Raw genomic sequence first — 57,331 nt, 5'->3', positions numbered from 1 at the left:
GGTGTCCCTCCGGGTTCCGCACGCACTGGGGCGTACGGTCGAGAGGGCTGTCGGGTCGGAGCCGATCGGGCCACCGACCGGGCATCCTCATACATACGGCCTGTCGAGTACGTCAGAGTGCTCAGCAGGCGCATTACCACCATACCCCGGATCCGCGCACACGCCATGGCCGATTTGGTCACGTAGTCGTCGTCACACTGAATCACCGGGGACTTCCGGTGCCGGACAAGCGGGCTATTGTGCGCTTCATGACGAGCTCTGACAAGCCTGACAACGCCGCGGACACCCCCGAGAACAGTGCCGGGCACACCGGCGTCGCCGCCATGGACTGGGCGGCCGCCTCCGCCGACCCCCAGTACCGTGCCGCCGTCGTGGACCTGCTCGGCGCGCTCGCGTACGGGGAGCTGGCGGCGTTCGAGCGGCTCGCGGAGGACGCCAAGCTGGCGCCCACGCTGGCGGACAAGGCCGAGCTGGCGAAGATGGCCTCGGCCGAGTTCCACCACTTCGAGCGGCTGCGTGACCGGCTCGCCGAGATCGGCGAGGAACCGACGCTCGCGATGGAGCCCTTCGTCGCCGCCTACGACGGTTTCCACAAGCAGACGGCGCCCTCCGACTGGCTGGAGGGCCTGGTCAAGGCCTACGTCGGCGACTCCATCGCCAGCGACTTCTACCGGGAGGTCGCGGCCCGTCTGGACTCCGACAGCCGGGCGCTGGTGCTGGCCGTACTCGACGACACCGGGCACGGCGGCTTCGCCGTGGAGAAGGTGCGTGCCGCGATCGACGCGGACCCGCGCGTGGGCGGACGGCTCGCGCTGTGGGCGCGGCGGCTCATGGGGGAGGCCCTGTCGCAGTCCCAGCGGGTGGTCGCCGACCGTGACGCGCTGTCGACGATGCTCGTGGGAGGCGTCGCGGACGGGTTCGACCTCGCCGAGGTCGGCAGGATGTTCTCCCGGATCACCGAAGCCCACACCAAGCGGATGGCGGCCCTGGGGCTCGCGGCCTGACGGGCGGCCCGGGCCGCCCGGTCCGGTTCACCCGCGGCGCCACCACCGGCGGCCGGTCATGCGGTCGCCGATCGGCGGCGCAGTCTTCCCGCGGGGCGCAGCAGCAGCGACAGCGAGGCCACGGACACGATCACCGCGCCCAGCAGGAGCGTCAGCAGGTTGCCCGCGTCCAGCGCGGTGTTCATGACGAAGGCGCCGAACAGCGCCCCGGCCACACCGGTCGCCAGCACCAGGGCGCGGGCGGGGAGACGATGCGGCAGGCGGTGGTACGCCGCCCACGCCAGAGCCAGGCCGAGGATGGCGGAGCTGAGCGTTTCCAAGAGCATGTCGGGGTCCCTCCCACATGGCCGGCCTGCTCACATCGGTCGTAGCCCGTCTTACCCCTGACCTGCGGAATCCAATCCTCCTGAGGGGCGGAGCCGTGCTCCGTCCGTGCCGGGCGCAGGCGGACGGGGACAAGGGCGCGGGAACGCGGGAGGGCCCGGCGGTGTGGAAACCGCCGGGCCCTCCTGTGACGTCCGGTCGCCGTCTACAGCGCGCCGAAGCCCACCTTGCGCGGGGCCGGCTCGCCGATCTCGACGTACGCGAGACGGTCGGCCGGGACCAGGATCTTGCGGCCGTGCTCGTCCACGAGGCTCAGCAGCTGCGACTTCCCGGCCAGCGCTTCGGCCACCACGCGCTCGACCTCCTCGGCGCTCTGACCGCTCTCCAGAACGATCTCGCGGGGCGCGTGCTGCACGCCGATCTTGACCTCCACGGCTATGTCCCTCCGACGGTCAGTGAAGTGCGCGACGTTCCGCGCCGTACCAGCACACATTAGCCCGGTGAGGGGACGTACACGTCGCGCCCTGCAACGCCAGGAGCGAACAGCCGGCGGGAACGAACGGCCGCCGGTGTCCGCCCCGCGGGCTCAGGGGTGCTGCTCGTTGCCGTGCAGCGGGAATCCGGCGATGCCCCGCCAGGCCAGCGAGGTCAGCAACTGCACCGCCTGGTCACGCGGCACGCTGCGGTCGCTGTGCAGCCAGGACCGCGCCACCACCTGCGCGAGGCCGCCGAGCCCCGAGGCGAGCAGCATCGACTCCGCGCGCGACAGCCCGGTGTCCTCGGCGATGACGTCGCAGATCGCCTCCGCGCAGTCGTTGGTCACCTTGTCGACGCGCTCGCGCACGGCGGGCTCGTTCGTCAGGTCCGACTCGAAGACCAGGCGGAACGCGCCGCCGTCGTCCTCGACGTACGCGAAGTAGGCGTCCATGGTCGCCCGGACACGCTGCTTGTTGTCCGTCGTCGACGCCAGTGCGTGGCGCACCGACTGGATCAGGGCCTCGCAGTGCTGGTCCAGCAGTGCGAGATAGAGATCCAGCTTGCCCGGGAAGTGCTGGTACAGCACCGGCTTGCTGACGCCGGCGCGTTCGGCGATGTCGTCCATCGCGGCCGCGTGGTAACCCTGCGCGACGAAGACTTCCTGCGCGGCGCCCAGCAACTGGTTCCGTCGGGCACGGCGCGGCAGGCGTGTACCCCTCGGGCGTACCGCGTCTGTCTGCTCGATGGCTGTCACGCCGCCTCCCATTGTCGTCCATGTGCGGTGTGAGCCGCGCCGCCATCGTACTTTTCGGTAACCGTGGTGTGCGCGGTGAGAGCGCAGAATTTCACGGACCGGACGGCGGCGAAAGCGGTACGGAAGGTTTCAAAAGCTGTCAGAGCGGGCAAGAAAGCGCCCCCTCCCCTGGTGACGGTGCCCTGGCCGGCGCACTCCTCACCGGTAGTCGTCCTCGTCGAGGGAGACGACCCGGGCCTGTTCCGCCAGGTCGGCCTCGTTGGCACGGTCGGGATCGACGCCGGTCATCGGGTCGTCGCCCTCCGGCCGCACCTCCGCCTGCTGCTCCGCCGCGTCGACCACGGGCGCCTCGACGTCGTACTCCTGGCCCTCTCGAACGTCCTCGTCCTCCGTGAACGTCTCCGGGTCGGTCGGGTCTACGGCCATGGCTGGGCTCCCTTCTACGAACGTCCCTGACGGATGCAGGGGCCACATGCGGGTGCCCTCTGAACGAGCCTAGGAGACACCCGATCCGGACGCTATGCGATCCACGGCCGGGATGTGACGGGGTGGGCGTCGCGCGGGGGAGCCCTCTGTGATGCCGGACACATGAACCGCCACGTGATCGTCTCGTAACATTGCCGCATGTCGTCGACCGAGCTGCCGTCCGTGCCGCCCGCGAACGTGCTTCCCGAAGTGGCGGCCGTCCGGGTCGCCGAGGGCGAGCGCCTCAGGTCGGTGCACCTGCCCGGCGTCACGCTCTCCGTACGGTCGAGGCCGCCCGCGCGGGAGGGACTGCCGCCCGCTCTCCACATCCACGGACTCGGCGGTTCCTCACTGAACTGGTCGGCGCTCATGCCGCTGCTGCACGACGTCGTCGACAGCGAGGCCGTGGACCTGCCGGGCTTCGGGGACTCCCCGCCGCCGGACGACGGCGACTACTCCCTCTCCGCGCACGCCCGCGCGGTGATCCGCTACCTCGACGCCTCCGGCCGGGGCCCCGTGCACCTCTTCGGGAACTCGCTCGGCGGCGCCGTCGCCACCCGTGTCGCCGCCGTACGCCCCGACCTCGTGCGCACCCTCACCCTCGTGTCACCGGCCCTGCCGGAACTGCGGGTGCAGCGCACCGCCGTCCCCACGGGGTTGCTCGCGGTGCCCGGGATCGCTCTGCTGTTCACCCGCATCACCCGGGGGTGGACGGCGGAACAGCGGGTCCGCGGCGTGCTGAACCTCTGTTACGGGGACCCCGCGCGGGTGTCGCACGAGGGGTTCCGCAACGCCGTGCAGGAGATGGAGCGGCGGTTGCGGCTGCCCTACTTCTGGGACGCGATGGCCCGCTCCGCGCGAGGGCTCGTCAACGCCTACACCCTGGGTGGCCGGCACGGACTGTGGCGCCAGGCCGAGCGGGTGCTCGCGCCGACCCTGCTCGTCTACGGCGGCCGGGACCAGCTCGTCGGCTTCCGCATGGTGCAGCGGTCGGCGCGCGCCTTCCGGGACTCCCGGCTGGTGACCATTCCGGAGGCAGGTCACGTGGCGATGATGGAGTATCCCGAGACCGTGGCCCTCGCCTTCCGTGAACTCCTCATGGATACAACGGATTCGGCCGATGAGGGGGATACTGGGGATCCGGGCGCGCAGGGCGCTCCGGGTTCCCCCGCCGGCACCGGTGGCGGAGCCACCGCCGAGAACTCGAGGGGCTGAGGCGCGACGTGGGACGCCACAGCCGCCGTGGACCCGCCCCCAGGGGCGGCATCGCGGACACCGCCGCGGCAGCGAACGTTCCGGACGGCCGCGAGGCCGGCGGGGGCGACCGGGGGGACACCCACCCGGGCCCGCACCGCGGGCCCGCGGCTCAGCCGGCCCATGCCCCGGCCCCTCAGCCGCAGGAGCGTCCACCCGCGGGCGGGGGCCGGGGGTACGGAAGCCCGTACGCGGCCCCGCCCGGGACTCCGGCGCACGGTGTCCCACGACTGCCGGACGGATGGCTCCCGGAGGGCACCCCGGCGCACGGTGTTCCCCGCTTCGCCGACGGGACTCCGGCGCACGGTGTTCCCCGGGCCCGTGGCGGGCACCCGGAGCAGCGGGAGCCCGGGGGTGGCTGGGGAACGGTGAACGGCCGGACGACGACCGGAGCCGGGTACGGGGGCATGCCTCCGGCCGGGCCGGGGCCGTCACCCGGGCCCGGCGTGCCCCTCCCGCGACAGCGGCAGGCACCTCCCGCGGGACCGCGGGAGGACTACCTCGACGCCTTCGCCGACGACGTCGACCTCTTCACCCCGCGCACGCCCGCCGCAGGACCGCGCCCGCCGGCGTCCGGGCGCCCCGTCGACCCCGGCACCGCCGTCACCGACTGGAACAGCGCTCCGGTCGCCGGCATCCCCGCGGACGCCGGCGAGGACGGCGAGCCGCCGGCCGGGGAGCCCGCGCAGGGCAGGGGAGGCAGGGGGCGCGCCTTCACCGGCATCGCGGCCGCCGCCGTCACCACGGTGCTGGCCGTCGTGGTGGCCGGGCAGGTCGCCGACGAACGCGACGCCGCCGGAGTACAGGCGCACTCCGCGGGTGAGCAGGCGCGCGACGCACGGGATCCCGCCTCGCGCGGTGACGACCGGGAGACGCCCGCCGTGCCGTCCGCCGAGCCGCTGACGTACCAGCAGAAGATGGACAGGAAGTACCCGTTGAGCGCGACCCGCGCGGGCACGGGGACGTTCGAGGCGATTCCCGGCATCGCCAAGGCGCCCGGCAAGGGGGACAAGGTCACCTATCGCGTCGACGTGGAGCAGGGACTCGGCCTCGACGGGGAGCTCTTCGCCGAGGCCGTGCACCGGACGCTCAACGACGACCGCAGCTGGGCGCACAACGGCGCCCGCACCTTCGAGCGCCTCCACTCCGGCCGGGCCGACTTCGTGATCACCCTCGCCAGCCCCGCGACGACCGCGGACTGGTGCGCCAAGTCCGGCCTGGACACCACCGAGGACAACGTCTCCTGCGACTCCGCGGCCACGGAGCGCGTGATGATCAACGCGTACCGGTGGGCGCAGGGTTCACAGACGTACGGCGAGGAGATCCACGCCTACCGCCAGATGCTGATCAACCACGAGATCGGCCACCGGCTGGGCTACAACCACGTCACCTGTGACAAGGACGGCGACCTGGCACCGGTGATGCAGCAGCAGACCAAGTTCCTCGAGCACGACGGAATCCGCTGCCGCCCGAATCCCTGGGCCTACCCCAACAGCTGATCATCGACTGATCGCACACGGAGCGCCTGGCTGTAGCGCCCCGAAACGCGCCCCGCGCGGGAAAGTTACTCCCGTTCACCCCTTCTGGTGGCGCGACGGACAACCGTCCGTCGCGCCACCACCTGTTCCGCATACGTTCGTCCCGCTGCGAGCCGCCGGGGCAACGGCGGCTCCCCACACGGGAGATCGGGGGTGCACACGTGCGCATCGGACTGCTGACGGAGGGTGGCTATCCGTACGTGAGCGGTGAGGGCGGGCTCTGGTGCGACCGCCTGGTGCGCGGACTCGACCGCCACGAGTTCGACGTCTACGCGTTCAGCAGCGGCGAGGCCCAGGAGGACGCCGGCTGGGTCCCGCTGCCGCCCCAGGTCAGCAGGGTGCGCACCGCGCCGCTGTGGACGGCCGAGGACGACGGGGTGGTGTACGGCCGCCGCGCACGCCGGCACTTCGCGGAGCACTACGCCGAACTGGCCGCCGTCCTCTGCGCGTCGGCGGACTCCGCCGCCGCTGAGGCGGACCGTTTCGCCACCGCGCTCCGGGGCCTCGCCGAACTCGCCCGCGAGGAAGGCGGCCTGGTGGCCGCGCTCCGCTCCGAGACGGCCGTACGCGCCCTGGAGCGCGCCTGTCGTGCGCCCGGCGCCCGGCGCACGGCGCGTGAGGCCCGTGTCCCGGACCTGCTGGAGGTCACCGCGCACGTGGAGCGCGCCCTGCGCCCGCTCTCGCTCGACTGGTACGAGGAGGACGGGCTGGGCGCGGTGGACCTGTGCCACGCCGCCGCCGGGGGAGTGGCGGCCCTTCCGGGCCTGCTCGCCCACCACTTCTTCGGCGTCCCCCTCCTCGTCACCGAGTACGGGGTGCGCCTGCGGACGCACTACCTCACCCGCCCGGACTCCCCGCCCCCGGTCCGCTCCCTGCTCGCCGCCTTCCACCGCGGGCTCACCGCCGAGACCTACCGCCGGGCCGCGTTCCTCACGCCGGGCAACGCACACGCCCGCCACTGGCAGGAACGCTGCGGCGCCGACCCGGCGAAGCTGCGCACGGTGTACCCGGGCATGGACGCCGCGCCCTTCGCCGAGGTGGGGGAGTCCCCGGAGAGCGCGGACCCGCACACCCTCGTCTGGGCCGGCCGGGTGGAGCCCGCCAAGGACCTGGTCTCGCTGCTGCACGCCTTCGCGCAGATCCGCACGCGGGAGCCGAAGGCCCGTCTGCGGATCATCGGGGGCCCCACGGGCCCCGAGGGCGCCGCGTACCTCGGCCACTGCCGGGCGCTGGCCGCCCACCTCTTCCCGGACGAGGCGGACGGCCCGCACGCCGTCGGCGACAACCCCGTGTCCTTCGAGGAACTGGGCGGCCCCGGCCTGGAAACCCCCGCCCACGCCTACGCCGGCGGGGCCGTGACAGTCCTGTCCAGTGTCGTCGAGGGATTCCCCACGGGGCTTATCGAGGCGATGTTCTGCGCACGCGCCACCGTCTCCACGGACGTCGGCGCGGTCGTGGAGGCCATCGGCGGCACCGGTCTCGTCGTACCACCGCGCAACCCGCGGGCGCTCGCCGAGGCGTGCGTCTCCCTGCTGCGCGACCCCGAGCGCCGTACACGCCTCGGTGCCGCCGCCCGCGCCCGCGCGCTCGAGTTGTTCACCGTCGACCAGAACGTCTCGGCCTTCCACCGCATCTACCTGGAGATCGTCGCGCGGACCCCGGTCCGCCGTCCCGTCCTCGACGGCACCGGCGACCCCCTGCCCTTCGCCGCCCCCGCCGAGGCCCACGTCCCCGGCCACTGGACCGACCCCACCCCCCGCGCCGTCCCCACGTGGGCCCTGGAGACGCCGGTACCCGCAACGGAGACAGTCCGATGACCGACCTGGGCGAACTGAAGCGCGGCACTCCCGGTGCGGCCGACCCCGTCAAGGCACTCCTGCACCGCCACCACGACCTGTGCCGGCGGGCCGTGGACCCGTTGGAGATCGCGGCGGGACTGGAGGCCCACGGCATCACCGACCGGACCGCCGCCCGCTTCCGCCACCGCGACGTCTTCTCCCTGGCGGAGGAGCTCTACGCCCGGGCCCCCCGCGACACCGACCCCGTGCCACCCACGACGCCGCGCGCGGAGACCACCCGGGGGTTCGCCCGGTTCCTCCTCCCCCTCCTCCCGGGCGCCCTGTGCGCGGGGACGGTGATCGCCCTGCGCCAGACCCACGGCGAGACGCGCCTCTACGCGGCGGCCACCGGCATCCTCGCCGTCACTCTCGCCGTCCGCGCGGTACTCCGCCGGGGTCCGCTGAGCACTCCCGGCCGCACGCCGGCCACGACGTCCTGGACGTGCTGGCTGATCGGCTACGCCCTCCTGGGCGACGGCCTGCTGGACGCGGCTGTCACCGGCGGCCCCGACGGCCTGCCCGACGGTTCGACGGGGGGCCACTGGCCGCTCGCCACCGCCCCGGCCCTGGCCCTCACCCTCGCCTGCGCACCGGCCGCCTGGACCACCCACCTCTTCACCACCCACGCCCGCCGCCGGCTCGGGTCGAGCCGTGGCCTGGAGGACTTCTCCGCGTCGGTGCGCCCCGTGCTGCTGGGCACGTTCGTCGTGTTCCTGGGCACACTGGCGGCCCTGCTCGCGGCGGCGTCCGGGCTCCTCGCCGAGCCGCTCGCGTTCTCCGGGACGCTCGCCCTGGGCGCCCTGCTCTTCCTGGCCCGCCTCCTGACGGTCCACGGCTTCAGCCACGCGCCGAAAGTGATCCTCACGATCACCGCCCTCGCCCAGGCAGCCGCCCTGACGACGGTCCTCGCCGCCCGCATCCCCGGCTGCGCCGCACTGTCCGCACCGGTGGAGACCCTGACCACCACCTGGAGCCCCGCGGCCGTCCCCACCCTCACCTGCGGTGCGGCGGCCCTGATCCTCCTGATCCACGCCTCCCGCACACTGTCCCGCGCCTCGGCGCACGTGGCCCCGGAGCAACCCCGGTGAGCCGCGGAAACGCTGACGCGGGCCGGGTCACCGTCGGGTGCCCGGCACGGGTGCGGCCCGAGGGAAGTGGCCCGGCCCGGCGCGGCGGCCCGCGGGACCGGCCGCGCCGCAGGCATACGCCCCCGCCAACTCCGACCCGACACCTCCCGAAGGAGAACCCCACATGATCCCCCGCCCAGCAGCTCCGCGCAGCGAAGGAGCCGCCCGATGAGAGTCCTGCTGATCGGCGCCAACGGCTACATCGGCCGCTTCGTGGCCGACCGCCTCCTCGCCGACCCCGCCGTGCAGCTCACCGCCCTCGGCCGAGGCGACGACGCCGACGTCCGCTTCGACCTCGCCACCGGCAGCCCCGGCGCTCTCACCCGCTTCCTCGACGCCGTCCACCCCGGCGTAGTGATCAACTGCGCCGGTGCGACACGGGGCGGCGCCCGCGATCTCACCCGTCACAACACCGTCGCCGTCGCCACCGTCTGCGAGGCCCTCCGCCGCAGCGGCTGCGGCGCACGGCTCGTGCAGATCGGCTGCGCCTCCGAGTACGGCCCCAGCCAGCACGGCTCCTCCACGGCGGAGGACGCCGTCCCCCGCCCCGGCGGCCCGTACGGCGTCAGCAAGCTCGCCGCCACCGAACTCGTCCTCGGCTCCGGCCTGGACGCCGTCGTCCTGCGGGTCTTCTCACCCGTGGGCCCCGGAACCCCCGCCGGCTCCCCCCTGGGCCGCCTCGCCGAGGCCATGCGCCGCGCCATGCAGTCCGGCGACGCCGAGCTGAGGCTCGGCGGCCTCGGCGCGCAGCGGGACTTCATCGACGTCCGCGACGTAGCCCGCGCCGTCCACGCCGCCTCGCTCTCCGCCGCACAGGGTGTCATCAACATCGGCTCGGGCCGGGCCGTCCGCCTGCGCGACGCCGCCGGGGTCCTCGCCCGGGTCGCCGGCTACGGCGGCGCCCTCAACGAGCTCGACACCCCACCCGGCCTGCACCACCCCCCTGCCCACCTCACCCACACCTCGCACACGCTCCCGCACCCCCCGCACCTGCGGCCCTCCATCGGCCACCCCCGCCCCGACCCCGATCACACCCCGGCCACCGCGACCGCAACCGCAACCGCAACCGGAGCCGCCGGTCCCGGCACCGGCCCGTCCGCCTTCCCCTACCCCGACGGCTGCGGCACCTGGCAGCAGGCAGACGTACGCACCGCCCGGGACCGCCTCGGCTGGCGTCCCCGCATCAACCTCGAGGAGTCCCTGGCCGACATCTGGATGGAGGCGGCATGTCGTATCTGACCAGCACCAGACCGGGCCCACCGAGCACGGACGTCCGCACCGGCATCGGCATCCCCGGCTTCGCGCACCCTCTCCTCGCCCCCACCGAGTGGAACCGACTCACCCACCCGGGTGCGCCTCTGCACTGGGTGGCGCTCAATGTGGCCGACGGCCCCGGAGTGCAGCCCGACCCGCACTGCCTGGAAGCGGCCGGCCGCCTGCGCAACGCCGGTGTCCGCGTCCTCGGTCACCTGGACACCGCCTTCGGCCTGCGCACTTTCGGTGAGGTGATCTCGGATGCACACCGCTTCCTCGACTGGTACCAGGTCGACGGATTCCTCCTGGACCGCTGCCCCGCCGACCGCGCCGCGCTCCCCGAGGTGCGGCGCACCGTGGCCACGCTCCGGGTGATCCACGACGACGCCCACATCGTCCTCGGCCACGGCACCCACCCGTGTCCCGAGTACGCCGAGCACGGCGACCAGCTGGTCACCTTCTCCGGCGCGTGGACCGACTACCGCTGGTCGCAGGTGGCGGAATGGACCGCCGACCACGCGCCCGAACGGTTCTGCCACTTCGTGCACGGGGTGCCCCGGCCGCACCTGGACGAGGCCCTCCGCGTCGCGCGCTGGCAGGGTGCGGCGACGATCTACTTCACCGATCACACGCCCGCGCACCACACCGACCCCTGGGAGCCCCTGCCCGGCTACTGGGACGACATCGTCTCGCGGATCGGGACGGGTGTCTCGGAATGAAAAAGCCCATGGCAGTGTTGAGCCGAGAACAACCGTAGTGATTGACCGACCAACGGAGTCCCCGTGTCGCTGCCACCCCTGGTCGAGCCGGCCCCCGAGCTCACCGTAGACGAGGTCCGCAGGTACTCCCGCCACCTGATCATCCCCGATGTGGGGATGGACGGGCAGAAGCGGCTGAAGAACGCCAAGGTGCTCTTTGTGGGCGCCGGCGGCCTGGGTTCCCCGGGGCTGATGTACATGGCCGCGGCGGGCGTGGGCACGCTCGGCATCGTGGAGTTCGACGAGGTCGACGAGTCGAACCTGCAGCGCCAGATCATCCACAGCCAGTCCGACATCGGCCGCCCCAAGGCCGAGTCCGCGCGAGACACGATCAAGGGCATCAACCCGTACGTGAACGTGGTCCTCCACGAGGAGCGGCTCGAGGCCGACAACGTGATGGACCTCTTCAGCCAGTACGACCTGATCGTCGACGGCACGGACAACTTCGCGACCCGCTACCTGGTCAACGACGCCTGCGTGCTGCTGAACAAGCCGTACGTGTGGGGTTCGATCTACCGCTTCGACGGCCAGGCGTCCGTCTTCTGGTCCGAGCACGGCCCCTGCTACCGCTGCCTCTACCCGGAGCCCCCGCCCCCGGGCATGGTTCCCTCCTGCGCCGAGGGCGGCGTCCTCGGCGTGCTGTGCGCGTCCATCGGCTCCATCCAGGCCAACGAGGCCATCAAGCTGCTCGCCGGCATCGGTGAGCCCCTCGTCGGACGCCTGATGATCTACGACGCCCTGGAGATGCAGTACCGCCAGGTCAAGGTCCGCAAGGACCCCGACTGCGCGATCTGCGGCGAGAACCCGACCGTCACCGAGCTCATCGACTACGAGGCCTTCTGCGGCGTCGTGTCCGAGGAGGCCCAGGCGGCGGCCGCCGACTCCACGATCACTCCCAAGCAGCTCAAGGAGTGGATCGACGACGGCGAGAGCATCGAGCTCATCGACGTCCGCGAGCCGAACGAGTTCGAGATCGTCTCCATCCCGGGCGCCCGCCTGATCCCGAAGAACGAGTTCCTCATGGGCAACGCCCTGGAGAGCCTGCCGCAGGACAAGAAGATCGTCCTGAACTGCAAGACGGGTGTCCGCAGCGCGGAGGTCCTCGCGGTCCTCAAGTCCGCGGGCTTCGCCGACGCCGTGCACGTGGGCGGCGGCGTGATCGGCTGGGTCAACCAGATCGAGCCGGAGAAGCCGGTCTACTGACCGGCGCCGGTCCGGGCCGACGCGGGGGCTCCGTGCACCACGAGTGCGCGGAGCCCCCGCCGTCGTCATGAACAGACCTTGCCGTCCTCCGGGACCGTGCCGTCGAGCAGGTAGGCGTTCACCGTGGAGTCGACGCAGTCGCTGCCACTGCCGTACGCGCCGTGTCCCTCGCCCTTCCAGGTGAGCACCACCCCGACGTCCTCGCCCAGCTCGTCCGCCATCCGCCTGGCGCCCTCGTAGGGCGTGGCCGGGTCGCCGGTGTTGCCCACGACCAGGACCGGTGCCGCGCCGGGCGCGCTCACCTCCGGGGTGTCGACCTGACCGGGAACCGGCCAGTCGTGACACCAGCCGGCCGTGTCCCAGCCGAGGAAGGATCCGAACACGGGCGAGATCTCCTCGAACTCGGGGAGTTCCTTCCTCGTCTCCTCGATCGTCGGCCGCTGCTTGTCGTCCAGGCACGATATGACCCGCTGGGAGTGGGTCGTGGTGCCGTACCGCCCCGAGGCGTCCCGCTCGTTGTAGCCGTCGGCCAGGGCCAGCAGCTCCGAGCCGTCCCCCTCCTCGGCGGCCTGCAGCGCGCTGGTCAGCGCCGGCCAGCTGGACTTGCTGTACAGGGGCAGGACGATGCCGATCAGCGCCAGCGACTGCGTCAGCTCACGTCCGGAGGAGGACGTCGGCAGGGGCTCGGCGTCGATCCGCTCCAGCAATCGCGCGATGTCCCGAGTTCCCTCCTCGGGATCCCGGCCGGTGGACCTCAGATAGTTGTTGAGGGCCGTCTGGAAGCCGCGTGCCTGGTTCTTCGCGTGGCCGACGGTGTCGGCCGTGGGGTCGACCACCGCGTCGAGCGTCATCCGGCCGACCTTCTCCGGGAACAGGTGGGCGTAGACGCCGCCGAGTTCGGTGCCGTAGGAGATGCCGAAGTAGTTCAGCTTGTCGTCGCCGAGGACCTGCCGGATGCGGTCCATGTCGCGCGCGGTGTCGGTGGTCGAGACATGGGCCATCAGCTTCCCGGCGGCCTTCCGGCAGCCCTTGCCGAAGTCGGCGGCGTCCCGCAGGAACGCCTGCTCCTCGTCCGCCGTGTCCGGGGTGCCGTCCACCGACGCCTCGGCGGCCTGGATGCTCTCGTCGTCGCGGCAGCGGACGCCCTCGCTGGCGGCCACTCCACGCGGATCCCAGCTGACCAGGTCGTACCGCTCGCGCAGCTCGGACACCGTGGCCGCGTAGGACGGCATCATGGAGACGCCCGAACCGCCGGGGCCGCCGAAGTTGAACAGCAGGGAGCCGAGGCGGTCGTCTCCCGTGGCCCTGGCCCGGATGAGCGCCAGCCCGATCGTCGAGCCCTTCGGCTTCGACCAGTCAAGGGGCACGCGGAGTGTGGCGCACTGCCAGTCGTCGCCCGGTGCGGGGGCGTCCCCGGAGGCCTTGCACTCCCCCCAGTCGAGCGCTGTGCCGCCGCCCTTGCCGTCGTCGCCCTTGTCCCCGGAGCCGCCGTCCGGCGACCCGGCGCCGCTGCAGCCCGCCGTCAGAAGCGCGGCGGCGACCGTCAGGGCCGTCCACCGTGTGAAACGGGTCATGTGCCGATCCCCCCTCGCTGGCCGTCCGCGCTGTGCCACGGACGGCGGTCAGGCCATGGTAGGCAGTTTCTCCGCCCGCCGGGCCTGCCTGTGGACAATGCCGTGACCTGCCGGTTTCCCCGTCCCGCCGACCGCTCAGGAGCAGACGGTGCCGGCCGCCGGCACCGTGCCGTCCAGCAGATAGCTGTGCACCGCGTCCCGTACGCACCTGTTCTTGCTGCCGTAGGCGCCGTGCCCCTGCCCCCGGTACGTCAGCTCCACGCCGACCCCGTCACCGAGGGCCTGCGCCATCCTGCGCGCCCCCGCGTACGGGGTCGCAGGATCGCCGGTGTTGCCGATCACCAGGATCGGGGCCGCGCCGGGGGCGCTCACGTCCGGATGGTCGGCGGCCCCGGGCACCGCCCAGCCGGCGCAGCTGATCATTCCCCACGCCATGTAGTCGCCGAACAGCTCGGACGCGGCCCTGAACGCGGGAAGCCGGCGTTCCACGTCCTCGGGGTTGTAGCGGGGTCTGTCGTCGGCGCAGTTGACGGAGATGTTGGCGGCGACGAGGTTGCTGTACTCGCCGTTCTCGCCGCGCCCGTTCATCGCGTCGGACAGCAGCATCAGAATCGTTCCGTCACCGTCGTACGCCTGCTCGAGGCCGTCGGTGAGGATGGCCCAGAACTGCCGGGAGTACAGGGCCTGCACGATCCCACCGGTCGCCGCGGTCTGCGTCAGCCGCCGCGGGAACACCCCCGGGAGGGGTCTGCCGTCGAGGTCCCTCAGCAGTGCGGCGATGCGGTCCTTCACGTCCTGCGCGCTGTCGCCGACGGGGCACTCCCCGGTCCGGGAGACGCAGTCCCGGGCGTAGTTGTCGAGCGCGAGCTGGAATCCCCGTGCCTGTCCGAGCGAGCGCTCCTGAGGGGTCTGCGTGGGGTCGACGACCGCGTCGAAGACCGCGCGGCCGACCTTCTCCGGGAACAGGTGGGCGTAGACGCCGCCGAGTTCCGTGCCGTAGGAGACACCGAAGTAGTGCAGCGTGTCGTCACCGAGGACCTGACGCATCAGGTCCAGGTCGCGGGCCGCGTCCGTGGTGCGCACGTGCGGCAGCATCCGGCCGGAGTTCTCCTCGCAGTCCGCGTTGAAGTCCTGGGTGCTCTCCAGCAGTTCCGTGCGCTCGGCCGTGTCGTCCGGGGTGGCGTCCTGCTGGAGGTACGCGTCGAGCTCCCGGGCGTCCTGGCAGATCACGGGTGTACTGCGGCCGACCCCGCGGGGATCGAAGCTCACCAGGTCGTATCGGGTCCGCAGCGTCGCGTACTGCTCGCCGAACGCGGGCAGTGCGGTGACGCCGGAGCCGCCGGGGCCACCGAAGTTGAAGATCAGGGAGCCGATGCGCTCGCTCGACGGGCCGCTGGACCCGGCCCGGATCAGCGCGAGGCCGATGGTGTCGCCCCGGGGGTCGTCCCAGTCCAGCGGCGCCTTCATGGTGGCGCAGCTCCACGTGCCCCGGCCGCCCGGCAGCGGGGACGGGGGCGCGCCTCCGCCCTGGGCCTCGGACGGGGCCGGACAGTCCTTCCAGTCGAGCTCCTGCCGGGTCAGGTCCCGGTCCTCCGTGTCCGGGCCGCAGCCCGCCAGCAGCGCGGGCAGCAGCACGGCACAGGCGGTCAGGGCGGCGGCACGCGGGCGCGGGCGGAAGGGGCGGGGCATGCTCCCATCGTGGGCTTGCCCGGGGCGGGACGCGCGGGGCGCGGGCCGTACGAGGTAGGGGCCCCGCGCCCACGGAGCTGCCCGTCTACAGGGCCGCCTTGCGCGTGAGGTGGTTGAAGGCGAGCCACCCGGGCAGCACCGGCAGCCACAGCGTCAGCAGCCGGAAGAGGAGCACCGCCGGCGCGGCGACCTCCTTGGGAAGCCCGACGGCGATCAGGCCGACCGTCAGGGTCGCCTCGACCGCGCCCACACCGCCGGGTGTCGGCGCCGCCGATCCCAGCGCGTTGCCGGCCAGGAAGACGACGGCGACGCTGGCGATGCTGACCGATGTCGTCTCGTCGCCGAACGCCCGGATCGAGGCGTCCAGGCACATCACGAAGCAGGCCGTCAGCAGCAACATGCCGCCGATGCCGGTGACCAGCTTCTGGGGGCGCTGCAAAACGTCGAGCATGCGCGGCACGACGCCCGCGAAGAGCGACCGCACGCGCGTGACGACGAACTTCCGCAGGAAGGGCACCGAGGTCACCACGAGCACCAGCACCGCCACCGTCAGCAGGCCGCCGATGACCGTGCGGGACGGCGAGAGGGAGGGCGTCTTCTCGGTACCGGTCAGATAGCCGAACGCCAGCAGCATCAGGATGTGGCAGCCGAGCCCGAAGAGCTGCGACGCGCCGACGCTCGCCACCGCGAGCCCGGGGCGCACCCCCGCGCGCTGGAGGAAGCGCGTGTTCAGGGCGACACCGCCCACCGCCGCCGGCGCGACGATCTTCACGAACGACCCGGCGACCTGCGCCGCCACGGTGCGCAGGAAGGGCACCCGCTCGGGCACGAACCCGAGCAGGGCCATCGCCGCGGCGACATAACTGGCCGCCGAGAACAGCACCGCCGCGGCCACCCAGCCCCACTCCGCGTTCGCGATGAGCGGGCCGAACTCGATGTGGGTGAGCTGCGTGAGGAGGAAGTACGCGCCGATCGCGCCGGCGATGAGGCTGATCAGCGTCCGCGGGCGCACCCGCTCCAGGCGGGCCGGCTCGACCGGGGCCTGCGGCCTGATCCGCAGCACCTCGTGACGGATCTGGGTGAGCAGGTCCTCCTCGCGCGCCTCCTCCAGGGCCTCGTCGATGGCCCGCTTCTCGGCCCGCTGCTCCGCGCGTACGGCCTTCTTGCCGGTCTTCTCGTGCTTGCCGGTCTTCCCGAGCGGCACGCGGGTGTCGTCGGCGTCGTGCTCCGCGCGGGCGGGCCTCGCGTTCCGGGACGCCTCGAGGACCGCCTCGCGCTCGCGCTCCGCACGCTCCCGGGCCAGCTTGCGCAGCGTGCCGCGCGTGGAGCGGCTCAGCGCGATCGGCTGGAGCATCGGCAGGCAGTCCGCGACGGCGTCGGGTCCGAGGACGCTCAGCGCGGAGGCCACCGCGCGTTCGGCGCCCACCCTGAGGCCCAGCGTCACCAGCAGCTGCGAGACGTCCATGCGCAGCAGCAGATCGCCCGCGGCGATCTCGCCCCCGCGCAGATCGGTGAGGATCACCGTGCCTGAACGGTCCACCAGGACGGCGTCTCCCACCAGCCTGCGGTGCGCGATGCGGCGGGACTGCAGGGCCCGTACCTGGTGCCAGGTGTCACGCAGCAGTTCGTCGGTGATCTCCTCGTCCTGCAGCGAGTCGAGGGTGCGCCCGCCGGTGTGCTCGTAGACGAGCATCACCGCGTCGGGACCGAGCTCGGAGGTCGCGATCAGCTTGGGCGCGTTGGCGCCGGCCCCGATGGCGGCGTACGCCAGCAGCGCCTCCTGTTCCAGCGCCTGGCGCAGGGACTGCAGACTGCTGCGGGTGGCGAAGCCGCGCAGGGCCAGATTGCGCCACGCGCGGTAGAAGAACCCCTGTGCCTGCTGCTCGCGGTCGACCACCGTGACGTCCAGCGGGGGACCGTCCTCCAGGGTGACGAAGTACCGGCGCCCGCGGTCGCCGGTCTCGGGGGTCTCCGGCGCCTCGTCGCGGGAGGCGGTCACGGGGCGGAAGCCGACGGTGCGCAGGCCCGCCATCAGGGTGCGTCCGGTGGGGCGCACGTTGGGCGACCCCACCGCGTAGAGGGTGCCGTAGGCGACGGTCCAGCCGATCAGCACCGTGAGGATGATCGAGAACGGTGTCGTGTACCCGGTGACCAGCATCGAGAAGGCGTCGAGGAGCAGTACGACCCACAGCACCGCGCGCCACCGGGGCCTGCGGGACATGCCGACGGCAGTCATGTACGCGATGACCGGGGCCAGATAGCCGTGCACCGGATCGGTGAGGGCGTGGATGTCACCGGGGGACGGCTGGGTGAGCGCGTCCTGGATCGAGTCCGGAGCGGCACGTGCCACCCACAGGTCGGTGGCGAGTGTCACACCGTGTGCGAGGACGGCGGCGAGCACACCGTCGGCGATCCGCAGTCCGTCCCGTTTGATCAGTCGCTCGATGGCGAAGGCGACCGGAACCAGGAGGATCGCGATGCTGGAGGCGAGGCCCGCGATCTTGATGAGCAGGTCGGGCGCCTGCCCGGTGCCCTTGTTGATGTCCTGTTCCAGCCCCGAGGTGGTCCCGTGGGCGAACGCGGCGATCGCCAGCAGCAGCACGACGGCGAGGACGCCACCCAGGAGCCGCATGAGATCGGACGGGCGGTGCACCCGCGCGGGGAGGAGGGGCTCGTCGCCCTCCACCTCGTCGATGTGCGCCGTCTCGGCCCGCGTGGAGTGGCGGTCCCCGGTGTCCGGGCGCGACGATGCGCCAGGGGTGCCCTCCGTGTCCTCGGGGTGCGCACCCTGCTGCTTCATCGTCTCTTCTCGATCTCGTATCACCGGTCACCGCCCGCACGATGGTGGCATGCCGTTCCGGCACAAGGGGGCATCAGGGTCGAAAAGCGGGCCGGCACAGTCTGCCCGAGGCGCTGCTCCGGGGCGAGCCGTCCGCAGGCGGGCGAGCGCCTCGCGTTGTCGGTGGGGTGGGGCAGGATGGGACGGATGAGCCAGGAGAGCCTTCCGTCCGGCAGCCCCCCGGAGCACCCGGACGCCCTGCCCGAATACGCCGAGCGGGTCCTCGAGGTGGCCGAGCTGATCCCGCCGGGACGTGTCATGACGTACGGGGACGTGGCCGAGTGGCTGGGGGAGGGCGGCCCCCGGCAGGTCGGCCGCGTGATGGCCCTGTACGGCGGAGCCGTCCCGTGGTGGCGCGTCGTCCGCGCGGACGGTGTGCTGCTGCCCGGCCACGAATTGAGAGCCCTCGGCCACTACCGCGCGGAGGGCACGCCGCTGAAGGAGGCGAGCCGGGCCGCGGAGGGCCACCTGCCGCGCCTCGACATCGGAGGTGCGCGGTGGGACGGCGGCGGGCACACCGAGGGTCACACCTGACAGCTTCCGCCATCGCGCGCGTCGCCGTGTGACAGGTGACCCCTCGGGGTGAAAGAGGGCACATCCGTGCCATGACGTACGTTCGTGAGGCAAGGGGCATGTGCGCCACGGGTGCCCGGAGGGAAGAAGCGGAAGACCTGCTTCCGTCCTTTTCCCGGGCGTAGCGTCGGCTGCGCGTGCCCCCTTCACCCCCCGCCCACCGCCCCGCACGCACGGCTAACAGCCCCACAGCACACCCACCAGGACCGGCGAACCACGTGAGCTCCTCTTCCTCCACCAGCGGCCTGTCGCACCCCCCGGTGCGGCGGGGGACCCGTGGCGCTTATCGACTGGTGCGTACCCCGCCGGCCCGCGTGAATCCCCCACGGATGGACGCCGCACAACGCTCCGTGGTTGAGCACACGACCGGCCCGCTGCTCGTTCTCGCAGGTCCGGGCACCGGCAAGACCACCACGCTCGTCGAGTCCGTGGCCGCGCGGATCGCCCGCGGCGGGGACCCGGGGCGCATCCTGGTGCTGACCTTCAGCCGCAGGGCCGCCGTCGAGCTGCGCGACCGCATGGCCCTGCGCATCGGAGCCGCACACGCCCCGCAGGCCACCACCTTCCACTCGTTCTGCTACGCCCTGGTCCGCGCCCACCAGGACAGCGACCTCTTCGTGGAACCGCTCCGACTGCTGTCGGGTCCCGAGCAGGACGTCACCGTCCGCGAACTGCTCGCCGGCCAGGTGGACCTGGAGCGGCTCGGACTGGCGCATGTGCGCTGGCCGGACGAACTGCGTGCCTGCCTGACCACCCGCGGCTTCGCCGACGAGGTCCGCGCGGTGCTCGCCCGCAGCCGCGAGCTGGGCCTCGGCCCCGACGACCTGGACGCCTTCGCCCGCCGCACGGGCCGCCCCGACTGGCGTGCCGCCTCCGCCTTCCTCGCCGAGTACCTCGACGTCCTCGACCTGCAGGGCGTGCTCGACTACGCCGAACTCGTCCACCGCGCGGTGCTCCTGGCCGGCCGCCCGGAGACCGCCGGGCAGCTCGCCGGACGGTACGACGCCGTCTACGTCGACGAGTACCAGGACACCGACCCGGCCCAGGTGCGGCTGCTGCACGCCCTGGCGGGCGGGCGCACCCTCGTCGCCTTCGGCGACCCCGACCAGTCGATCTACGCCTTCCGGGGCGCTGACGTGGGCGGCATCCTGGAGTTCCCGCACGCCTTCGCCCGGGCGGACGGCCGCCCGGCCCCGGTCGAGGTGCTGCGCACCTCGCGGCGCTCCGGTGCCGCCCTGCTGGCGGCCACCCGGCTGCTGACCCGGCGCATGCCGCTGCCCCGGCTCCCCGCCGAGAAGGTCCGCGCCCACCGCGAGCTGACTCCCGTGCGGGACGGCGGCCGGGTCGAGGTGTACACCTACCCGACGCCCGGCACGGAACTGGACAACGTCGCCGACATCCTGCGCAGGGCGCACCTGGAGGACGGGGTTCCCTGGAGCGACATGGCCGTACTGGTGCGGGCCGGCTCCCGCACCCTCCCCGCCGTCCGCCGCGCGCTCACGTCGGCGGGCGTGCCCGTGGACGTCGACGGTGACGACCTGCCCCTGCGCCACGAACCGGCGGTGGCCCCGCTGCTGACGGCCCTGCGCGCGGTGGCCGCGGCGGAGGCGGAAGAGCGGGAAGGCGAGTCGGAGACGGCGACCGGCGCTCACGCGCGGACGTGCTGGCTCGACACCGAGACCGCCCTCACCCTGCTCACCTCCCCCCTCGCCGGCATGGACGCCGCCGACCTGCGGCGCCTCGGACGGGCCCTGCGCGAGGAGGAGCGGGCCGCGGGCAACCCGCTGCCGCCGCCCTCGGACGAACTGCTCGCACGAGCGCTCGCCGAACCGGAGCGGCTCGCCGTGCACGACCCCGTCCACGCGCGGGGCGCCCAGCGGCTCGGCGTCCTGCTGCGCCGGGCCCGCGAGCGTCTGGCGGGCGGCGGCACGGCCGAGGAGGCCCTGTGGGACCTGTGGGACGGCACCCCGTGGCCCCGGCGCCTCGAGCGCTCCGCCCGGCGCGGCGGCGCGGCCGGGCGCAACGCCGACCGGGACCTCGACGCCGTGTGCGCCCTGTTCGCGACCGCCGCCCGCGCGGAGGAGCGCACCGGCGGCCGCGGCGCCCTGAACTTCCTGGAGGAGATCGAGGCCGAGGACATCGCCGCCGACACCCTCACCCGGCGGGCCGCCCGCCCCGACGCCGTGCGCCTGATGACCGCGCACCGCTCCAAGGGTCTGGAGTGGCGCCTGGTCGTCGTGGCCGGCGTCCAGGAAGGCCTGTGGCCGGACCTGCGCCGCCGAGGTTCCCTGCTGGAGGCCGACCGCATCGGCCGCGACGGACTCGCCGAACCCCTCACTCCGGGAGCGCTGCTCGCCGAGGAACGCCGCCTGTTCTACGTCGCCGCCACGCGCGCGCGTGAACGGCTCGTCGTGACGGCAGTGAAGGCGCCCGCCGACGACGGCGACCAGCCCTCCCGCTTCCTGGCCGAACTGGGCGTCGAGCCCAAGGACGTCACCGGGCGCCCGCGCCGCCCGCTGTCCGTCGCCGCGCTCGTCGCCGAACTGCGCGCCACGACGGTCGACCCCCGGGTCTCCGACACCCTCCGGGAGGCCGCCGCCCAGCGGCTGGCCCGCCTCGCGGCGCTCGCCGACGAGGACGGCCGCCCACTGGTGCCGTCCGCGCACCCCTACCGCTGGTGGGGCATGTTCGAACCGACGGAGAGCAAGGTGCCGCTGCGCAGTCGCGACCAGCCCGTCGTGCTCTCCGGCAGCGCCCTCGACCAGCTCGCCAACACCTGCGCCCTGCAGTGGTTCCTCGGCCGCGAGGTGAAGGCCGACGCGCCCGCGACCGCCGCCCAGGGCTTCGGGAACGTGGTGCACGTCCTGGCCGACGAGGTGGCCTCCGGCCGCACCCCGGCCGATCTCGACGTCCTCATGGAGCGCCTTGACTCCGTGTGGAACGCGCTCGCCTTCGACGCTCCGTGGAAGTCGGCGCAGGAGAAGGAGAACGCGCGCGTGGCGCTCGAGCGCTTCCTGAAGTGGCACGTCATGGACCGCACCGGACGTACTCCGGTGGCGAGCGAGCACGACTTCGACGTCACCCTCGAAGCGGGCGACTACGAGGTGCGCGTCCGCGGCCAGATGGACCGCGTCGAGGCCGACGGCGAGGGACGCGCGTACGTCGTCGACTTCAAGACCGGCAAGCAGGCGCCCAGCGCCAAGGAGGTGGAGCGCCACCCCCAGCTCGCCGTCTACCAGCTCGCCGTCCGCGAGGGCGCCGTCGACGGGGCCTTCGACGGGGTGCGCCCCGAACCGGGCGGTGCCGAGCTCGTCCAGCTCCGCCAGGGGGCCGCCCAGCGGGACGGCGGCGAGACCCTGCCCAAGGTCCAGGCCCAGAAACCGCCGGAGGGCGAGTGGGTCGGTGATCTGCTGGCCACGGCCGCCGGCAAGGTCCTCGACGAACGGTTCACCCCGACCGCGGGCCAGCACTGCGCCCACTGCGCGTTCCGCGCCTCGTGCGGCGCCCGTCCCGAGGGCAGGCACGTCGTCGAGTGACCGGCGTGACGCATCGCACCACCCGCGCCGACCTGCGCTTCTTCCCGTCCGGAACGCGCTGAGGGCCTTCGCTGTCAGTGCGCGCCGCTACATTCTGCGTGTGCCCGCCCGCATCACCGATCCCGAGCAGCTCAAGGAGCTCCTCGGCATCCCGTTCACCCCGGAGCAGACGGCCTGCATCACCGCGCCGCCCGCCCCGCAGGTCATCGTGGCCGGAGCCGGGTCGGGCAAGACGACCGTGATGGCGGCACGCGTGGTGTGGCTGGTCGGCACCGGACAGGTCGCCCCCGAGCAGGTGCTCGGCCTCACCTTCACCAACAAGGCCGCCGCGGAACTCGCCGAACGCGTCCGCAAGGCACTGGTCAAGGCGGGTGTCACCGACCCCGACGTCATCGACCCGGACAACCCGCCGGGCGAGCCGGTGATCTCCACCTACCACGCCTTCGCGGGCCGTCTGCTGACCGACCACGGACTGCGCATCGGCCTCGAACCGGCCTCCCGGCTGCTCGCCGACGCCACCCGCTACCAGCTCGCCGCACGCGTCCTGCGCGAGGCCCCCGGGCCCTACCCGGCGCTCACCCGTTCCTTCCCCGACCTGGTCGCCGACCTCCTCACCCTCGACGCCGAGCTCGCCGAGCACCTCGTCGGGCCCGAGGACGTGCGCGCCCACGACACCGGGCTGCTGCGCACCCTGGAGAACACCCGGCTCAGCAACGCCGACCTGCGCAAGGTGCCCGAGGCGGCCGCCGCGCGCCGGGAACTCGCCGGACTCGTCCAGCGCTACCGGGCCGCCAAACGCGAGCGCGACCTGCTCGACTTCGGCGACCAGATCGCCCTGTCCGCCCGGCTCGCCGCCCTCCCCGAGGTGGGCCGCGTCCTGCGCGACGAGTTCCGCGTGGTCCTCCTCGACGAGTACCAGGACACCTCCGTCGCCCAGCGGGTCCTGCTGGCCGGGCTGTTCGGCGACGGCACCGGCCACCCGGTGACCGCCGTCGGCGACCCCTGCCAGGCGATCTACGGCTGGCGCGGCGCCTCCGTCGCCAACCTCGACGACTTCCCCGAGCACTTCCCCCGCGCCGACGGCCGTCCCGCCACCCGCCAGTCGCTCAGCGAGAACCGCCGCAGCGGCGGACGCCTGCTGGACCTCGCCAACGGCCTCGCCGAGCCGCTGCGCGCCATGCACGCGGGAGTGGAGGCACTGCGCCCGGCCCCGGGCGCCGAACGTGACGGCACCGTCCGCTGCGCGCTGCTGTCCACCCACGCCGAGGAGATCGGCTGGATCGCCGACTCCATCGCCCACCTCGTGCGCACCGGCAAGGCACCCGGCGAGATCGCCGTCCTGTGCCGCACGGCCGGCGACTTCGCCGAGATCCAGGGCGCCATGGTCGCCCGGGACGTCCCCGTCGAGGTCGTCGGCCTGTCGGGGCTGCTGCACCTGCCCGAGATCGCCGACCTCGTCGCCGTCTGCGAGGTCCTCCAGGACCCGGGGGCCAACGCCTCCCTGGTACGCCTGCTGACCGGCCCGCGCTGGCGCATCGGCCCCCGCGACCTCGCCCTGCTGGGGCGCCGCGCCCGACGGCTCGTCGCCCACACGCGCGCGGACGACGACGACCCCGACCGGCGGCTCGCCGAAGCCGTCGAGGGCGTCGACCCGGCCGAGGTGGTGTCGCTCGCCGACGCCCTCGACACGTTCCTGGAGACACCGCTGGACGGCCGCGGTGACGACGACGGCCTGCCCTTCTCCCCCGACGCTCGGGTGCGCTTCGCCCGCCTGGCGGCCGAACTGCGCGACCTGCGCCGCTCCCTGGCCGACCCCCTCATGGACGTCCTGCACCGTGTCCTCGCCGTCACCGGCCTGGAGGTCGAGCTCTCCGCGTCCCCGCGGGCCCTGGCCGCCAGGCGCCGGGAAACCCTGTCGAACTTCCTCGACGTCGCCGCATCCTTCGCCGCCGGCGACGGCGAGGCCACCCTGCTCGCCTTCCTCGGCTTCCTGCGTACCGCCGCCCAGTACGAAAAGGGCCTGGACAACGCGCTGCCCGGCGGCGAGAACACCGTCAAGGTGCTCACCGCCCACAGGTCGAAGGGCCTCGAATGGGACGTCGTCGCCGTTCCCGGCCTGGTCACCGGCACCTTCCCCAGCAGCCAGGGCCGCGAGAAGTGGACCGCTCAGGGCAAGGTGCTGCCGCACGCACTGCGCGGCGACGCCGACACCCTGCCGGACGTCATGTCCTGGGACTCCCGGGGTCTGAAGGCCTTCCACGAGGCCATGAAGGAACACCAGCACACCGAGGAACTGCGCCTCGGCTACGTCACCTTCACCCGCCCCCGCTCCCTCCTGCTCGGCTCCGGGCACTGGTGGGGACCCAGCCAGAAGAGACCGCGCGGCCCCTCCGACTTCCTCCGCGCCCTCTACGAGCACTGCGCCGCCGGGTACGGCGAGATCGAGGCGTGGGCGGACGAGCCCGCCGACGACGAGGAGAACCCCGCGCTGCACCGGGCCACCGACGACCAGGTGTGGCCCCTGCCGCTGGACGACGACGCCCTCGCCCGCCGGCGCGCGGCCGCGGGGACCGTCCTCGCCCACCTGGACGGCCTCGCCGCCCGCACCGCCGCCGCCGTACACGACCCGGACACCTTCGACGACCCGGACTGGCCGCCGCCGCCCGACGACGAGGAGCCCCTCCCCGACGAGGAACCCTTTCCCGAGGAGCACCCCTTCGCGGACGCCGACCCGGACGACTGGGACTCCTGGACCACCGACCGCCCCACCGTCCCGCACCAGGCCACGGCACCCGAGGCCGCCGCACACCCCCGCACAGGGGAGCGGTCCCGCCCGCCGCGTGAACCCGGAACACCCCGGCTCACCCCCGAGGAGGCCCGCACCGTCGCCTCCTGGGACCGCGACCTCGACGCCCTGACCGGAGAGCTGCTGCGCACCCGCGCGAGCGTCACCGAGGTCCGGCTGCCCGCGACGCTCACCGCCTCCCAGCTGCTCCGCCTGGCCGAGGACCCGGACGGCTTCGCCCGGGAACTGGCCCGCCCCATGCCCCGCCCCCCGCAGCCCGCGGCGCGCCGCGGCACCCGCTTCCACGCCTGGGTCGAGGCACGCTTCGAGGCGCTGACGCTGCCCATGCTCGACCCGGAGGAGCTGCCCGGCAGCGACGCCGAGATCGAGGACGAGCGCGACCTGGAGGCGCTCAAGGAGGCCTTCGAACGCACCGAGTACGCCCACCGGACGCCCCACCGCGTGGAGGCGCCCTTCCAGCTGACGATCGCCGGGCGCGTCGTCCGCGGCCGCATCGACGCCGTCTACCGGAACGACGACGGGGACGGGGCGACGTACGAGATCGTCGACTGGAAGACCGGACGCGACCGCACCGGCGACCCGCTCCAGCTCGCCGTCTACCGGCTCGCCTGGGCCGAGCAGCAGGGCGTTCCGCCGGAATCCGTCACGGCCGCGTTCCTGTACGTGCGCACCGGGGAGGTGGCCCGCCCCGGCTCCCTGCCCGGACGCGCGGAGCTGGAACGGCTGCTGCTCGAGGAGCCGTCCGGTGAGATACCGCACTCCGAGGACACCGGCGCGGGCCGATAGGCTCGACGGCATGAGTCAGCCCGTTGACAGTGCCGTCAGCGCCGTCCGTACGTACATCGAGCAGCACCGCGTCGCCTTCCTCGACGACCTCACCGAGTGGCTGCGCATCCCGTCCGTCTCGGCCCAGCCCGACCACGCGCCCGACGTGCGCCGCAGCGCCGACTGGCTCGCCGCGAAACTCCAGGAGACGGGCTTCCCCACCGCCGAGGTGTGGGACACCCCCGGCGCCCCGGCCGTCTACGCCGAGTGGCCCTCCGCCGACCCCGGGGCGCCCACCGTACTGGTCTACGGCCACCACGACGTCCAGCCCGCCGCCCGCGAGGACGGCTGGGACAGCGAGCCCTTCGAACCCGTCGTCCGCGACAACCGCCTCTACGCCCGTGGCGCGGCGGACGACAAGGGCCAGGTCTTCTTCCACACCCTCGGCGTCCGCGCCCACCTCGCCGCCACCGGCCGCACCGCCCCGGCCGTCCACCTGAAGCTGCTGATCGAGGGCGAGGAGGAGTCCGGGTCCCCGCACTTCCGGGAGCTCGTCGAACAGCACGCGGACCGGCTCGCCGCCGACGCCGTCGTCGTGTCCGACACCGGCATGTGGTCCGAGGACACCCCCACCGTGTGCACCGGCATGCGCGGCCTCGCCGAGTGCGAGATCCGGCTGTACGGCCCCGACCAGGACATCCACTCCGGCTCGTTCGGCGGCGCGGTGCCCAACCCCGCCACCGCGGCCGCCCGCCTGGTGGCGGCCCTGCACGACGAGCACGCGCGTGTGGCGATCCCCGGTTTCTACGACGGTGTCGTCGAGCTCACCGACCGGGAACGCGAACTCTTCGCCGAGCTGCCCTTCGACGAGGAGCAGTGGCTGCGCACCGCCACGTCGCACGGCACCCGGGGCGAGGCCGGGTACAGCACCCTGGAACGCGTCTGGGCACGCCCCACCGCCGAGGTCAACGGCATCGGCGGCGGCTACCAGGGCCCCGGCAGCAAGACGGTCATCCCCTCCTCCGCCATGGTGAAGCTGTCCTTCCGGCTGGTCGCGGGACAGGACCCGGAGCACGTGGCGCAGGCCGTCCGCGCCTGGGTACCCGGGCAGGTCCCCGACGGCATCCGCCACGAACTCGTCTTCCGTCCCGCGACCCGTCCCTGTCTGACGCCGCTGGACCACCCGGCCCTGCAGTGCCTGGTCCGGGCGATGGGCCGCGCCTTCGACCGGCCCGTCCTGTTCACGCGCGAGGGGGGCTCCGGCCCGGCCGCCGACCTCCAGGACGTCCTCGGCGCACCGGTCCTCTTCCTCGGCATCTCCGTCCCGTCCGACGGCTGGCACGCCCCCAACGAGAAGATCGACCTGGATCTGCTCCTCAAGGGCGTCGAGACCAGCGCCCACCTGTGGGGCGACCTCGCCGAGCACTGGCGGCACGCCCCCTGACCGCCCCACGCCGTACGGACCCGACGCCCGCGCGGGGCACACTGGAAGGACCCGCCGCGCTCCGCCGGATCCGGTCCCTCCTGCCGCAGTCCCGCCGAACCGCCCGCCGACCCAATCCGTTCCACCGGGGGAGTTGGAAGCACCCGTGACCACCTGGACCGACCACACCGCCGACCGCCCCATCTCGCTCACCGCCCCGAGCGGCATCGACCGCGCCGCCCACCACCGGCTCGACGAGGCATGGCTCGCGGCGGCGTGGAGCCACCCCTCGACCCGCTGCTTCGTGGTCTCCGGCGGCCAGGTCCTCATCGACGAGACGGCGGACGGGCGGACCGAACTCGTCATGACCCCGTCCTTCGAGGCCCCGCTCACCGAGGCACACCGCTACTTCCTGGGGACCGACGAGGACGGCGTCAGCTACTTCGCCCTCCAGAAGGACTCCCTGCCCGGCCGCATGGACGACTCCGCCCGCCCGGCGGGCCTGCGCGAGGCGGGACTGCTCCTGTCACCGCGTGAGGCGGGACTGATGGTGCACGCGGTCGCCCTGGAGAACTGGCAGCGGCTGCACCGCTTCTGCTCCCGCTGCGGCGAGCGCACCGTCATCGCCGCCGCCGGCCACATCCGCCGCTGCCCCGCCTGCGGCGCGGAGCACTACCCGCGCACCGACCCCGCGGTGATCATGGCCGTCGTCGACGACCGGGACCGCATCCTGCTCGGCCGCCAGGTCCACTGGCCCGAGGGGCGCTTCTCGACGCTGGCCGGATTCGTCGAGCCCGGCGAATCCATCGAGCAGTCGGTGCGCCGCGAGGTCCACGAGGAGGTCGGCATCGGCGTCGGCGAGGTCGAGTACATCGCCAGTCAGCCCTGGCCCTTCCCGTCCAGCCTCATGCTGGGCTTCGTCGCCCGCGCCACCTCCACCGAGATCGACGTCGACGGCGACGAGATCCACGAGGCCCGCTGGTTCTCCCGCGACGAGCTCGACGCCGCCTTCGCGTCCGGGGAGGTGCTGCCGCCCTACGGCATCTCGATCGCGGCGCGCCTGATCGAGCGCTGGTACGGCAAGGAGCTGCCGACCCGCGCCGTCTTCTGACCCGGCGCCCGCACGGCACGGAAAAGCGGGGTGACCGTCCCCTCCGGCAGGGACCGCCACCCCGCTCCGGGGTACCGCTCAGACGCCGACCTTCTGCTTCACCTGTGCCAGCGACGGGTTGGTGAGCGTCGAGCCGTCGGCGAAGAGGACGGTCGGAACCGTCTGGTTCCCGCCGTTCGCCTTCTCCACGAACGCGGCGGACTCGGGGTCCTGCTCGATGTTGATCTCGGTGTACGCGATGCCCTCACGGTCCAGCTGGCTCTTCAGCCGGCGGCAGTAGCCGCACCACGTGGTGCTGTACATCGTCACAGTGCCCTGCATGCCTCTCGCGCTCCTTCGGCGGCTCGGGGAAGTCCTCGTCACGGAGGAACGTACTTGAAAGCGCCGGCATTCCCGCGACCGTTGCGGCCGCGGTCCGATGTGATGCCTGCCGCATCAGTACGACTGCGAGGCCCTCCCTGTGGACAACCTGCTCACCCGTCTCCGGCGACCTGGCAGCATGGCCGTGTGACAGCAGCAACGCACTCCACCCTCTTCCCGCGGGTACCGGACTCGGCCGACGCGGTGCTCGAAGGGCTCGACCCCGAGCAGCGGGCCGTGGCCACGGCCCTGCACGGACCGGTGTGCGTGCTGGCGGGCGCCGGTACCGGCAAGACCCGGGCGATCACCCACCGGATCGCCTACGGGGTGCGCGCCGGCCTCCTCCAGCCCTCCAGCGTGCTCGCCGTCACCTTCACCAACCGGGCCGCCGGGGAGATGCGCGGCCGGCTGCGCCAGCTCGGTGCCGTCGGGGTCCAGGCCCGCACCTTCCACTCCGCGGCGCTGCGCCAGCTCCAGTACTTCTGGCCCAAGGCGGTCGGCGGTTCGCTGCCCCGGCTCGTCGACCGCAAGGTCCCGCTCGTCGCCGACGCGGCCGCGGTCTGCCGGATCCGGCTCGACCGGGGCGAGCTGCGGGACGTCACCGCCGAGATCGAGTGGTCCAAGGTCACCCAGACCGTCCCGGCGGACTACGCGGCCGCCGCGGCCAAGGCCGGCCGGGAGACCCCCCGCGACCCCGCCGAGGTCGCCCAGCTCTACTCCGCCTACGAGGACCTGAAGCGGGAGCGTGCCGTCATCGACTTCGAGGACGTGCTGCTGCTGACGGTCGCCGTCCTCCAGGACCGGCAGGACATCGCCGAGCAGGTCCGCGCCCAGTACCAGCACTTCGTCGTCGACGAGTACCAGGACGTCAGCCCGCTCCAGCAGCGCCTGCTGGAGCTGTGGCTCGGCGACCGGGAGAACCTGTGCGTGGTCGGTGACGCCAGCCAGACCATCTACTCGTTCACGGGAGCAACCCCCGACCATCTGCTCGACTTCCGCGCCCGCCACCCCGGAGCCACCGTCGTCAAGCTGGTCCGCGACTACCGCTCGACCCCCCAGGTCGTCCGTCTGGCGAACGGGCTGCTCGCCCAGGCACGCGGCCGCGCCGCCGATCACCGGCTGGAACTGATCTCGCAGCGCCCCGCGGGGAGCGAGCCGGTCTTCACCGAGTACACCGACGAGCCCGCCGAGGCCGAGGGCGCCGCGCGCCGCATCCGTGAGCTGATCGACGCGGGGGTCCCGGCGGGCGAGATCGCCGTCCTGTTCCGCACGAACGCGCAGTCCGAGACCTACGAGCAGGCCCTCGCCGACGCCGGGGTGCCCTACCAGCTGCGGGGTGCCGAGCGGTTCTTCGACCGCCCCGAGGTGCGCAGGGCGATCGTCGCCCTGCGCGCCGCGGCCCGCTTCGGCGGCAACGACGCGCTCCTCGACGACGCCCCCGACCTGCCCTCGCAGGTCCGCGCCGTGCTCTCGGGCGAGGGCTGGACGGCACAGCCGCCGGCCGGCTCGGGCGCGGTCCGGGAGCGCTGGGAGTCGCTGGCCGCCCTGGTGCATCTCGCCCAGGACTTCGCCGCCGCCCGGGGCGGCGCGACGCTCGCCGACCTCGTGGCCGAACTCGACGAGCGGGCCGGCGCGCAGCACGCCCCGACCGTGCAGGGTGTCACGCTCGCCTCGCTGCACTCGGCGAAGGGGCTGGAGTGGGACGTCGTCTTCCTGGTCGGTGTCGCCGAGGGCATGATGCCGATCACCTACGCAAAGACGGACGAGCAGATCGAGGAGGAGCGCCGTCTCCTCTATGTAGGGGTCACGCGCGCGCGGGAACGCCTCCATCTCTCCTGGGCACTCTCCCGCTCGCCCGGCGGCCGGCCGAACCGCCGCCCCAGCCGTTTCCTCACCGGACTGCGCCCCGGTTCGGGCGCCACGGGCCGCGGCGGTGCGGGGGGCGGGGCAGGTGTGGAGCGCGGTTCCTTCGGCGCGGTCCCGGCCCCGGCCGCGCCCGTCCCGAGGCGCGGCCGGCGCAGCCCCGCCCGCTGCCGGGTGTGCGGCCGCACGCTGACCGACGCGGGTGAGATGAAACTGATGCGCTGCGAGGACTGCCCCTCCGACATGGACGAGGGTCTGTACGAGCGGCTGCGGGAGTGGCGCGCCGACCAGGCGCGGCGCAGCGGACAGCCGGCCTTCTGCGTCTTCACCGACAAGACGCTGATCGCCATCGCGGAGACGGTCCCCGACGACGAGCACGGTCTCGCCCGCATCCCCGGGGTGGGGATGCGCAAACTGGGCCGCTACGGGGCCGAAGTTCTGGCCATCTGCGCAGGCCGCGAGGTTGCCGATGAGCGGGATCCGGACTGATGCGAACTCGTCGAAAAAATAGTTTGCGCATGCCCCGGCAGTCCCCATAGGTTCTTAGGCACGGGGACGGCGGCCTTCTCGAAGGCCGCGATTCCGTGTTGTACTTGCATATCCGCGGACTGGTTCACCCCAGTCCCCCGAGACGCCGAGAGGAGGCGAGTCCAGTGATCAGCATCAACACCAGCTCCGTCGTCAAACTGACCGATCGCTCGGCCGTCTCCCTGTGCATGCTCGGCGCCTCGAACCAGGGCACCGGTCTGTCCGGCATTCGTGCCGCACGCCGGGTGTCCGCCCTTGCTCCCGCGGCTCCTGCCGTCCGTGAGCGCGATGAGCGACCGACCGAGGCACTGGAAGCAGTAGTGGCACAGGCGCAGGCCTATGCCTTTGCCGCGGCCGGTGCCGGATTCCGGAAGCAGACGACGCAGCACCACCTGATGTGGGCCTTCCGTGGGCCAGAACCCTGGAGTGATCCAGCCTGATGCGATCAGGCCGGCGCCTTCAGGGCCGCGGAACCCCACCCGGGATCCGCGGCCCTTCTGTTTTCCCCGAACGGGGAGGCAGAGCGAAGCGCCTCGGGACAAGAAAGAACCCGGTACCAGCCGCCACCCGGCCAACCGGCCGGAAACGACCAGACGAGGAAGACGAACCGTGCAACTCGAAGCGCACGCCCCGTCCGTACCGCCTTCCGACACGATCCCCAAGTCCGGCTCCACGGAGGACCCGACCTTGACTCCGCTCACCGCGCTGACCGCGCTCGACGACGCCATCGAGAACCTCGGCGTGCCCGTCCCGTGCCGCTCCTACGACCCGGAGGTCTTCTTCGCCGAGTCGCCCGCGGACGTCGAGTACGCCAAGTCCCTCTGCCGCACCTGCCCGCTGGTCGAGGCCTGCCTCGCCGGCGCCAAGGAGCGGCGTGAGCCTTGGGGCGTCTGGGGTGGCGAGCTGTTCGTCCAGGGAGTTGTCGTCGCCCGGAAGCGGCCGCGTGGCCGCCCGCGCAAGAACCCAGTCACGGCATGAACACCCCAGGAACGATCGACCGCCCCCTCACGCACGACCCCCAGAAGCAGGCCCCGATGATGCCGTCCGCCCACGAGCCCGCAGGCTCCGCGACCGAAGACTTCACCACCAGTGGTGCGAACGACTCGCGCCAGAACAGGACCCGAGAAATGCAACTCATCCCAGAAGCCCTGGCTCGTGCGCAAATGCGCGAGCGACTGCACGAGGCGCAACGGGAGCGCCAGGCCGCGGGCCTGGTGACCGCGCGCCGGATGCAGCGCAGGGCCGAGCGCGCCTCCCGGCGCGCCCGCCGCGCGCTCGCCATGGCGGTCATGCAGTAACCGACCCCACCTGAAACGGTGCCCTCCCACAGCCGGGGGCCCGGCTCTTCCCGCGGGGGCCGGTCCGTGCGAACGGACCGGCCCCCGCGGCGCGTTGTGCCGGACCGTTCGGATGGGGGTTGTCGTCGCCGGGTGACGCGTCATTCCGGTGCCGGTGACGACGACGGCCCCGCAGGGGAGCCGGAACCGCAGGTTCACGCCTCCGCTGCCGGCTCCTCCTCCACCAGGTCCTCCGGGACGAACGCCGGCAGCCACTCCTCCAGTTCCTCCCGCAGCCGCACCGTCGCCCCCAGCTGACAGAGCACGCCGATCGTGCTCAGGGTCACCCGGTGAATCAGGAGATAGGCCGGGGGCAGGTTGAGCTGCTTGGCCAGCTGGTAGGCGGGGGAGCGGGGATCGGCGATCCGGCCCGCCTGGCTCCGCATCCAGCCGCGGGTGAAGGTGAACTCCTCCGCCCGCGCCGGCTCGATGATCGGCAGGAGGTAGTCGAGTACGGCGTCGGGGTCGAGCTCTATGGACTCCTTGACGAAACCCTCCGTGCGGAGCATGTCGTAGACGGCCTCCGCCTCGCCGTCCAGCGTCATGCGCAGGGCCTCGCCGATGGGCTCGGGCAGACCGCCCGGGAGCCGGTCCACCGTGCCGAAGTCCAGCACGCCTAGGCGCCAGTCGTCCTCACCCCGCGGTCCGCCGGGCAGCAGACGGAAGTTGCCCGGATGCGGGTCGGCGTGCAGCAGACCGGTACGGGCGGGGCCGGAGAACAGGAAGCGCGACAGGAGCTGGCCGGCCCGGTCGCGCTGTGCCTCGGTACCGTCCGAGATGATCTCCGACAGCGGGACGCCGTCCATCCACTCGGTGACCAGCACCTGCTCGCACTGGTGCACCACGTCCGGCACGACCACGTCGGGATCGCCGTCGAACTCCTCGGCGTGGGCCCGCTGGGCCTGGGCCTCCAGACCGTAGTCCAGCTCTTCCGAGACACGGTCCTTGAGCTCGGTGATCAGCGGCTTGACGTCCATGCCGGGAATGAGCGGACCCAGCAGACGGGCGAAACGGCTCAGCTGGTTCAGATCGGAGAGCAGGGCCTCGCCGGCCCCCGGGTACTGCACCTTGACCGCGACTTCGCGGCCGTCGTGCCACACCGCCCGGTGCACCTGGCCGATCGAGGCGGCCGCGGCGGGCTTGTCCTCGAACTCCAGGAAAAGCTCCTGCCAGTCGTCGCCCAGCCGCTCCCGGAGCACCGTGTGAACGGTGCGCGTCGGCATCGGCGGGGCCGCCTCCTGGAGCTTGGTCAGCGCCGCGCGGTAGGGACCGGCGACCTCCTCCGGCAGGGCCGATTCGAAGACCGACAGGGCCTGGCCGAACTTCATCGCGCCGCCCTTGAGCTCGCCGAGCACCTTGAAGAGCTGATCGGCGGTGCGCTGCTGAAGCTCACGGCCGACGATCTCCGCGGACTCGCCCACGATCCGCTTGCCGAGTCCCCAGGTCGCCCGCCCGGCGAAGCCGAGCGGGAGCGCGGCCAGCTTCGCGGTCCGGGTGACCGCCTTCCGCGGAAGATCAGACATGCGCCCTCCAAGTACCTGCCGGCCGCTCCGTGTCCGCCTGTGGGCGCAACCTATCCGACGGCCCCTGCACAGCCATTGTGTCGTGCGATCCCCCGACCCCGGGGGTGTGTTCTCCCTTACCTCTCTCCCGGCTCCGTCCCGTGTCCTCCTCGGCGGGTCTTCCGGCCGCCCCGCACGGGCAGGCGGGATGCGGCCATACGGGCCGCGCATGCCAGTGCAGACCGGGAGCGGACACCTCCCAGCGTGCTCCGGCGGTGGACGGGACCCGGCCGTCCAGGAAGGCGAGCGCGTGGGCGGCCGCCAGCCCCGCCACCGTCGTGGCCAGGGTCAGGTCGCACGCTCCCACTCTGCGCTGCCGGCCGGAGCGCCACTGGGCGACGAGCCGCGGCCAGGTCGGGTCCCGGTCGACGCGGTCCTGCTGGAGGCAGCCGGCACAGCCCGTACCGCCGGGCAGGACGAGCGGACCGACGACACCGGTCCCCTCCACCACCCCGGCGTAGAGATGAGGTGTGCCGGAGGACACAAGGGCCCCGGCGGCCGACGGGTCGGGAGCGTGCACGGCGACGTCGTCCCGCGGGGCGAGGACCACCAGGGAGAAACCGGGGCCGGGCTCGTCGAGGGGCGACCGGGCGGTCCGGCGCCGGGGCCCGTCCGGCGCGGCCCGCCGCACGATGCGGCGGGCCGCCTCGTCCCGGCGGTCGCCGACGGCCTCGGCGGGCAGTCCGCCCGGTGCGACGTCCCACGGCTCGACCCGGCCGACATCGCGCACCTCCACCTCGCCCACGCCGGCTCCGGACAGCACCGCCGCGACCAGCGCGCCCACCCGGCCGGCCCCTCTCACCTGCACCCGCATGCTGCGACGCGCCGCCAGCCGGCGGAGCGGCTCGCCCGGTTCCGAGGTGGTGAGGGTGAGGGACGCCAGGTCCGCGCGGAGCCGGTCCACGACCTCGGGCCTCTCGCGCAGGGCGTCCGCGTCCGGCCCGCCGCCCCGTGAGTCGTCCAGGAGTCCGGCCCGGGAGAGCCGTCGCACGAGCCGGTCGACATGGCCGTCGGGCAGGTCCATGCGCCGTCCCTCCTCGCGCAGGAGATCGAGGCCGCGGGTGCCGTCGAGCAGTTCGAGGAAGCTGCCCGTGGCCGTGTCCGTCGGGCCCAGGGTGAGCGCGTGCGCCGGCGTCATCCCGAACTGCACGGTGTTGAGGTCGCGCCACCCGCGCCGGAGCGCGGGCTTGACCATCGGATGCATGACAGGCCCCCGTACGTGATGGATCGTCCCCGTGGACGGCCGAGCTCGTTCGTGGTTCGGCCGACGCATGCCAGCATGCCGGGACGTGCCGGAGGCCGCCGAAAGTTGTCCACAGAAGCCGTGACTCATCGTACAAATCCGGCGCCCGGTGGTGGGAACGCCACGGATCCGCGCCCGGGGTCAAGACTTCCCCGTGTGCAACGGGTAACGTCGGGGCGTGCCCGCCGACCCACTGCACCGCGCCGGAACGTCACAGCGCAGCACGAGCCAGCCGACGAACGGCTCACGGGCGAGCGCGATCGAGGTCCGCAGGAGCGCCCGTCGACGCAGAACGGTCTCCGCGTACCGCGAGGGCGATCGCACCGTCGTGCTCATTCCCGCCCGGATGTCCGAGGCGGAGGAGCAGCGCTGGGTGAACGTCATGCTCGACAAACTGGCCGCCCAGGAGAGCAGGCGCGCGCTCGGGGACGCGGAGCTGGCCGAACGCGCCCGGCGGCTGTCGGGCCAGTACTTCGACGGGCGGGCCAGGCCCGCCTCCGTGCGCTGGGTGACCAACCAGAACACGCGCTGGGGCTCGTGCACCCCGTCCGAGGGCAGCATCCGTCTGTCGCACCGGCTGCAGGGCATGCCCGACTACGTCGTCGACTACGTCCTCTGCCACGAACTGGCGCATCTGCTGGTGCCCGGGCACGGGCCCCGCTTCTGGCGGCTGCTGGAGGCATATCCCAGGACCGAGCGTGCCCGTGGCTACCTCGAGGGCGTGGTGGCGGCCGAACGGCTCCCGCACGTTCCGGGTGCGCGCGATGCGTGAGAACCGCCCGAGGTGAGCGCACCGTAGGGCCCGTACGCGTTGTGTACCGGGTCTGTACCGACTTCTTCCGGTGTCGGCGTTTGCCGTTAGCCTGGCGCGACGCACTCACATTCGGGATGGGGGACGGTCGTACGCATGGCCAGGGAATTCCAACGCGGCCACAAGGCCAGGATCAGTGACCTCACCGCGGGCACGGATCTGTACGTAGGTGTGCAGATCTCCGGCCCGGGGCTGAGCTTCGACATCAGCTGCTTCGGTCTCGACGCCGGGGAACGGCTCTCGGACGACCGGTACTTCATCTTCTACAACCAGCCGAAGTCCCCCGAGGAGTCCATCCAGTTGCTGGGTGCCCAGGCGGGGGACACGGAGTCCTTCCGCGTGACGCTGGACCGGATCCCGCAGCAGATCAGGAAGCTGTCCTTCACGGCGACGCTCGACGGCGCCGGGCAGATGTCGCAGGTCGGTCCCGGATACATCCGTATCGTCGCGGGCGGCGAGGAAGTGGCCCGGTACCCCTTCAGCGGTTCGGAGTTCTCCACCGAGCGGGCCGTGATGCTCGGAGACTTCTACTTCAAGGACGTGTGGCGGTTCGCCGCCGTCGGACAGGGCTTCGACGGCGGGCTCGACGCGCTGCTGCGGAACTTCGGCGGGGAGGTGGCCGAGGAAGAACCGGCCGCCCCGCAGCAGCAGCCGCAGCCCGGGGGAGCCGCTCCCGGTTTCGCCCCGCCCGCCCAGGCCGCCGCCCCGCCCGCCTTCGGTACCCCCGCCGGTGGCCCCGCTCCCGCCCCGGCCCAGGCTCCCGTCCCGGCTCCCGCGCCGCAGCCCGCCGCACAGGGCTTCGCGCCGCCTCCCGGCGCCACCCCGCCGCCGGCCCCCACGCCTCCCGCACCCCCGGTGCACTCCGCGCCGACCATCGTCGCGCCCATGAACACACCGCCCGGCGGCTTCCCCGTCCCGCCTCCGGCACCGGCCCCCGCGCCCTACGGCCAGCCGGTCCAGCAGCCGCCGTACGGGCAGCCCGCCCCGCCGCCCCCGGGCTACGGCCAGCCGCAGGCGCCGCAGGCACCCGCCCCGCCGCCCGGCTACGGTCAGCCGACCCCCCCTCCCGGCTACGGCCAGCAGCCCCCGGCCGGACAGGTGCCCCACCAGCAGGCCCCCTACGGAGCTCCCCAGGGCGTTCCCCAGGGCGCGCCGCAGGGCACCGGCGTGCTCGGCGCGCTCCAGCAGTTCAAGGAGACGCCCACCGGGCAGCGCTGGACCCAGCAGAACAAGAAGCTCGTCCGCGCCGACCTCGGCATCGGCGGGCAGGCCGTGCTGGCCAGGCAGGGCAGCATGGTGCTCTACCAGGGCAAGGTCGACTTCAGCTACAAGGGGGCCGGGTTCTCCGGCCGTGTCGTGGGCAACGCCACCGGCCAGGAGATGCAGCTGATGCGCTGCACCGGCCAGGGGCAGGTGTTCTTCGCCGAGAACTCCACGATGCTGCACCCGATCGAGCTCCAGGGCGACGCCGTGTGCGTCTCCGCGGAGAACGTCCTCGCCTTCGACGAGACCCTCCAGCACGAGGTCCGCCGCATCGAGGGGCACGGCATCCCCGGCGGCGCGCTGTTCACGATGCAGTTCCAGGGGACCGGCACGATCGTCGTCAAAACGCACGGCACGCCCGTGGTGCTGCCGGTCACGCCGACCACCTTCGCCGACTGCAACGCCGTGGTCGCCTGGTCGGCCGCCTCCCAGGTGGTCGTCTCCAGCCAGGTGCGGATGCGCCGCAACTCCTACCCCGGCGACACCGGGGAGAGCGTCAACCTGCAGTTCCGTGGCGCACCCGGCAACTTCATCGTCGTCCAGCCGTACGAGATCTGAAGGGAGCCCGTCATGAACCAGCCACTCGCGGGCTACGCCCCCGCCCCCGTCACCGCCCGCATGGAGAACCACGGCAACCACATGCTGAAGGTCGCCATGCAGACCGGGAACGACCTCCTCGCGCGCGTGGGCTCCATGGTCGCCTACGAAGGGTTCGTCCAGTACGAGCCCAACCCGCCGGCCGTCCGCCAGATCGCCAAGGACTGGCTCACCGGTGAGGGCGCGCCCCTGATGAAGTGCTCCGGCGACGGCCTGCTCTACCTGGCCGACTACGGCGCCAACGTCGTCGTGATCAACCTGGGTGGCGAGGGCATCTCCGTCAACGCCACCAATCTGCTCGCCTTCGACGCCCATCTGACGTGGGGCGTGGAGCGGGTCAAGGGTCTGGCGAAGTTCGCCGGACAGGGCCTGTGGAACACCAGGATCTCCGGGCAGGGCTGGGTCGCACTGACCTCACGCGGCAAGCCGATCGTCGTCGACTGCGGTGGCGGCGACGACGAGACCTACGTCGACCCGGACGCCCTGGTCGCCTGGTCCCCGAACCTCAAGGTGAAGGGCAAGCGCAGCTTCCGCGCCCAGTCGCTGATCGGCCGCGGCAGCGGCGAGGCCTACCAGATGGCCTTCTCCGGTCAGGGGATCGTCGTCGTCCAGCCCAGTGAGGACAGCACCGACCGTCTCCGGGTCCGGGGCTGAGGGGGAGCAACCACACCATGCAGAGCCCGCTTTTCGCCTTCAACGACCAGCAGTCCCAGGACCGCTGGAGCCTGCAGAACCAGCAGATGCTCCGCGTCGCCCTGGAGGGTCACGACGACGTCCTCGCCCGCAAGGGCACGATGGTCGCCTACCAGGGGCTCGTCGAGTTCGACGCCGAGTTCCAGAGCAACAGCCAGGCCCGCTCCCGCGCGCACACCGGTGAAGGACTCGACCTGATGCGCTGCCACGGGCAGGGCACCGTCTACCTCGCCAACCTCGCCCAGCGCATCCACATCATGGAGGTGGAGCAGGACGGGCTGACGGTCGACAGCAGCTACGTGCTCGCGATGGACTCCTCGCTGCACCACGAGGTCATCGCCGTCGACAGCCTCTACGGCATCTCCGGCTCCGGGAAGTACCAGCTCAACATCACCGGCCGGGGCAGGGTCGCCCTGATGACCTCCGGCATGCCGCTGCTGATGCAGGTGACGCCGGACAAGTACGTCAACTGCGACGCCGACGCGATCGTCGCGTGGTCCACCTCACTGCGGGTGCAGATGCAGGCGCAGACCCACTCCTCCGGGGTCTGGCGGCGCCGCGGCAGTACGGGTGAGGGCTGGGAGCTCAGCTTCATGGGCAGCGGTTTCGCGCTCGTCCAGCCCAGCGAGCTGCTGCCGCCGCAGAACGCCCAGATCGGCTCGGGGCTCGCCGCGCAGTACGGCATGGGGCAGCAGGGCGCCCGCGGTCAGAACCAGGGGAACGTCTGGAGCTGAGGGCCGCACCGCGACGGGGGCGAGGGGTGACCACCGCGGCGGTCGCCCCTCTCGCGTGCCGTCAGACGCCCAGTCTCGCCCGGGTCGCCCCGACCAGACGCAGGACCGACTCGTCGGCCACCTCCACGACCTCGTCGTAGGGGAACCAGCGCAGGTCCAGGGACTCGTCACTGATCGCGTGCGCGGCGTCCGGCGCGGCCACGGCCGCGTACTGGACGTCGAAGTGACAGTGACAGGGCGGCGGGATCGCATGCCGGTCCAGCCGCACCGGACCGCCCGCGAGGAGCGTCAGGCCCGGGATGCCGGACTCCTCCGTCGCCTCCCGCAGGGCCGCCGCGGCGAGCGAGACGTCGCCGGGTTCGCAGTGGCCGCCCATCTGGAGCCACATGCGCAGCTTCCTGTGCAGGGTCAGCAGGACCCGGCCGCGCTCCGGGTCGATCACCAGCGCGCTCGCCGTGACATGCCCTGCGTGACAGGCCTTCCACACGCCGTCCGGATGGGCGGCGAGATGGTCCAGATAGGCCTGGCGCAGCTCCGGCTGGTCCTCGTACCCCTTGAGTACGAGGACCGCGTCGTCGTACAGGCTCACTCGGTGCCGTCGCCCTTGTTCTCGCCCTTGTTCCCGTCCTCGTCCTCGCCCTCGTCCTTCTTCCTGAGGTCGGGCCCGCCGGCGGCCTCGCCGAGCATCTTGTCCAGCTCGGAGAAGTCGATCTGCTCCCGGTGCACGAAACCGTCCGGGTCGTCCAGGTCGGTGGCCGTCGGCAACATGTCCGGGTGCGCCCACAGGGCGTCCCGGCCGTCGACTCCGCGCGCGTCGGTGAGCGAGGCCCACAGGCGCGAGGCGTCCCGCAACCGGCGCGGACGCAGTTCCAGACCGATCAGCGTGGCGAACGTCTGCTCCGCCGGGCCACCCGAGGCGCGACGCCGGCGCAGCGTCTCGCGGAGCGCGTCGGCCGACGACAGCCGGGGCTTGGCCGCCGCGTGCACCACCGCGTCCACCCAGCCCTCGACGAGTGCCAGCGCCGTCTCCAGACGGGCCAGGGCAGCCTTCTGCTCCGGCGTGTCCTCCGGCTGGAACATGCCCTGCTGGAGGGCCTCCTGCAGCTGCTCAGGGTTCTGCGGGTCGAACTGGCCGACGACGTCCTCGAGCTTGCCGGTGTCGACCTTGATCCCGCGCGCGTAGCCGTCGACCGCGCCGAAGAGGTGCGAGCGCAGCCACGGGACGTGCGCGAACAGGCGCTGGTGGGCGGCCTCGCGCAGGGCGAGGTACAGCCGCACCTCGTCCTGCGGCACGCCCAGGTCCTTGCCGAAGGCCTCGATGTTGAGCGGCAGCAGCGCGGCCCGGCGCGCCGGGCCCAGCGGCAGGCCGATGTCGGACGAACCGACGACCTCACCGGCGAGCACGCCGACGGCCTGCCCGATCTGCGTGCCGAACATGGCGCCGCCCATGGAGCGCATCATGCCGATCAGCGGGCCGGCCATGGCCTGCATCTCCTCCGGCAGGACGTCGCCCATCGCGTTCCCGACGCGCTCGGCGACCGGGTCGACCAGTTCCCGCCACGCCGGAAGGGTGGCCTCGACCCACTCCGCACGGCTCCAGGCCACGGCGGAGTTGGCTCCCGACGGCAGCGACGTGGCGTCGTCCAGCCACAGATCGGCCAGGCGGACGGCTTCCTCCACGGCCCTGCGGTCGGCGGGGCCGACGCTCGCGTCCTTGGACCCCTCCGCGGTGCCCTGGGAGACCGTCTGGCGGGCGATCTGCTTGGCCATGTCCCAGTTCACCGGCCCGCCCTCGTAGGAGAGCATCTGGCCGAGCTGCTGGAACGCGGCGCCCAGGTCGTTGGGGTTCAGCGACCCGAACATCGCGGCGAACGGATTGTCCGCGCCGGGGCCGCCAAAACCTCCGGCTCCGGGCGTGCCGAAGCCGAACGGGTTGGCCGGGCCCTGACCACCGCCGCTCTGCGGGTCCTTCTTCTTGCCCTCGTCGCCGTCGTCCGGCTCCTCCGGCGGAAGGCCGAATCCGAATGGGGTGTCACTCACGGGATTCCTCGGCTTGTAGGGCCGCCGGTTCTTTCCGGCGGCACGGCTGCCCGACAACACCACCCAGCGTAGACACCTGAAGCCGTTCGGGCCTCGGTGCTTCGCCGACAGGAGGCCTGCGGCAGGATGGATGCCACCTGGTACGCACGCGTCGGTCGCGCTCGTACTGAAGACAACCGCTGGAGACGCCCGGTGAGTTCCCCAGATCCGCAGGTTCGCGCAGCGCGAAACGACTCAGCCCACCCGTCACCCGACCACCGCCCGACGACGGCGCCGCGCGCCGGCAGGACGCCCGCCGCGCGCGGGCCCGTCGTGGCGGTCACCGGAGCCGCGTCCGGCATCGGCGCGCTGCTCACCGCGCGGCTCGCCACCTCGGAGGAGATCAAGCAGGTCATCGCCATCGACGAGCGGCGCGGCGAGTGCGCCGAGGCGCGCTGGCACATCCTCGACGTACGGGATCCTGCCATCGCGGAGAAGCTCCGGGGCGCCGATGTGGTGGTCCACCTGGCGCTCGACCTCGATCTGGAGACCGACGGCGCCGCCCGGACGGCCTACAACGTGCGCGGCACGCAGACCGTGCTGACGGCCGCCGCGGCCGCCGGGGTGCACCGGGTGGTGCTGTGCACCTCGACCATGGTCTACGGGGCCCTGCCGGACAACGAGCTGCCGCTGTCCGAGGACGCCGAACTGCGCGCCACGGCGGAGGCGACGGGTGTCGGCGACCTCCTCGAGATCGAGCGGCTGGCGCGCCGGGCACCGCGCGCCCACCCCGGCCTCAATGTCACCGTCGTCCGCCCCGCCGTGCTGGTGGGAGGCACCGACACGGCGCTGACCAGGTACTTCGAGTCGCCCCGGCTGCTCGTGGTGGCCGGATCGCGGCCCGCGTGGCAGTTCTGCCACGTCGACGATCTGTGCAGTGCGCTGGAGTACGCCGTGCTGGAGAAGGTCGACGGCGAGCTGGCCGTCGGCTGCGACGGATGGCTGGAGCAGGAGGAGGTCGAGGAGCTCAGCGGGATCCGGCGGATGGAGCTGCCGTCGGCGGTCGCGCTGGGCGCGGCGGCCCGGCTGCACCGGATCGGGCTCACCCCGTCCCCGGCCGGGGACCTGGCGTACACGATGTATCCGTGGGTGGTGAGCGGGAGCCGGCTGCACGACGCCGGGTGGCGGCCCGCGCACACCAACGAGGAGGTGCTCGCGGAGCTGCTGGAGGAGGTCTCCGGCAGGCACACGGTCGCCGGCCGGCGGCTGGGGCGCAAGGACGCGACGGCGGCGGGTGCCGCGGGCGCGACGGTGGCGCTGCTGGGCGCGGCAGCGGTGGTGCGACGGGCGCGGAAGGCCCGGCGCCGGATCTGACCGGCCCCGGCGCCCGGCCCGCGTGCCGTCCCCGCAGGAGGCTCCGCGGCGGCACGCGCGCACCGGGCGATGTCTCTGTTCCGCCTCCTGGCCGGGGTGGGGCACGATGGGGGCATGGCATCCACGCACGATCATCCCGGTGAGCAGGCCGCACAGGACCCGATCAAGCTGATCGCGATCCGCGACGAACCGCTGTCGGTGGACGAGGTCCTCCGCGCGGTCGGGGACGACGCCGCCGGCGGGACGGCGCTGTTCGTGGGGACCGTGCGCAACCACGACGGGGGCGCCGACGTCGACACGCTCGGCTATTCGTGCCACCCCAGCGCCGAGGAGGAGATGCGGCGGATCGCCGGGAAGGTCGCCGCCGAGTACCCCGTACGGGCGCTCGCCGCCGTCCACCGTGTGGGGGACCTCAGGGTCGGCGACCTCGCCGTGGTCGTCGGCGTGTCGTGTCCGCACCGGGGGGAGGCCTTCGAGGCCTGCCGGAAGCTGATCGACGACCTGAAGCACGAGGTGCCCATCTGGAAGCACCAGAGGTTCTCGGACGGGACCGAGGAATGGGTGGGCGCCTGTTAGGCCCCTGGTGACAGGCCCGACCTCCGGTTGCGGAACCCCACCCCTGAGGTGAGCGTTGTCACTGCGGATGGTTAATCTGCTGATCAGTCATTTGCGGACGCTCATGGGGTTGGGAGGTCGGCATGGCGGCGCTCGCCTGGTTGCTGATTCCGCTGGTGGCCGCGATCGGAGCGGGACTGTGGGGCAGTTGGGCCAACCGGACCCGCAAGGTGCGCGGCGACGGCCCCGAGGTCATCGGATACGCCCGCTTCCGTGAGGCCATGGAAAGGCCACGCTCGGGCCACTGAGGGACCCGGGCGCGGGGTCGTGGCGCGGCGCACCGTCAGGGCCGCCCGGACGGGCGGCCCTGACGGTGCGCCGACAGGCCCGTCCCGTACTGTCGAGGCATGCCACGCCGCACCGCGACGATGCTCGCCTCCACCCTGATGCTGATCGCGCTCCTGTGCGCGGGAGTCTTCATCCCCGTGCCCTATGCGGAGATGTCGCCGGGGCCGACGGTGAACACGCTGGGCGAGCACGACGGCGAGCCGGTGCTCCAGATCGACGGGCGCAGGACGTACCCGACGGACGGTCACCTCAACATGACCACGGTGCGGGTCACCAGCGCCGACTACCGGATGAACCTGGTGGAGGCCGTCTACGGGTGGCTCGCGCACGACAACAAGGTCGTGCCGCACGACACCCTCTACCCCAACGGCAAGACGGAGGAGCAGTCCACCCAGGAGAACGCCGAGGAGTTCAGCCAGTCCCAGGAGAGCGCCAAGGTCGCGGCCCTGAAGGAGCTCGGCGTCCCGGTGACGTCCTGGGTGATCGTCTCCACGGTCGTCAAGGGATCCCCGTCCGAGGGCAAGCTGCACGCGGGCGACGTGATCAGGGCCGTCGACGGCAGGGCGGTGAAGGAGCCGGCCGACGTCGCCGATCTGGTGACCGAGCACCAGCCCGGTGAGGACGTCGTCTTCACGGTCGTGCCGGCCAAGGAGCAGGCCGCCGCCGAGAAGGAGAAGCGGACGGCGACGAAGACCGAGAAGGTCACGATCACCACCGCGGCCTCCGACGACGCCGGCGAGAAGCGCGCCATCGTCGGGATCTCCGCCGGGACGGACCACACCTTCCCGTTCAGCATCGACATCAGGCTCGCCGACGTGGGCGGGCCCAGCGCGGGCCTGATGTTCGCCCTCGGCATCTACGACAAGCTCACCCCGGGCAGCCTGACCGGCGGCGCGTTCGTCGCCGGCACGGGCACGATCGACGACAACGGCAAGGTGGGACCGATCGGCGGCATCGAGATGAAGACGGTCGGCGCGCGCGGCAAGGGCGCCGAGTACTTCCTCACCCCCGCCGACAACTGCGCGTCCGCCGCCGAGGACACCCCCGAGGGCCTCACCCTGGTGAAGGTGGACACCATCGACGACGCCCTGGGCGCCCTGGAGGACATCCGCTCCGGCGACACTGCCGGCCTGCCGAAGTGCACCGTGTCCTGACCTGCCCTCGGCACGCCCGGGCCGGCGGCCCGCGGCCGCTACTCCTCGAACGTCGCCGCCAGCGCCTGAGCCAGGCCCGGCACCAGGTCGGAACCGGTGAGCACCTCCGTGGGGGAGTCCTTGGCGCGCAACCGCAGGGCGGACTCGCGGGCGCCGTCACGCAGCACCGCGACCGTCATCCGGACCTCCTGACGCTCAGGGTGCTCCGCCACCCACTTGGTCAGCGTGGCCTCGTCCAGATTCTTCGGGACCTGCGCCTCCGCGGACGGCGGCAGCATCAGCCGCTCCACGGTCAGCGCGCAGCCGGCGACCGCGTCGGGCCAGGCGATGGTGCCCAGGAACTCGTCCAGCGGCTTGCCCGTCGGAATCTCGTCCTGCTCGATCGGGGTGTAGGCGGTGGTCTCCTGCTCGCCGTCCTGACCGAGCCGGCCGGCGAGCGAGGGCTGCTCGGCCCGCAGCCGGGCGGTGTCCACGAGGGCGAACAGTCGGGCGGGCCGGTCCCAGCCGAGTCCGGAGGCGTACTCGTCGATCTCGAGCACGGCCCTGGTGAGCGGGTTGGCGGCCATGGGTGTGTTGGACATGGTCACAATCCTCTCTCGTTCCTGGCCGGAAACGGGAACCGAGTAAAGCGTAGGTAAGTTGCATAGGTGTGGGCCCACGATCACGGGGGACCACTTACGGTCCGTGGAACCGCGGGCCTGACGAATCAACAGCGAACTTCGAGGTGCCTACCTTGGCTTTCCAGATGCCGGACCGCGGCGGAGGCCCGACGGGGCCACGGATCAGAGTGGGCCGCCCGTCCCGGCGGGTCCGGACCCTGCTCATGACACTGGGCGTCCTGGCCGTCCTCGGCATGGTGTTCACCATGTTCGCGGGGTTCTGGACCGACTGGCTGTGGTATCGCTCGGTCAACTACTCGTCGGTCTTCACGACGACCCTGTGGACCAAGATCGGGCTGTTCTTCGTCTTCGGTCTGCTGATGGCCCTGGCGGTCGGCTTCAACATCTGGCTGGCACACCGGATGCGGCCGCCGCTGAGCGCCATGTCGATGGAGCAGCAGAACCTCGACCGGTACCGGATGGGCATCGCCCCGTACAAGAAGTGGCTGCTGCTCGGCATCACCGCCCTGGTGGGGCTGATCGCCGGCGCCTCGGCGTCGGGCCAGTGGCGGACCTGGCTGATGTGGGTCAACGGCGTGTCCTTCGGCCAGAAGGACCCGCAGTTCAAGCTCGACGTCTCCTTCTACGCCTTCGACCTGCCCTGGTACCGGTTCCTGCTCGGCTTCGGCTTCGCCGCCACGATCCTGGCGCTGATCGCCGCCGCGCTCACCCACTACCTCTACGGCGGGCTGCGCATCACCAGCCCGGGCGCGCGCGCCACGGCCGCGGCCACCGGACACCTGTCGGTGCTTCTCGGGATCTTCGTCGCCCTGAAGGCGGTCGCGTACTGGCTCGACCGGTACGGCCTCGCGGTGAAGTCCAGCGACTTCAAGGCGACCGACAGCTGGACGGGCCTGCGGTACGTCGACGCCAACGCCTATCTGCCGGCCAAGACGATCCTGTTCTGCATCGCCGTCATCTGCGCGCTGCTGTTCTTCGCCACCCTGTGGCGGCGCACCTGGCAGCTGCCCGTGATCGGTTTCGGCCTGATGGTTCTGTCGGCGATCCTCATCGGCGGCCTCTACCCGGCCATCGTGCAGAAGTTCCAGGTCCAGCCGAACGAGCAGGCCAAGGAGGCGCCGTACGTCGAGAAGAACCTCAAGGCCACGCGTGAGGCGTACGGCATCGACGACTCGCAGGTCACCGAGTACCCGGGCACGGCCCAGACCGAGGACAAGACCAAGCTGCGGGACGACGTCACCGACGCGGCGAGCATCCGCATCATGGACCCGAACGTCGTCTCCCCGACGTTCCAGCAGCTCCAGCAGATCAGGAACTACTACGCGTTCCCGACCAACCTGGATGTCGACCGGTACACCAAGGACGGCAAGGACCAGGACACGGTCATCGGTCTGCGCGAGCTCAACTACGACGGCATCCCCAAGCGGAACTGGATCAACGACCACTTCCGCTACACCCACGGGTACGGCGTGGTCGCCGCGGAGGGCACCAGCGCCGACTCCGGCGGCCGCCCGTCGTTCACCGAGTCGGACCTGCCGTCCAAGGGTGACCTCGGGTCGTACGAGCAGCGCGTCTACTACGGCGAGCGGACGACCACGTACTCGATCGTCGGCGGCCCCCAGAAGGAGATCGACTACTCCGACGACAGCGGCGAGAAGACCTACAGCTACGAGGGCGACAGCGGGGTCAACCTCGCCAACCCGGTCAACCGGGCCGCCTACGCCGTCGCGTTCAGCGAGCCGCAGATCCTGTACTCGGGTGCCATCGGCGACGGTTCGCGGATCCTGTACAACCGCACGCCCAAGGAGCGCGTCGAGGCGATCGCCCCGTGGCTGACCATCGACGGCGACGCCTACCCCGCGGTCGTGGACGGCCGGATCCAGTGGATCGTCGACGCCTACACGACCACCAACGGTTACCCGTACGCGTCGAGGACGACGCTCGGTGACACCACGGCCGACTCGCTGACCGCCACCAACGACCAGCGCGCCGTGGTGGCCCAGCAGAACCAGGTCAACTACATCCGCAACTCGGTGAAGGCGACCGTCGACGCGTACAGCGGCGAGGTCAAGCTCTACCAGTGGGACACCAAGGACCCCGTCCTCAAGACGTGGATGAAGGCGTTCCCGGACACGGTGGAGCCGAGGAGCGAGATCTCGGGCGACCTGATGGCCCATCTGCGCTACCCGCAGGACCTGTTCAAGGTGCAGCGCGAGCTGCTGACCCGCTACCACGTGAAGGACCCCACCACGTTCCTCTCGGGCAGCGAGGTGTGGCAGGTGCCGGACGACCCGACGAACAAGACGGGCGACGCGGTGCCCCCGTACTACCTGAGCATGAAGATGCCCGATCAGCAGGAGCAGACCTTCTCGCTCACCACGACACTCACCCCGAACGGGCGTGACAACCTCAGCGCGTTCGTGGCGGTCAACGCCGATCCGGGCACCCGGGACTACGGCAAGATCAGAATCCTGAAACTGCCGACGAGCACCACGGTCTCCGGACCGAAGCAGGTGCAGAGCCAGTTCAACTCGCAGCAGGACATCGCCGAGACGATCCGGCTGCTGAGGGGCGGCGACTCGGAGGTCGAGTACGGCAATCTCCTGACCGTCCCGCTCGACGGGGGACTGCTCTACGTGGAGCCGGTCTACGTACGCGGTGGCGGACTGAAGTACCCGCTGCTGCGGAAGGTGCTGGTGACCTACGGAGGCCAGACCGCGTTCGAGGACACCCTCGAGCAGGCACTGGACAAGGTCTTCGGCGGACAGGGCACGCCCGTCGAGCCGCCACCGGGCGAGGACGAGGGAACGGGTGAGGGCGAGGCCACCGAGCCGCCGCCCACGTCCGACAACCCCACGGTCCAGGAGGCTCTGAACGACGCCCAGAAGGCGTTCGAGGCAGGCCAGGAGGCCCTGAAGAACAACGACTGGGAGGCCTACGGCAAGGCGCAGAAGGACCTGGAGGACGCACTCCGCAAGGCCGAGGAGGCCCAGTCGGCCGAAGGGGGCGGCGCCGGCGGCGGGGAGAGCAGTCCCGGTCCCGACGCCGGCCGGAGCAGTTAGCGAGCGGGCTGGTCAGAAGCCCACCCCGCGCCGTGCTACGGTTGCAGCACAACGGCGCGGGGTGGAGCAGCTCGGTAGCTCGCTGGGCTCATAACCCAGAGGTCGCAGGTTCAAATCCTGTCCCCGCTACTGACGTCGCGAAGTCGGCGACACCAAAGGCCCGGATTCCCTAGGGAATCCGGGCCTTTGTGATGTGCGAACGCATGTACCTGGGTGAGCGACGGCCGTGCCGCCGACGGGAGTTGGGGGATGTGTGTTTGACTTGTCTCTCTGTGGGCATGTCGACAAAACGCTGTAGTGACCTCACTGACTGCGGTATACCAGGTGTACCCAGGTTGCAGGTGGTGCGACGATGGATGTTATGGGGGACAAGTCAACTCTGTACGAGTCGGAGCGTTTTGTGCAGTCCTCCCGCCGCGAGGAGCCTCGCGACCAGGCGGGGGAAGCCGCCGACGAGGCGGCGGAGGAGCTCCGCCGGCGGCTCGCCGCCGAGGCCGGCGACATCGAGGCGATGAGCGTCCTCGGTGCCATGCTGCTGCGTCGCGGTGATCTCGACGGAGCCGAACCCCATCTGCGTGCCGCCACGGCCGCGGGCGACCGTGCCGCCGCCAACAACCTGGGCGTCCTGCTGCACCAGCGGGGCTATGCCGACGAGGCCGCCGGATGGTGGCGGATCGCCGCCGTCGCCGGTTCCACCGCGGCGGCCCACGCGCTCGGCCGTCACCACCGTGAGCGTGGCGACGAGCCGGCCGCCGAGTACTGGCTGCGCCAGTCCGCCGAGCAGGGTCACGCCCTAGGCGCCTACGCCCTCGCCGACCTGCTGGAACACCGCGGGGACACGGACGGGGCCGAGCGCTGGATGCGGGCCGCGGCCGAGCGGGGGCACCGCGAGGCGGCGTACCGGCTGGCCCGCTCGCTGGACCGCAGGGCCGCCCGGGTGTCCGACGGCGACGCCGTCAGGGTCCTCGAGGAGGCCGAGCAGTGGTACCGGCAGGCCGCCGCGCGCGGGCACCGCCGGGCCGCGCTGCACCTCGGGGCGATCCTGGAGAAGCGCGGTGAGCTGAAGGAGGCCGGCCGCTGGTACCTGACGTCCGCCAAGGACGGAGAGGCGCGGGCCGCCTGTGCGCTCGGCTTCCTGCTGCGCGACGCCGGGGACACCGAGAACGCCGCCGTGTGGTGGCTGCGGGCCGCTCAGGACGGGGACGGCAACGCCGCCAACGCGCTGGGCGCGCTGCACGCCGAGCGGGGCGAGACGCAGACCGCCGAGCGCTGGTACCGGGCCGCGATGGACGCAGGCGACATCAACGGCGCCTACAACCTCGGGCTGCTCTGCGCCGACCAGGGCCGCACGGGCCCGGCCGAGCAGTGGTACCGCCGGGCCGCCTACGCCGGTCACCGCGAGGCGGCGAACGCGCTGGCGATCCTGCTGCTGCGGGCCGGGGACGAGACCGGTGCGGAACCCTGGTTCTCCAAGGCCGCCGAGGCCGGAAGCGTGGACGCCGCCTTCAACCTCGGCATCCTGCACGCCGGCCGGAGTGAGGACGACGCCGCGCTGCGCTGGTACGAGCGGGCGGCGGCGGCCGGGCACACCGAGGCGGCGCTGCAGGTCGGAATGGCGCGGCTGCGCGACGGCGAGGAGGGCGAGGCGGAGCGCTTCCTGCGGTGCGCGGCGGGCGGCGGGAGCGCGGAGGCCGCGTACCGGCTGGCCACGGTGCTCGACGCCCGCAGGCCTCCCGAGCCGGCGCACGAGCTGGGGGAGCCGGTGAACCGGCGCAGCGAGTGCGAGGAGTGGTACGAGCGGGCGGCGTCCCAGGGGCACCGGCGGGCGCAGGTGCGCGTCGGCATGCTCGCGGCGGCCCGGGGGGACGTCGTCGAGGCGGCGCGGTGGTACCGGGAGGCCGCGGAGGCCGGGTCGCGGAACGGGGCGTTCAACCTCGGACTGCTGCTGGCGCGCGAGGGGAGCGAGCCCGAGGCCGTGTTGTGGTGGACGCGTGCCGCGGACGCCGGGCACGGGCGGGCGGCGTTGCGGCTCGCGCTGGTGTGCGCGCGGCGGGGGGAGCTCGCGGAGGGCCAGCGGTGGGCCGACCGGGCGGCGGCGCTGGGGCCGGCGGCGGTGACGGAGCGGGCCACGCGGCTGCGGGACGCGCTGCGGGAGGAGCTGTCGGCGTGACCCCGTGCGGGGCCGGCCGGGGCGGGTTCCGCGGCCCTGTGCCGCGGGGCCCGAGCGGCCCCGGTGAAAGGATTTGCTTCCTTCGCGCGTCTTGACGTAACGTTGCGGTCATCGCCGCGGGGTGGAGCAGCTCGGTAGCTCGCTGGGCTCATAACCCAGAGGTCGCAGGTTCAAATCCTGTCCCCGCTACTGAAATCGAGGGCCGGAATCCGAAAGGGTTCCGGCCCTCGGTGTTTTCCGGCCCGGGAGCGAGCCCGGCGCAGCCGGGGCCCCGGGGCCGGGCGGTGCGGTCTAGGCCGCCGCGCAGTTCGGGCAGACGCCGCGGTAGGTCACTTCCACGTCGGAGACCGTGAAGCCGAAGCGCTCCGTGTCGGGGAGGTCGGCCAGCGGGTTGCCGGTCGGGTGGACGTCGCGGATCGCCCCGCACTGCGCGCACACCAGGTGGTGGTGCGGGCGGTGGGCGTTGGGGTCGTAGCGCTTGGCCCGCTTGTCCGTGGCGACCTCGAGCACCTCGCCGAGCGAGACCAGCTCGCCCAGGGTGTTGTAGACGGTCGCCCGGGAGATCTCGGGCAGCTTCACGACAGCCCTCGCGTGCACCTCGTCGGCCGTCAGGTGGACGTGTTCGCCGTCGAGGACCTCGGCCACGACACGGCGCTGCGCGGTCATCCGCCATCCACGTCCGCGGAGCCGTTCCAGAAGGTCACTCATAGGCACCAGCCTAACAGCAGGGGGACCAGGTCCCGAACGGGTGTGACTTTGGAGCTTTCCTTGACTTAGACATTGTCCATTGTAGGATCGAGCTCGGCTTTAGCCAAGGAACAGATGGGTCGTTCAATGTCGCAGGAGGCGTACGTGACGCAGGGGCCGCTTACTACGGAGGCCGGTGCTCCGGTGGCCGACAACCAGAACAGCGAGACGGCGGGCGTCGGTGGCCCGGTCCTCGTGCAGGACCAGCTCCTCCTGGAGAAGCTGGCCCACTTCAACCGGGAGCGCATCCCGGAGCGTGTGGTGCACGCCCGCGGCGCGGGTGCGTACGGCACCTTCACGGTGACGGCCGACGTCACGAAGTACACGCGCGCCACGTTCCTCTCCGAGGTCGGCAAGCAGACGGAGACCTTCCTGCGCTTCTCGACGGTGGCCGGCAACCTGGGCGCCGCGGACGCCGTGCGCGACCCGCGCGGCTTCGCGCTGAAGTTCTACACCGAGGAGGGCAACTACGACCTCGTCGGCAACAACACCCCGGTGTTCTTCATCCGCGACGCGATCAAGTTCCCGGACTTCATCCACACCCAGAAGCGCGACCCGTACACCGGTTCGCAGGAGGCGGACAACGTCTTCGACTTCTGGGGCCTGTCGCCCGAGTCCACGCACCAGGTGACCTGGCTGTTCGGTGACCGCGGCATCCCGGCGTCGTATCGCCACATGGACGGTTTCGGCTCGCACACCTACCAGTGGAACAACGAGGCCGGCGAGGCCTTCTGGGTCAAGTACCACTTCAAGACGGACCAGGGCATCAAGAACCTGACCGCCGAGGAGGCCGAGATCCTCGCGGGCAAGGACCCCGACTCCCACCAGCGGGACCTGCGCGAGGCCATCGAGCGCGGCGACTTCCCGTCCTGGACCGTCTACGTCCAGGTGATGCCGGCGGCCGAGGCGGCCACCTACCGCTTCAACCCGTTCGACCTGACCAAGGTCTGGCCGCACGCCGACTACCCGCTGATCGAGTTCGGCAAGCTGGAGCTCAACCGCAACCCGGAGAACATCTTCGCGGAGGTCGAGCAGTCGATCTTCAGCCCCGCCCACTTCGTGCCGGGCATCGGTCCCTCCCCGGACAAGATGCTCCAGGGCCGCCTCTTCGCCTACGGCGACGCCCACCGCTACCGCGTCGGCATCAACGCCGACCACCTGCCGGTGAACCGTCCGCACGCCACCGAGGCGCGCACCCACTCCCGTGACGGCTACCTGTACGACGGCCGTCACAAGGGCGCGAAGAACTACGAGCCGAACAGCTTCGGCGGCCCCTTCCAGACGGACCGTCCGCTGTGGCAGCCCGTGCCGGTCACCGGTGTCACCGGTGAGACGGTCACGCCCGTCCACGCCGAGGACAACGACTTCGTCCAGGCGGGCAACCTGTACCGGCTGATGTCGGAGGACGAGAAGGAGCGCCTGGTGAACAACCTGGCGAACGCCATCTCGGGGGTGACGCGCGACGACATCGCCGACCGTGCGATCAACAACTTCCGTCAGGCGGACGAGGACTTCGGCAAGCGGCTGGAGGCCGCGGTCCAGGCCCTGCGCGGCTGATTCCAGCGCTGGACCGCTTGTCGATCGACGGGCCGGACTCCCCAGGGAGTCCGGCCCGTTCCGCGTGTCGCTACACGGGTACCTGCTGCGCCCGCTGACGCTCCGGTGCCCAGCAGCGGATGATGTCGCGGACCGAGACGACGCCGGCGGGCCCGCCCCCGTCGAGGACGATCAGATGGCGGAAACCGCCGTGGGTCATGGCGACAGCGGCTTCCTCGAGGGTCCAGGACGGGGTGGCGAAGACGACATCGGTGGTGGTGTGGGCGTGGGCGCGCTCGGCGTCCGGATCCTGGCCGAGACCGAGGGAGTTGAGGACGTCCCGTTCGGTGAGGATGCCGATGCCGGTGCCCTCGGGGTCGAGGACCACGGCCGCGCCCACCCTGCGGGCGGACATCAGGGCGGCGGCCTGCCGGAGGGTGTGGGCGGGTCCGATGGTGAGGACCACGGTGCTCATGGCGTCACGGACGAGCATGGATGGAGCCACCTCCTACCGGAAAACGCGAGGTCACGGACCACGGGGCCCGCTCGTTCGCGCTTTCACAAGTTCACAAGTGGGGGAACTCCCAGAGTGGCAGGTAAAGCGGGGGTCAACAAGGGGGCGCGTGCGGCGGATTGGGGGCGCGCACGCGGAACCCCACCTGCTCAGTAACGCTGGTTGAGGTACCCCAGCAACTCGTCGTGCAGCAGACCGTTCGAGGCCGCGGCGTTGCCGCTGTGCGGCCCCGGGCGGCCGTCGAGACCCGTGAACGAGCCGCCGGCCTCCGTGACCACGATGGCGGTGGCCGCCATGTCCCAGAGCGACAACTCCGGCTCTGCGCACAGGTCGACCGATCCCTCGGCGACCATCATGTACGGCCAGAAGTCTCCGTACGCGCGCGTGCGCCACACCGCGCGGCTCAGGTCGAGGAAGCCGTCCAGCCGTCCCTGCTCCTCCCAGCCGCCGAGCGAGGAGTACGCGAAGGAGGCGTCGGAGAGCCTGGAGACGCGGGAGACCTGCAGCCGGGAGGCCGACGACAGACTGCGGCCGGCGAAAGAGCCGTGCCCCCGCGCGGCCCACCAGCGGCGGCCCAGCGCCGGAGCGGACACCACCCCCACGACCGGCTGGAACCCCCCCTCGCCGGCCTCCATGAGGGAGATCAGCGTGGCCCAGACGGGCACACCGCGGACGTAGTTCTTGGTGCCGTCGATCGGATCGATCACCCAGCGGCGCGGCCCCGTGCCCTCCACCCCGTACTCCTCGCCGAGCACCGCGTCCCTCGGGCGGGCGCGCCGGAGGTGGCCGCGGATGAGTTCCTCGGCGGCCTTGTCCGCCTCACTCACCGGCGTCATGTCCGGTTTCGTCTCCACCTTGAGGTCGAGGGCCTTGAACCGGTCCGTCGTCGCGGCGTCGGCGGCGTCCGCGAGGACGTGGGCGAGACGCAGGTCGTCGAGGTAGTCGGGCATGAAACGAACGGTATCCGCCGAGGTCGGTGCGGGGCCAGCGGGGGCCGGGACCGAGACCCCTTGACAGGGTCAGGCGGCGCGTCAAACCTGAACCGCGGGGTCGGCCGTCCGCCCCGAGGGAGGCGATGATGCCTGCAGCGCGGGAATCCCTGCTGGACGCCGCATGCACGGCACTGGCACGCCGGCCGTGGTCCGCGGTGCGGATGGTGGACGTGGCCGCCGCGGCCGGAGTCTCCCGGCAGACGCTGTACAACGAGTTCGGCAGCAAGGACGGTCTCGCCAGGGCCCTCGTGCGCAGGGAGGCCGACGGCTTCCTGACCGGCGTCGACCGCGCCCTCACCGGCCACGTGGACCCGCGCGACCGCCTGATCGCGACCGCCGAGTGGACCGCCTCCAGCGCCCGCGACAACGCCCTGGTCCGCGCCATGCTCACCGGCTGCTGGAGCGAACGCCTGCCCGCCCCGGCCCTGACGGCCGTGCCGTCCCGTTCCGCCGTGCCCGCGCAGCGCCGCGCCGACGGCCCGCTGCCCTCACCCGCCGACTTCGTCGCGCTCGTCCGTGACCGTGCCGTCGCCGCCCTGGCCGGACCGGGCGCCTTGCGGAGCGACACCACGGAACTGGCCCGGTCCTGCGAGCTCGTGGTCCGCCTCGCCCTGTCCTGCGTGGCCGCGCCGCCGGCCGGCAACGGTGTCGCCGACCTGGTGCGCGGCGCCCTGCACCGGCTGCCGGTGCCGTAGGGGCCGCGCGGGCTCAGTGCGCGGACCCCGAGAGCTGCAGGCCGATCACACCGACGATCACGAACGTGATCGACACGATCTTCAGCGTCGACACCAGGTCGCCGAGGAACACCATCCCGTAGATCGCCGTCCCCGCCGCCCCGATGCCCGTCCACACCGCGTACGCGGGCCCCACGTCCAGCTTCTTCAGTGCCAGCGTCAGCAGCCCGAAGCTGCCCAGGGCGAACGCGCAGAACGCGATGGTCGGCCACAGCCGGGTGAAACCGTGCGACAGCTTCAGGCACACGGCGAAACCGGTCTCGAGGAACCCGGCCACGATGACCAGCAGCCACGCCATGTGTCGTCCTCCCGCATGCCCCACGTACAGTGACCGCTTCGCCAGGTTCGGCAGGTTCGTGTCCGGCTCGGTGCGATTATGCACTTACCGTCCGCGGGGCACGACAAACACGCGAAGGTCAGTCGCCCTCGGTGTGCTCCCGCGTCGCCAGCAGCCGGCGCAGCGAGTACAGCCGCGCCGGGTCCGCGTGACCGTCCGCCACCCAGGCGTCCAGCGCGCAGTCCGGCTCGTCGTGACTGCACGCCCGCGGACAGCCCTCCGTACCGGGCCCCAGATCGGGGAAGGCGTGGATGACCCGCGACGGGTCGACGTGGGCGAGTCCGAAGGACCGCACACCCGGGGTGTCGATCACCCAGCCGTCCGCTCCCGACAACGGCAGTGCCAGCGCGGACGTGGTGGTGTGCCGCCCTCGCCCCGTCACCGCGTTGACATGACCGGTCGTACGCCGCCGCTCCTGCGGTACCAGCGCGTTCACCAGGGTCGTCTTGCCGACCCCCGAGTGCCCCACGAACGCCGTGATCCGGCCGTCGAGCTGCTCCCGCACCCGGTCCGCCGCCTCACCGCTCTCCAGCTCGGCGCGGCTGGTGACGACATACGGGATGTCGAGGTCCCCGTACAGCTCCAGCAGCTTGTCGGCCGGAGCCAGGTCCGACTTGGTCAGTACCAGCAGCGGCTCGAGCCCGCCGTCGTAGGCCGCGACCAGACAGCGGTCGATCAGCCGCGGGCGGGGCTCGGGATCGGCGAGGGCGGTGACGACGGCGAGCTGGTCGGCGTTGGCCACGACCACCCGCTCGTAGGGGTCGTCGTCGTCGGCGGTGCGCCGCAGCACCGACGTGCGCTCCTCGATCCGCACGATCCGCGCGAGGGTGTCCTTCCTTCCGGACAGGTCGCCCACGATCGCCACCCGGTCGCCCACCACGGCCGCCTTGCGGCCCAGTTCGCGGGCCTTCATCGCCAGTACGACACGGTCGTCGACGAGGCAGGTCAACCGGCCCCGGTCCACGGTGAGGACCAGGCCCTCGGCGGCGTCCTCGTGCTTGGGCCGGATGTGGGTGCGCGGCCGGTTGCCCTTGCGGTTGGGGCGGGAGCGGATGTCGTCCTCGTCGGTGTGCTTGCCGTAGCGGCGCATGGTGAACCCCTACGCCCCGAGCATCCCGGTCCACAGCTCGGGGAAGTCCGGCAGGGTCTTCGCCGTGGTCGCCACGTTCTCGATCTGCACGCCCTCGACCGCCAGGCCGATGATCGCACCGGCGGTGGCCATGCGGTGGTCCTCATAGGTGTGGAAGACCCCGCCGTGCAGCCGGCGCGGGCGGATGTGCAGGCCGTCGGCGGTCTCGGTGACGTCGCCGCCGAGCTCGTTGATCTCCTTGGTGAGCGCGGCCAGGCGGTCCGTCTCGTGCAGCCGCAGATGGGCCACGCCCCGCAGGGTCGACGGCGAGTCCGCGAGCGCCGCCACGGCCGCGATGCCCGGCGTCAGCTCGCCGACCTCGCCGAGGTCCACGTCGATACCGTGGACCGCGCCGGACCCGGTGAAGACGAGCCCGTACTCGGTCAGCTCGCAGGAACCGCCCATCTCGGTGAAGATCTCCCGCAGCCGGTCACCCGGCTGGGTGGTGCGGGCCGGCCAGTCCGGGACGACGACCCGGCCACCGGTCACCAGCGCCGCCGCCAGGAACGGCTGGGCGTTGGACAGGTCCGGTTCGACGGTCAGGTCCCGGCCGAGCAGAGCACCCGGGGTCACCCGCCAGACGTTGGGTTCGCCGCCGGACTCCGGGGTGTCCACCTGTGCGCCCACCGCGCGGAGCATGTCGACGGTCATCCGGATGTGCGGCAGCGACGGCAACGTCGCCCCGGTGTGCCGGACCTCCACGCCCTGGTTGAAGCGCGGCGCGGAGAGCAGCAGGG

At 72.3% G+C, this 57,331-nt stretch carries 48 protein-coding genes and 2 tRNA genes (1 of these 50 cut by a window edge); 31 read left to right on the top strand and 19 right to left on the bottom strand.

Going from position 1 to position 57,331, the window contains the following annotated elements:
- Window positions 1-248: 248 nt before the first annotated feature.
- Entirely contained in the window at window positions 249-1,004 is a 756-nt protein-coding gene (locus BU52_RS24065; protein WP_107061251.1) for a ferritin-like domain-containing protein, read from the top strand.
- A 56-nt stretch (window positions 1,005-1,060) separates the two neighbouring features.
- Here the strand turns inward: BU52_RS24065 and BU52_RS24060 are convergent, their stop codons facing one another.
- From BU52_RS24060 to BU52_RS24045, 4 genes are all read right to left on the bottom strand, one after another.
- Window positions 1,061-1,330 carry a hypothetical protein gene (locus BU52_RS24060; RefSeq protein WP_037937878.1) on the bottom strand — a complete coding sequence of 90 codons (270 nt, stop codon included), beginning with the start codon at window positions 1,328-1,330 and terminating at the stop codon, window positions 1,061-1,063.
- 203 nt (window positions 1,331-1,533) lie between these two features.
- Window positions 1,534-1,761, bottom strand: a complete 228-nt coding sequence (locus tag BU52_RS24055; RefSeq protein WP_019522837.1) for a DUF3107 domain-containing protein — start codon at window positions 1,759-1,761, stop codon at window positions 1,534-1,536.
- 153 nt (window positions 1,762-1,914) lie between these two features.
- On the bottom strand, window positions 1,915-2,559 hold the full coding sequence (locus BU52_RS24050) for a TetR/AcrR family transcriptional regulator (protein ID WP_037937905.1): 645 nt from the start codon (window positions 2,557-2,559) through the stop codon (window positions 1,915-1,917).
- Window positions 2,560-2,757: 198 nt separating this feature from the next.
- The gene (locus BU52_RS24045) at window positions 2,758-2,985 is read right to left on the bottom strand and encodes a hypothetical protein (protein ID WP_037937876.1); all 228 of its coding nucleotides are present in this window, start codon (window positions 2,983-2,985) and stop codon (window positions 2,758-2,760) included.
- Between the two features lie 198 nt (window positions 2,986-3,183).
- On the opposite strand from BU52_RS24045, the gene BU52_RS24040 reads away from it, so the two are divergent.
- The 7 genes from BU52_RS24040 (at window position 3,184) to moeZ (ending at window position 11,996) form a co-directional block, all read left to right on the top strand.
- A complete protein-coding gene (locus tag BU52_RS24040; RefSeq protein WP_037937874.1) occupies window positions 3,184-4,239 on the top strand; it encodes an alpha/beta fold hydrolase in 1,056 nt (351 codons plus the stop codon).
- A gap of 8 nt (window positions 4,240-4,247) precedes the next feature.
- The gene (locus BU52_RS24035; RefSeq protein ID WP_037937873.1) at window positions 4,248-5,777 is read left to right on the top strand and encodes a DUF3152 domain-containing protein; all 1,530 of its coding nucleotides are present in this window, start codon (window positions 4,248-4,250) and stop codon (window positions 5,775-5,777) included.
- A 200-nt stretch (window positions 5,778-5,977) separates the two neighbouring features.
- Entirely contained in the window at window positions 5,978-7,633 is a 1,656-nt protein-coding gene (locus tag BU52_RS24030) for a DUF3492 domain-containing protein (protein ID WP_037937872.1), read from the top strand.
- Window positions 7,630-8,742, top strand: coding sequence for a hypothetical protein (locus tag BU52_RS24025; protein ID WP_037937870.1), 1,113 nt, complete (start codon window positions 7,630-7,632; stop codon window positions 8,740-8,742). Before BU52_RS24030 ends, BU52_RS24025 begins: the two co-directional genes overlap by 4 nt.
- A 207-nt stretch (window positions 8,743-8,949) precedes the next feature.
- On the top strand, window positions 8,950-10,020 hold the full coding sequence (locus tag BU52_RS24020) for an NAD-dependent epimerase/dehydratase (protein WP_037937868.1): 1,071 nt from the start codon (window positions 8,950-8,952) through the stop codon (window positions 10,018-10,020).
- Entirely contained in the window at window positions 10,008-10,754 is a 747-nt protein-coding gene (locus BU52_RS24015; RefSeq protein ID WP_037937866.1) for a spherulation-specific family 4 protein, read from the top strand. Before BU52_RS24020 ends, BU52_RS24015 begins: the two co-directional genes overlap by 13 nt.
- A gap of 63 nt (window positions 10,755-10,817) precedes the next feature.
- Window positions 10,818-11,996, top strand: a complete 1,179-nt coding sequence (gene moeZ / locus BU52_RS24010) for an adenylyltransferase/sulfurtransferase MoeZ (RefSeq protein WP_037937864.1) — start codon at window positions 10,818-10,820, stop codon at window positions 11,994-11,996.
- 65 nt (window positions 11,997-12,061) lie between these two features.
- Here the strand turns inward: moeZ and BU52_RS24005 are convergent, their stop codons facing one another.
- The 3 genes from BU52_RS24005 to BU52_RS23995 all read right to left on the bottom strand — a co-directional run bounded on the left by BU52_RS24005 (window position 12,062) and on the right by BU52_RS23995 (window position 18,059).
- Complete coding sequence (locus tag BU52_RS24005) at window positions 12,062-13,570, bottom strand: alpha/beta hydrolase (RefSeq protein ID WP_037937863.1); 1,509 nt, start codon at window positions 13,568-13,570, stop codon at window positions 12,062-12,064.
- A gap of 135 nt (window positions 13,571-13,705) precedes the next feature.
- Window positions 13,706-15,259: an alpha/beta hydrolase gene (locus tag BU52_RS24000; protein ID WP_037937862.1), complete on the bottom strand. Its 1,554-nt coding sequence runs from the start codon at window positions 15,257-15,259 to the stop codon at window positions 13,706-13,708.
- Between the two features lie 85 nt (window positions 15,260-15,344).
- The gene (locus BU52_RS23995; RefSeq protein WP_037937860.1) at window positions 15,345-18,059 is read right to left on the bottom strand and encodes a lysylphosphatidylglycerol synthase transmembrane domain-containing protein; all 2,715 of its coding nucleotides are present in this window, start codon (window positions 18,057-18,059) and stop codon (window positions 15,345-15,347) included.
- Between the two features lie 186 nt (window positions 18,060-18,245).
- Between BU52_RS23995 and BU52_RS23990 the strand changes: the two genes are divergently transcribed.
- From BU52_RS23990 to nudC, 5 genes are all read left to right on the top strand, one after another.
- Window positions 18,246-18,632 (top strand): MGMT family protein, encoded by a 387-nt coding sequence (locus BU52_RS23990; RefSeq protein ID WP_037937857.1) that lies wholly within the window; start codon window positions 18,246-18,248, stop codon window positions 18,630-18,632.
- 257 nt (window positions 18,633-18,889) lie between these two features.
- Entirely contained in the window at window positions 18,890-22,207 is a 3,318-nt protein-coding gene (locus BU52_RS23985; protein ID WP_078903424.1) for an ATP-dependent helicase, read from the top strand.
- A gap of 100 nt (window positions 22,208-22,307) precedes the next feature.
- Window positions 22,308-25,799 (top strand): ATP-dependent helicase, encoded by a 3,492-nt coding sequence (locus BU52_RS23980; RefSeq protein ID WP_037937855.1) that lies wholly within the window; start codon window positions 22,308-22,310, stop codon window positions 25,797-25,799.
- 10 nt (window positions 25,800-25,809) lie between these two features.
- Window positions 25,810-27,222, top strand: coding sequence for a dipeptidase (locus BU52_RS23975; RefSeq protein ID WP_037937853.1), 1,413 nt, complete (start codon window positions 25,810-25,812; stop codon window positions 27,220-27,222).
- Window positions 27,223-27,367: 145 nt separating this feature from the next.
- On the top strand, window positions 27,368-28,312 hold the full coding sequence (gene nudC / locus BU52_RS23970; protein WP_037937851.1) for an NAD(+) diphosphatase: 945 nt from the start codon (window positions 27,368-27,370) through the stop codon (window positions 28,310-28,312).
- A gap of 78 nt (window positions 28,313-28,390) precedes the next feature.
- On the opposite strand, the gene BU52_RS23965 is transcribed toward nudC, so the two are convergent.
- Complete coding sequence (locus tag BU52_RS23965; RefSeq protein ID WP_037937849.1) at window positions 28,391-28,633, bottom strand: mycoredoxin; 243 nt, start codon at window positions 28,631-28,633, stop codon at window positions 28,391-28,393.
- A 102-nt stretch (window positions 28,634-28,735) separates the two neighbouring features.
- Here BU52_RS23965 and BU52_RS23960 point away from each other — a divergent pair, with 102 nt between their 5' ends.
- From BU52_RS23960 to BU52_RS23950, 4 genes are all read left to right on the top strand, one after another.
- On the top strand, window positions 28,736-31,024 hold the full coding sequence (locus BU52_RS23960; RefSeq protein ID WP_078903425.1) for an ATP-dependent DNA helicase UvrD2: 2,289 nt from the start codon (window positions 28,736-28,738) through the stop codon (window positions 31,022-31,024).
- Window positions 31,025-31,188: 164 nt separating this feature from the next.
- The gene (locus tag BU52_RS33995) at window positions 31,189-31,503 is read left to right on the top strand and encodes a hypothetical protein (RefSeq protein ID WP_078903423.1); all 315 of its coding nucleotides are present in this window, start codon (window positions 31,189-31,191) and stop codon (window positions 31,501-31,503) included.
- A gap of 169 nt (window positions 31,504-31,672) precedes the next feature.
- Window positions 31,673-32,041, top strand: a complete 369-nt coding sequence (locus BU52_RS23955) for a WhiB family transcriptional regulator (RefSeq protein WP_037937846.1) — start codon at window positions 31,673-31,675, stop codon at window positions 32,039-32,041.
- Entirely contained in the window at window positions 32,038-32,361 is a 324-nt protein-coding gene (locus BU52_RS23950) for a hypothetical protein (RefSeq protein ID WP_037937844.1), read from the top strand. Before BU52_RS23955 ends, BU52_RS23950 begins: the two co-directional genes overlap by 4 nt.
- A gap of 194 nt (window positions 32,362-32,555) precedes the next feature.
- Here BU52_RS23950 and BU52_RS23945 read toward each other — a convergent pair whose 3' ends face one another.
- Both BU52_RS23945 and BU52_RS23940 read right to left on the bottom strand, forming a co-directional pair.
- Window positions 32,556-33,923: an ABC1 kinase family protein gene (locus BU52_RS23945; protein WP_037937842.1), complete on the bottom strand. Its 1,368-nt coding sequence runs from the start codon at window positions 33,921-33,923 to the stop codon at window positions 32,556-32,558.
- The gene (locus BU52_RS23940; protein ID WP_037937840.1) at window positions 33,916-35,166 is read right to left on the bottom strand and encodes a TOMM precursor leader peptide-binding protein; all 1,251 of its coding nucleotides are present in this window, start codon (window positions 35,164-35,166) and stop codon (window positions 33,916-33,918) included. Before BU52_RS23940 ends, BU52_RS23945 begins: the two co-directional genes overlap by 8 nt.
- Before the next feature lie 217 nt (window positions 35,167-35,383).
- On the opposite strand from BU52_RS23940, the gene BU52_RS23935 reads away from it, so the two are divergent.
- The 4 genes from BU52_RS23935 (at window position 35,384) to BU52_RS23920 (ending at window position 39,303) form a co-directional block, all read left to right on the top strand.
- Entirely contained in the window at window positions 35,384-35,977 is a 594-nt protein-coding gene (locus tag BU52_RS23935) for a M48 metallopeptidase family protein (RefSeq protein ID WP_078903422.1), read from the top strand.
- A gap of 135 nt (window positions 35,978-36,112) precedes the next feature.
- Window positions 36,113-37,837, top strand: a complete 1,725-nt coding sequence (locus tag BU52_RS23930) for a TerD family protein (RefSeq protein WP_037937835.1) — start codon at window positions 36,113-36,115, stop codon at window positions 37,835-37,837.
- 12 nt (window positions 37,838-37,849) lie between these two features.
- Window positions 37,850-38,530, top strand: coding sequence for an AIM24 family protein (locus tag BU52_RS23925; RefSeq protein ID WP_037937834.1), 681 nt, complete (start codon window positions 37,850-37,852; stop codon window positions 38,528-38,530).
- A gap of 17 nt (window positions 38,531-38,547) precedes the next feature.
- Window positions 38,548-39,303 carry an AIM24 family protein gene (locus BU52_RS23920; RefSeq protein WP_037937833.1) on the top strand — a complete coding sequence of 252 codons (756 nt, stop codon included), beginning with the start codon at window positions 38,548-38,550 and terminating at the stop codon, window positions 39,301-39,303.
- Window positions 39,304-39,364: 61 nt separating this feature from the next.
- Here BU52_RS23920 and BU52_RS23915 read toward each other — a convergent pair whose 3' ends face one another.
- The gene (locus BU52_RS23915; protein ID WP_037937831.1) at window positions 39,365-39,892 is read right to left on the bottom strand and encodes an NUDIX hydrolase; all 528 of its coding nucleotides are present in this window, start codon (window positions 39,890-39,892) and stop codon (window positions 39,365-39,367) included.
- Complete coding sequence (locus tag BU52_RS23910; RefSeq protein WP_037937830.1) at window positions 39,889-41,343, bottom strand: zinc-dependent metalloprotease; 1,455 nt, start codon at window positions 41,341-41,343, stop codon at window positions 39,889-39,891. Before BU52_RS23910 ends, BU52_RS23915 begins: the two co-directional genes overlap by 4 nt.
- Before the next feature lie 192 nt (window positions 41,344-41,535).
- Here BU52_RS23910 and BU52_RS23905 point away from each other — a divergent pair, with 192 nt between their 5' ends.
- From BU52_RS23905 to BU52_RS23895, 4 genes are all read left to right on the top strand, one after another.
- Window positions 41,536-42,696: an SDR family oxidoreductase gene (locus tag BU52_RS23905; RefSeq protein WP_078903421.1), complete on the top strand. Its 1,161-nt coding sequence runs from the start codon at window positions 41,536-41,538 to the stop codon at window positions 42,694-42,696.
- A gap of 114 nt (window positions 42,697-42,810) precedes the next feature.
- On the top strand, window positions 42,811-43,272 hold the full coding sequence (locus BU52_RS23900) for a molybdenum cofactor biosynthesis protein MoaE (RefSeq protein ID WP_037937900.1): 462 nt from the start codon (window positions 42,811-42,813) through the stop codon (window positions 43,270-43,272).
- 122 nt (window positions 43,273-43,394) lie between these two features.
- The gene (locus tag BU52_RS35780) at window positions 43,395-43,559 is read left to right on the top strand and encodes a hypothetical protein (protein WP_167343540.1); all 165 of its coding nucleotides are present in this window, start codon (window positions 43,395-43,397) and stop codon (window positions 43,557-43,559) included.
- 99 nt (window positions 43,560-43,658) lie between these two features.
- Window positions 43,659-44,753, top strand: a complete 1,095-nt coding sequence (locus BU52_RS23895; protein WP_037937827.1) for a YlbL family protein — start codon at window positions 43,659-43,661, stop codon at window positions 44,751-44,753.
- A 38-nt stretch (window positions 44,754-44,791) separates the two neighbouring features.
- Here the strand turns inward: BU52_RS23895 and BU52_RS23890 are convergent, their stop codons facing one another.
- Window positions 44,792-45,334 (bottom strand): PPA1309 family protein, encoded by a 543-nt coding sequence (locus BU52_RS23890; protein WP_037937825.1) that lies wholly within the window; start codon window positions 45,332-45,334, stop codon window positions 44,792-44,794.
- 164 nt (window positions 45,335-45,498) lie between these two features.
- Here BU52_RS23890 and BU52_RS23885 point away from each other — a divergent pair, with 164 nt between their 5' ends.
- The 4 genes from BU52_RS23885 to BU52_RS23870 all read left to right on the top strand — a co-directional run bounded on the left by BU52_RS23885 (window position 45,499) and on the right by BU52_RS23870 (window position 50,794).
- Window positions 45,499-48,435 (top strand): UPF0182 family membrane protein, encoded by a 2,937-nt coding sequence (locus BU52_RS23885; RefSeq protein ID WP_078903420.1) that lies wholly within the window; start codon window positions 45,499-45,501, stop codon window positions 48,433-48,435.
- 55 nt (window positions 48,436-48,490) lie between these two features.
- A tRNA-Met gene (locus BU52_RS23880) sits at window positions 48,491-48,564 on the top strand.
- 223 nt (window positions 48,565-48,787) lie between these two features.
- The gene (locus BU52_RS23875) at window positions 48,788-50,605 is read left to right on the top strand and encodes a tetratricopeptide repeat protein (RefSeq protein WP_200881265.1); all 1,818 of its coding nucleotides are present in this window, start codon (window positions 48,788-48,790) and stop codon (window positions 50,603-50,605) included.
- Between the two features lie 115 nt (window positions 50,606-50,720).
- A tRNA-Met gene (locus tag BU52_RS23870) sits at window positions 50,721-50,794 on the top strand.
- Window positions 50,795-50,896: 102 nt separating this feature from the next.
- Here BU52_RS23870 and BU52_RS23865 read toward each other — a convergent pair.
- A complete protein-coding gene (locus BU52_RS23865; RefSeq protein ID WP_078903419.1) occupies window positions 50,897-51,313 on the bottom strand; it encodes a Fur family transcriptional regulator in 417 nt (138 codons plus the stop codon).
- A gap of 144 nt (window positions 51,314-51,457) precedes the next feature.
- Here BU52_RS23865 and BU52_RS23860 point away from each other — a divergent pair, with 144 nt between their 5' ends.
- Window positions 51,458-52,909 (top strand): catalase, encoded by a 1,452-nt coding sequence (locus BU52_RS23860; RefSeq protein ID WP_235216409.1) that lies wholly within the window; start codon window positions 51,458-51,460, stop codon window positions 52,907-52,909.
- Between the two features lie 70 nt (window positions 52,910-52,979).
- Here BU52_RS23860 and BU52_RS23855 read toward each other — a convergent pair whose 3' ends face one another.
- Both BU52_RS23855 and hisN read right to left on the bottom strand, forming a co-directional pair.
- A complete protein-coding gene (locus BU52_RS23855) occupies window positions 52,980-53,381 on the bottom strand; it encodes a CBS domain-containing protein (RefSeq protein ID WP_037937816.1) in 402 nt (133 codons plus the stop codon).
- A gap of 170 nt (window positions 53,382-53,551) precedes the next feature.
- Window positions 53,552-54,352, bottom strand: coding sequence for a histidinol-phosphatase (gene hisN / locus BU52_RS23850; RefSeq protein WP_037937814.1), 801 nt, complete (start codon window positions 54,350-54,352; stop codon window positions 53,552-53,554).
- Window positions 54,353-54,477: 125 nt separating this feature from the next.
- Here hisN and BU52_RS23845 point away from each other — a divergent pair, with 125 nt between their 5' ends.
- Window positions 54,478-55,089, top strand: a complete 612-nt coding sequence (locus BU52_RS23845; RefSeq protein WP_037937812.1) for a TetR/AcrR family transcriptional regulator — start codon at window positions 54,478-54,480, stop codon at window positions 55,087-55,089.
- 13 nt (window positions 55,090-55,102) lie between these two features.
- Here the strand turns inward: BU52_RS23845 and BU52_RS23840 are convergent, their stop codons facing one another.
- The 3 genes from BU52_RS23840 to aroA form a co-directional block, all read right to left on the bottom strand.
- A complete protein-coding gene (locus BU52_RS23840) occupies window positions 55,103-55,426 on the bottom strand; it encodes a DMT family transporter (RefSeq protein WP_037937811.1) in 324 nt (107 codons plus the stop codon).
- 118 nt (window positions 55,427-55,544) lie between these two features.
- The gene (gene rsgA / locus BU52_RS23835; protein WP_037937809.1) at window positions 55,545-56,555 is read right to left on the bottom strand and encodes a ribosome small subunit-dependent GTPase A; all 1,011 of its coding nucleotides are present in this window, start codon (window positions 56,553-56,555) and stop codon (window positions 55,545-55,547) included.
- 9 nt (window positions 56,556-56,564) lie between these two features.
- Window positions 56,565-57,331 carry the 3' portion of a 3-phosphoshikimate 1-carboxyvinyltransferase gene (aroA, locus tag BU52_RS23830; RefSeq protein WP_037937807.1) on the bottom strand. The gene runs 574 nt beyond the window's last position, so 767 of the gene's 1,341 nt are visible here — the last part of the coding sequence; its start codon lies beyond the right edge, outside the window; the stop codon is at window positions 56,565-56,567.

Origin of the sequence: Streptomyces toyocaensis (assembly GCF_000725125.1) — a bacterium.
GTDB lineage: Bacteria > Actinomycetota > Actinomycetes > Streptomycetales > Streptomycetaceae > Streptomyces > Streptomyces toyocaensis.
The sequence above is the reverse complement of the archived record's forward strand: the minus strand, read 5'-3'. Positions and strand labels throughout refer to the sequence as shown.

What these genes read in the sequence shown, in the direction of transcription:
- BU52_RS23975 (WP_037937853.1), top strand. Translation starts at nt 25,810, where the DNA reads ATGAGTCAGCCCGTTGACAGTGCCGTCAGCGCCGTCCGTACGTACATC.
- BU52_RS23925 (WP_037937834.1), top strand. Translation starts at nt 37,850, where the DNA reads ATGAACCAGCCACTCGCGGGCTACGCCCCCGCCCCCGTCACCGCCCGC.
- BU52_RS23845 (WP_037937812.1), top strand. Translation starts at nt 54,478, where the DNA reads ATGATGCCTGCAGCGCGGGAATCCCTGCTGGACGCCGCATGCACGGCA.
- BU52_RS23875 (WP_200881265.1), top strand. Translation starts at nt 48,788, where the DNA reads ATGGATGTTATGGGGGACAAGTCAACTCTGTACGAGTCGGAGCGTTTT.
- BU52_RS23920 (WP_037937833.1), top strand. Translation starts at nt 38,548, where the DNA reads ATGCAGAGCCCGCTTTTCGCCTTCAACGACCAGCAGTCCCAGGACCGC.
- BU52_RS24025 (WP_037937870.1), top strand. Translation starts at nt 7,630, where the DNA reads ATGACCGACCTGGGCGAACTGAAGCGCGGCACTCCCGGTGCGGCCGAC.
- BU52_RS24020 (WP_037937868.1), top strand. Translation starts at nt 8,950, where the DNA reads ATGAGAGTCCTGCTGATCGGCGCCAACGGCTACATCGGCCGCTTCGTG.
- BU52_RS23965 (WP_037937849.1), bottom strand. Translation starts at nt 28,633, where the DNA reads ATGCAGGGCACTGTGACGATGTACAGCACCACGTGGTGCGGCTACTGC.
- BU52_RS23895 (WP_037937827.1), top strand. Translation starts at nt 43,659, where the DNA reads ATGCCACGCCGCACCGCGACGATGCTCGCCTCCACCCTGATGCTGATC.
- BU52_RS23855 (WP_037937816.1), bottom strand. Translation starts at nt 53,381, where the DNA reads ATGCTCGTCCGTGACGCCATGAGCACCGTGGTCCTCACCATCGGACCC.
- BU52_RS24015 (WP_037937866.1), top strand. Translation starts at nt 10,008, where the DNA reads ATGTCGTATCTGACCAGCACCAGACCGGGCCCACCGAGCACGGACGTC.
- BU52_RS23995 (WP_037937860.1), bottom strand. Translation starts at nt 18,059, where the DNA reads ATGAAGCAGCAGGGTGCGCACCCCGAGGACACGGAGGGCACCCCTGGC.
- BU52_RS24005 (WP_037937863.1), bottom strand. Translation starts at nt 13,570, where the DNA reads ATGACCCGTTTCACACGGTGGACGGCCCTGACGGTCGCCGCCGCGCTT.
- BU52_RS23950 (WP_037937844.1), top strand. Translation starts at nt 32,038, where the DNA reads ATGAACACCCCAGGAACGATCGACCGCCCCCTCACGCACGACCCCCAG.
- BU52_RS23865 (WP_078903419.1), bottom strand. Translation starts at nt 51,313, where the DNA reads ATGAGTGACCTTCTGGAACGGCTCCGCGGACGTGGATGGCGGATGACC.
- BU52_RS35780 (WP_167343540.1), top strand. Translation starts at nt 43,395, where the DNA reads ATGGCGGCGCTCGCCTGGTTGCTGATTCCGCTGGTGGCCGCGATCGGA.
- BU52_RS24060 (WP_037937878.1), bottom strand. Translation starts at nt 1,330, where the DNA reads ATGCTCTTGGAAACGCTCAGCTCCGCCATCCTCGGCCTGGCTCTGGCG.
- rsgA (WP_037937809.1), bottom strand. Translation starts at nt 56,555, where the DNA reads ATGCGCCGCTACGGCAAGCACACCGACGAGGACGACATCCGCTCCCGC.
- BU52_RS24045 (WP_037937876.1), bottom strand. Translation starts at nt 2,985, where the DNA reads ATGGCCGTAGACCCGACCGACCCGGAGACGTTCACGGAGGACGAGGAC.
- BU52_RS23945 (WP_037937842.1), bottom strand. Translation starts at nt 33,923, where the DNA reads ATGTCTGATCTTCCGCGGAAGGCGGTCACCCGGACCGCGAAGCTGGCC.
- BU52_RS23940 (WP_037937840.1), bottom strand. Translation starts at nt 35,166, where the DNA reads ATGCATCCGATGGTCAAGCCCGCGCTCCGGCGCGGGTGGCGCGACCTC.
- BU52_RS23840 (WP_037937811.1), bottom strand. Translation starts at nt 55,426, where the DNA reads ATGGCGTGGCTGCTGGTCATCGTGGCCGGGTTCCTCGAGACCGGTTTC.
- BU52_RS23930 (WP_037937835.1), top strand. Translation starts at nt 36,113, where the DNA reads ATGGCCAGGGAATTCCAACGCGGCCACAAGGCCAGGATCAGTGACCTC.
- BU52_RS24065 (WP_107061251.1), top strand. Translation starts at nt 249, where the DNA reads ATGACGAGCTCTGACAAGCCTGACAACGCCGCGGACACCCCCGAGAAC.
- BU52_RS24000 (WP_037937862.1), bottom strand. Translation starts at nt 15,259, where the DNA reads ATGCCCCGCCCCTTCCGCCCGCGCCCGCGTGCCGCCGCCCTGACCGCC.
- hisN (WP_037937814.1), bottom strand. Translation starts at nt 54,352, where the DNA reads ATGCCCGACTACCTCGACGACCTGCGTCTCGCCCACGTCCTCGCGGAC.
- BU52_RS23990 (WP_037937857.1), top strand. Translation starts at nt 18,246, where the DNA reads ATGAGCCAGGAGAGCCTTCCGTCCGGCAGCCCCCCGGAGCACCCGGAC.
- BU52_RS23960 (WP_078903425.1), top strand. Translation starts at nt 28,736, where the DNA reads ATGCCTGCCGCATCAGTACGACTGCGAGGCCCTCCCTGTGGACAACCT.
- BU52_RS24040 (WP_037937874.1), top strand. Translation starts at nt 3,184, where the DNA reads ATGTCGTCGACCGAGCTGCCGTCCGTGCCGCCCGCGAACGTGCTTCCC.
- BU52_RS23900 (WP_037937900.1), top strand. Translation starts at nt 42,811, where the DNA reads ATGGCATCCACGCACGATCATCCCGGTGAGCAGGCCGCACAGGACCCG.
- BU52_RS23890 (WP_037937825.1), bottom strand. Translation starts at nt 45,334, where the DNA reads ATGTCCAACACACCCATGGCCGCCAACCCGCTCACCAGGGCCGTGCTC.
- BU52_RS23885 (WP_078903420.1), top strand. Translation starts at nt 45,499, where the DNA reads ATGCCGGACCGCGGCGGAGGCCCGACGGGGCCACGGATCAGAGTGGGC.